This is a genomic window from Novosphingobium sp. BW1, from assembly GCF_008107685.1.
Classification (GTDB): Bacteria; Pseudomonadota; Alphaproteobacteria; order Sphingomonadales; family Sphingomonadaceae; genus Novosphingobium.
This window is the reverse complement of sequence record NZ_VIRF01000078.1, coordinates 396683-452269: the sequence shown is the minus strand read 5'-3', so window position 1 is coordinate 452269 and position 55587 is coordinate 396683. Positions and strand designations below refer to the sequence as shown.

Annotated in this window: 49 protein-coding genes, 2 pseudogenes and 2 riboswitches (1 of these 53 running past the window's edge); of the genes and pseudogenes, 25 read left to right on the top strand and 26 right to left on the bottom strand. The window is 64.9% G+C overall.

The features are described 5' to 3' along the window. Positions 1–163, top strand: a pseudogene (locus tag FMM79_RS14360) (IS630 family transposase); the annotation flags it as partial. On the opposite strand, the gene FMM79_RS14355 reads toward FMM79_RS14360, so the two are convergent. The 3 genes from FMM79_RS14355 to FMM79_RS22295 all read right to left on the bottom strand — a co-directional run bounded on the left by FMM79_RS14355 (position 126) and on the right by FMM79_RS22295 (position 2456). Then, positions 126–638 carry a helix-turn-helix domain-containing protein gene (locus FMM79_RS14355; protein WP_148628100.1) on the bottom strand — a complete coding sequence of 171 codons (513 nt, stop codon included), beginning with the start codon at positions 636–638 and terminating at the stop codon, positions 126–128. The pseudogene FMM79_RS14360 and the gene FMM79_RS14355 overlap by 38 nt on opposite strands. Before the next feature lie 398 nt (positions 639–1036). Next, positions 1037–2107 carry a diguanylate cyclase domain-containing protein gene (locus FMM79_RS14350; RefSeq protein ID WP_162528518.1) on the bottom strand — a complete coding sequence of 357 codons (1071 nt, stop codon included), beginning with the start codon at positions 2105–2107 and terminating at the stop codon, positions 1037–1039. Further along, positions 1998–2456, bottom strand: a complete 459-nt coding sequence (locus tag FMM79_RS22295; protein WP_162528517.1) for a response regulator — start codon at positions 2454–2456, stop codon at positions 1998–2000. The genes FMM79_RS14350 and FMM79_RS22295 overlap by 110 nt, the downstream gene beginning before the upstream one ends. 221 nt (positions 2457–2677) lie before the next feature. Between FMM79_RS22295 and FMM79_RS14340 the strand changes: the two are divergent. After that, positions 2678–3395 (top strand): annotated as a pseudogene (locus FMM79_RS14340) (IS5 family transposase); the annotation flags it as partial. A 39-nt stretch (positions 3396–3434) separates the two neighbouring features. Next, positions 3435–3788, top strand: a complete 354-nt coding sequence (locus tag FMM79_RS21930; protein ID WP_148628156.1) for a response regulator transcription factor — start codon at positions 3435–3437, stop codon at positions 3786–3788. A gap of 15 nt (positions 3789–3803) precedes the next feature. On the opposite strand, the gene FMM79_RS14330 is transcribed toward FMM79_RS21930, so the two are convergent. Genes FMM79_RS14330 through FMM79_RS14320 form a run of 3 tightly spaced genes read right to left on the bottom strand, consistent with a single transcriptional unit; the run spans position 3804 to position 6396 of the window. Then, a complete protein-coding gene (locus FMM79_RS14330; protein ID WP_148628097.1) occupies positions 3804–5183 on the bottom strand; it encodes a cobyrinate a,c-diamide synthase in 1380 nt (459 codons plus the stop codon). Beyond that, the gene (gene cobO / locus FMM79_RS14325; RefSeq protein WP_240339197.1) at positions 5180–5815 is read right to left on the bottom strand and encodes a cob(I)yrinic acid a,c-diamide adenosyltransferase; all 636 of its coding nucleotides are present in this window, start codon (positions 5813–5815) and stop codon (positions 5180–5182) included. The genes FMM79_RS14330 and cobO overlap by 4 nt, the downstream gene beginning before the upstream one ends. Beyond that, on the bottom strand, positions 5812–6396 hold the full coding sequence (locus FMM79_RS14320; protein ID WP_148628096.1) for a hypothetical protein: 585 nt from the start codon (positions 6394–6396) through the stop codon (positions 5812–5814). The genes cobO and FMM79_RS14320 overlap by 4 nt, the downstream gene beginning before the upstream one ends. Positions 6397–6621: 225 nt before the next feature. Continuing rightward, positions 6622–6829: riboswitch (cobalamin riboswitch) on the bottom strand. A gap of 62 nt (positions 6830–6891) precedes the next feature. Next, positions 6892–7080: riboswitch (cobalamin riboswitch) on the top strand. 221 nt (positions 7081–7301) lie between these two features. Between FMM79_RS14320 and FMM79_RS14315 the strand changes: the two genes are divergently transcribed. The 11 genes from FMM79_RS14315 to FMM79_RS14265 are packed head-to-tail and all read left to right on the top strand — an operon-like array spanning position 7302 to position 17347. Beyond that, positions 7302–9233, top strand: a complete 1932-nt coding sequence (locus tag FMM79_RS14315) for a TonB-dependent siderophore receptor (RefSeq protein ID WP_148628095.1) — start codon at positions 7302–7304, stop codon at positions 9231–9233. Further along, positions 9233–9652, top strand: a complete 420-nt coding sequence (locus FMM79_RS14310) for a DUF1636 domain-containing protein (RefSeq protein WP_148628094.1) — start codon at positions 9233–9235, stop codon at positions 9650–9652. Before FMM79_RS14315 ends, FMM79_RS14310 begins: the two co-directional genes overlap by 1 nt. Continuing rightward, positions 9649–10668, top strand: a complete 1020-nt coding sequence (gene cobT, locus FMM79_RS14305; protein WP_148628093.1) for a nicotinate-nucleotide--dimethylbenzimidazole phosphoribosyltransferase — start codon at positions 9649–9651, stop codon at positions 10666–10668. Before FMM79_RS14310 ends, cobT begins: the two co-directional genes overlap by 4 nt. Continuing rightward, a complete protein-coding gene (locus FMM79_RS14300; protein ID WP_148628092.1) occupies positions 10665–11246 on the top strand; it encodes a histidine phosphatase family protein in 582 nt (193 codons plus the stop codon). Before cobT ends, FMM79_RS14300 begins: the two co-directional genes overlap by 4 nt. Continuing rightward, on the top strand, positions 11243–11956 hold the full coding sequence (locus tag FMM79_RS14295; protein ID WP_148628091.1) for an adenosylcobinamide-GDP ribazoletransferase: 714 nt from the start codon (positions 11243–11245) through the stop codon (positions 11954–11956). The genes FMM79_RS14300 and FMM79_RS14295 overlap by 4 nt, the downstream gene beginning before the upstream one ends. Further along, entirely contained in the window at positions 11953–12933 is a 981-nt protein-coding gene (locus FMM79_RS14290) for an aminotransferase class I/II-fold pyridoxal phosphate-dependent enzyme (RefSeq protein ID WP_148628090.1), read from the top strand. Before FMM79_RS14295 ends, FMM79_RS14290 begins: the two co-directional genes overlap by 4 nt. Then, positions 12926–13879, top strand: a complete 954-nt coding sequence (gene cbiB / locus FMM79_RS14285) for an adenosylcobinamide-phosphate synthase CbiB (RefSeq protein ID WP_148628089.1) — start codon at positions 12926–12928, stop codon at positions 13877–13879. Before FMM79_RS14290 ends, cbiB begins: the two co-directional genes overlap by 8 nt. After that, positions 13867–15327: a cobyric acid synthase gene (locus tag FMM79_RS14280; RefSeq protein ID WP_148628088.1), complete on the top strand. Its 1461-nt coding sequence runs from the start codon at positions 13867–13869 to the stop codon at positions 15325–15327. The genes cbiB and FMM79_RS14280 overlap by 13 nt, the downstream gene beginning before the upstream one ends. Further along, complete coding sequence (gene cobU, locus FMM79_RS14275; protein WP_205466670.1) at positions 15324–15854, top strand: bifunctional adenosylcobinamide kinase/adenosylcobinamide-phosphate guanylyltransferase; 531 nt, start codon at positions 15324–15326, stop codon at positions 15852–15854. The genes FMM79_RS14280 and cobU overlap by 4 nt, the downstream gene beginning before the upstream one ends. Before the next feature lie 45 nt (positions 15855–15899). Then, positions 15900–16652, top strand: a complete 753-nt coding sequence (yaaA, locus tag FMM79_RS14270) for a peroxide stress protein YaaA (protein WP_148628153.1) — start codon at positions 15900–15902, stop codon at positions 16650–16652. Continuing rightward, entirely contained in the window at positions 16649–17347 is a 699-nt protein-coding gene (locus FMM79_RS14265) for an SDR family NAD(P)-dependent oxidoreductase (protein WP_148628087.1), read from the top strand. The genes yaaA and FMM79_RS14265 overlap by 4 nt, the downstream gene beginning before the upstream one ends. Here FMM79_RS14265 and FMM79_RS14260 read toward each other — a convergent pair. From FMM79_RS14260 to FMM79_RS14215, 10 genes are all read right to left on the bottom strand, one after another. Then, positions 17344–18105: a S8 family serine peptidase gene (locus FMM79_RS14260; RefSeq protein WP_148628086.1), complete on the bottom strand. Its 762-nt coding sequence runs from the start codon at positions 18103–18105 to the stop codon at positions 17344–17346. The two genes, FMM79_RS14265 and FMM79_RS14260, sit on opposite strands and share 4 nt — an antisense overlap. Next, positions 18102–19874: an ABC transporter ATP-binding protein gene (locus tag FMM79_RS14255; RefSeq protein WP_371710919.1), complete on the bottom strand. Its 1773-nt coding sequence runs from the start codon at positions 19872–19874 to the stop codon at positions 18102–18104. Before FMM79_RS14255 ends, FMM79_RS14260 begins: the two co-directional genes overlap by 4 nt. Beyond that, on the bottom strand, positions 19871–20812 hold the full coding sequence (locus tag FMM79_RS14250) for a hypothetical protein (RefSeq protein WP_148628085.1): 942 nt from the start codon (positions 20810–20812) through the stop codon (positions 19871–19873). Before FMM79_RS14250 ends, FMM79_RS14255 begins: the two co-directional genes overlap by 4 nt. Before the next feature lie 155 nt (positions 20813–20967). Then, on the bottom strand, positions 20968–22071 hold the full coding sequence (locus FMM79_RS14245; protein ID WP_148628084.1) for a YncE family protein: 1104 nt from the start codon (positions 22069–22071) through the stop codon (positions 20968–20970). Positions 22072–22189: 118 nt separating this feature from the next. Further along, on the bottom strand, positions 22190–22561 hold the full coding sequence (qhpC, locus tag FMM79_RS14240; protein ID WP_148628083.1) for a quinohemoprotein amine dehydrogenase subunit gamma: 372 nt from the start codon (positions 22559–22561) through the stop codon (positions 22190–22192). Beyond that, positions 22558–24036: a quinohemoprotein amine dehydrogenase maturation protein gene (gene peaB / locus FMM79_RS14235; protein WP_240339195.1), complete on the bottom strand. Its 1479-nt coding sequence runs from the start codon at positions 24034–24036 to the stop codon at positions 22558–22560. Before peaB ends, qhpC begins: the two co-directional genes overlap by 4 nt. Continuing rightward, entirely contained in the window at positions 24033–25904 is a 1872-nt protein-coding gene (gene peaA / locus FMM79_RS14230) for a quinohemoprotein amine dehydrogenase subunit alpha (protein WP_148628082.1), read from the bottom strand. The genes peaB and peaA overlap by 4 nt, the downstream gene beginning before the upstream one ends. A 234-nt stretch (positions 25905–26138) precedes the next feature. Further along, positions 26139–27338, bottom strand: coding sequence for an MFS transporter (locus tag FMM79_RS14225; RefSeq protein WP_148628081.1), 1200 nt, complete (start codon positions 27336–27338; stop codon positions 26139–26141). A gap of 98 nt (positions 27339–27436) precedes the next feature. After that, positions 27437–28132, bottom strand: coding sequence for a TetR/AcrR family transcriptional regulator (locus FMM79_RS14220; RefSeq protein WP_148628080.1), 696 nt, complete (start codon positions 28130–28132; stop codon positions 27437–27439). 151 nt (positions 28133–28283) lie between these two features. Beyond that, positions 28284–30323: a tetratricopeptide repeat-containing sulfotransferase family protein gene (locus tag FMM79_RS14215; RefSeq protein ID WP_148628079.1), complete on the bottom strand. Its 2040-nt coding sequence runs from the start codon at positions 30321–30323 to the stop codon at positions 28284–28286. A 460-nt stretch (positions 30324–30783) separates the two neighbouring features. Here FMM79_RS14215 and FMM79_RS14210 point away from each other — a divergent pair, with 460 nt between their 5' ends. The 4 genes from FMM79_RS14210 (at position 30784) to FMM79_RS14195 (ending at position 37775) form a co-directional block, all read left to right on the top strand. Next, on the top strand, positions 30784–33480 hold the full coding sequence (locus FMM79_RS14210; protein ID WP_148628078.1) for a TonB-dependent receptor: 2697 nt from the start codon (positions 30784–30786) through the stop codon (positions 33478–33480). 256 nt (positions 33481–33736) lie between these two features. Beyond that, complete coding sequence (locus FMM79_RS14205; protein WP_148628077.1) at positions 33737–34192, top strand: (2Fe-2S)-binding protein; 456 nt, start codon at positions 33737–33739, stop codon at positions 34190–34192. Next, positions 34192–36468: a xanthine dehydrogenase family protein molybdopterin-binding subunit gene (locus FMM79_RS14200; protein ID WP_148628076.1), complete on the top strand. Its 2277-nt coding sequence runs from the start codon at positions 34192–34194 to the stop codon at positions 36466–36468. The genes FMM79_RS14205 and FMM79_RS14200 overlap by 1 nt, the downstream gene beginning before the upstream one ends. 212 nt (positions 36469–36680) lie before the next feature. Then, positions 36681–37775: a TauD/TfdA family dioxygenase gene (locus tag FMM79_RS14195; protein ID WP_148628075.1), complete on the top strand. Its 1095-nt coding sequence runs from the start codon at positions 36681–36683 to the stop codon at positions 37773–37775. Between the two features lie 40 nt (positions 37776–37815). On the opposite strand, the gene FMM79_RS14190 is transcribed toward FMM79_RS14195, so the two are convergent. After that, positions 37816–38490, bottom strand: coding sequence for a cysteine hydrolase family protein (locus tag FMM79_RS14190; RefSeq protein WP_148628074.1), 675 nt, complete (start codon positions 38488–38490; stop codon positions 37816–37818). Further along, complete coding sequence (locus FMM79_RS14185) at positions 38490–39320, bottom strand: oxidoreductase (protein WP_148628073.1); 831 nt, start codon at positions 39318–39320, stop codon at positions 38490–38492. The genes FMM79_RS14190 and FMM79_RS14185 overlap by 1 nt, the downstream gene beginning before the upstream one ends. A gap of 204 nt (positions 39321–39524) precedes the next feature. Between FMM79_RS14185 and FMM79_RS14180 the strand changes: the two genes are divergently transcribed. The 7 genes from FMM79_RS14180 to FMM79_RS14150 all read left to right on the top strand — a co-directional run bounded on the left by FMM79_RS14180 (position 39525) and on the right by FMM79_RS14150 (position 47989). Further along, positions 39525–40487, top strand: a complete 963-nt coding sequence (locus FMM79_RS14180; RefSeq protein ID WP_240339191.1) for a ribokinase — start codon at positions 39525–39527, stop codon at positions 40485–40487. A 36-nt stretch (positions 40488–40523) separates the two neighbouring features. Beyond that, complete coding sequence (locus tag FMM79_RS14175; RefSeq protein WP_148628072.1) at positions 40524–41648, top strand: LLM class flavin-dependent oxidoreductase; 1125 nt, start codon at positions 40524–40526, stop codon at positions 41646–41648. After that, complete coding sequence (locus FMM79_RS14170) at positions 41641–42291, top strand: cysteine hydrolase family protein (RefSeq protein WP_148628071.1); 651 nt, start codon at positions 41641–41643, stop codon at positions 42289–42291. Before FMM79_RS14175 ends, FMM79_RS14170 begins: the two co-directional genes overlap by 8 nt. Before the next feature lie 76 nt (positions 42292–42367). Further along, on the top strand, positions 42368–43618 hold the full coding sequence (locus tag FMM79_RS14165) for a nitrate/nitrite transporter (protein ID WP_148628070.1): 1251 nt from the start codon (positions 42368–42370) through the stop codon (positions 43616–43618). Between the two features lie 42 nt (positions 43619–43660). Next, on the top strand, positions 43661–45061 hold the full coding sequence (locus FMM79_RS14160) for a peptidase M20 (protein WP_240339190.1): 1401 nt from the start codon (positions 43661–43663) through the stop codon (positions 45059–45061). Positions 45062–45194: 133 nt separating this feature from the next. Then, positions 45195–47570, top strand: a complete 2376-nt coding sequence (locus FMM79_RS14155) for an acetamidase/formamidase family protein (protein WP_148628069.1) — start codon at positions 45195–45197, stop codon at positions 47568–47570. A 200-nt stretch (positions 47571–47770) separates the two neighbouring features. After that, complete coding sequence (locus tag FMM79_RS14150) at positions 47771–47989, top strand: hypothetical protein (protein ID WP_148628068.1); 219 nt, start codon at positions 47771–47773, stop codon at positions 47987–47989. Positions 47990–47996: 7 nt separating this feature from the next. On the opposite strand, the gene FMM79_RS14145 is transcribed toward FMM79_RS14150, so the two are convergent. From FMM79_RS14145 to FMM79_RS14110, 8 genes are all read right to left on the bottom strand, one after another. After that, positions 47997–49424, bottom strand: a complete 1428-nt coding sequence (locus tag FMM79_RS14145; protein ID WP_205466668.1) for an MFS transporter — start codon at positions 49422–49424, stop codon at positions 47997–47999. Between the two features lie 108 nt (positions 49425–49532). Beyond that, positions 49533–49877, bottom strand: a complete 345-nt coding sequence (locus tag FMM79_RS14140) for a hypothetical protein (RefSeq protein ID WP_148628067.1) — start codon at positions 49875–49877, stop codon at positions 49533–49535. 258 nt (positions 49878–50135) lie between these two features. Next, positions 50136–50948: a TauD/TfdA family dioxygenase gene (locus FMM79_RS14135; protein WP_148628066.1), complete on the bottom strand. Its 813-nt coding sequence runs from the start codon at positions 50946–50948 to the stop codon at positions 50136–50138. 122 nt (positions 50949–51070) lie between these two features. Further along, positions 51071–52165, bottom strand: a complete 1095-nt coding sequence (locus tag FMM79_RS14130) for an acetamidase/formamidase family protein (RefSeq protein WP_148628065.1) — start codon at positions 52163–52165, stop codon at positions 51071–51073. A 60-nt stretch (positions 52166–52225) separates the two neighbouring features. Continuing rightward, positions 52226–53008 carry a 4,5-DOPA dioxygenase extradiol gene (gene ygiD, locus FMM79_RS14125; protein ID WP_148628064.1) on the bottom strand — a complete coding sequence of 261 codons (783 nt, stop codon included), beginning with the start codon at positions 53006–53008 and terminating at the stop codon, positions 52226–52228. 157 nt (positions 53009–53165) lie between these two features. Further along, a complete protein-coding gene (locus FMM79_RS14120) occupies positions 53166–53651 on the bottom strand; it encodes a VOC family protein (protein ID WP_148628063.1) in 486 nt (161 codons plus the stop codon). Positions 53652–53843: 192 nt separating this feature from the next. After that, positions 53844–55058, bottom strand: a complete 1215-nt coding sequence (locus tag FMM79_RS14115; protein ID WP_148628062.1) for an aromatic ring-hydroxylating dioxygenase subunit alpha — start codon at positions 55056–55058, stop codon at positions 53844–53846. 168 nt (positions 55059–55226) lie between these two features. Next, positions 55227–55587, bottom strand: partial view of a CynX/NimT family MFS transporter gene (locus FMM79_RS14110; RefSeq protein WP_240339189.1) — the 3' portion only. It continues 902 nt past the right edge of the window; only the last 361 of its 1263 coding nucleotides appear in the window; its start codon lies off the right edge, out of view; it ends in the stop codon at positions 55227–55229.

The following is a 55587-nucleotide window of genomic DNA, read 5'->3' as shown; positions in this document are numbered from 1 at the left end:
GAAAAACGGCGTATTCCATTCCGTTGTAGACCTGCAGGCAGCCATCAACCGCTTCATCAAAGAGCACAACGAGGATCCGCGTCCCTTCGTCTGGAAAGCCGACCCCCACGACATCATCGCCGCTGTCAGGCGCGGGCACCAAACGTTGGAATCAATCCACTAGAAAGCAGATTAGATCGGAGCCTTCGAATTTCTGCCTGCAATTCAGAAATTGCGACGGTCTCCGAAATTTTTTGATCTCGTGTTTTTGTGAGCTCTGCAAAACGTTTTATCGTCGGGGCGAGGCTGAGGCCTGAAGCCCATCGTATTTGGCCATCAACACGTTCACCCCATCTTGCCCCGTTAGCTGACGTAGTGATCTTGATGAATCCCTCGGTTCGCAGCTCCCGCTGTGCATTGTTGATGCTTCTCTCAGAAATGCCAATCTCTCGTGCTATTCGTCCAACGCGCATCCATGATGTGCAGATTGAGCCGTGAAGGAAGTCCACACGGTTCGCACGTCGACAAAGAAACATCAGCAGGTCAAAAGCGGATGGCGTTAAACCTAATCCTTTTCGGCCGAGGTCCTGCAGGACTTGAAGAAGGTCAGATTTTGATTGTCCGGCAGGTAAGCCGGTATGGCGGCCAGAAACGCTCATAGCTTGGGCTCCAAGGCCAAGCTTGCCATGCCGACGATGCTTCCGTAGAAACTGCTTATAGCTGACGCGCTATGAAAATTGCCGCTGAGAAGGGTTGCCGCCCTTCCAGCGGTTTTTCTTTGTCTGTCCGGTGGTCGATACCGCCAGGAATAGTTAGCCAAAAATTTTGGGATGCCGCAGGATTCGGTCGGTCGGGTAGGGGTGGTTTGCCAAATCAAGTAATTGATTTTAAAGGAAATGATGAACCCAGCAGGGCTCACCACCTTTTCCAAACAGAATCTTGAAATTGCCCCGCGGGTAAAGAGCACGAGATAGCTTTTCGGTTGCTGAAGGCCGCAGGTATGCCAGCTCAGTGTCGAGCTGAGCGTCTCGGCGCCAGTTGCATATGCCTTTTGGCGTCAGGGGCGAGCGATGTTGTTGCCGGCAATTGTGGAACGCAGCGGGAAGGCCGTTGGCGTGCTGGGTACCTGAAAGGGAAGCGGGGAAAGCGCCTCGCAGCTGGTTCGCATCTCGTCCATATGCTCGTGGATGGTGCGTACCAGCAGGGCGATTCGCGCGTCATTGGCGTCTCGCAAGGCTGTCTCGGTCCCCGCAGCAAGTGAATACAGGTGCGTTGCGCCGAGCGTGTCGGCGCTCCCTTTCAGTTTGTAAATCCGGCGGGCAAAGTGCAGGGTCGCCTCATCCTCCTCCATGTCCACGTACTTGCGCGGTTCCACAAGGTCCTCGAATTGATCAAGCAACTTGGCGACAAGAGTTATGAATAGCTCTCGGTTGCCGCACAGGCGGTGGCGTGACAAGTTGTTGTCGATGCCCTTGATTTCGGGCCAGCGAGCTCCCTTTTCAGAGGAGGCTCCTTCGGTAGGAGACGAGCGGCGGCGGCCAGAACGATAGACGAAGCGTGCCCGGCCTGTATCTTTCGCTTCGGTAAGGGCCTGCGCCGCGCGCTCGACGAGATCCCGGGCTATGGCCTCGACTGTGGTCTCTGTGTCGATGTCGCCGGATGGCTCCAGGCAGGCAAGGCCCAGACTGACGGTCACATGGTCTGCGACCCGGGAGCGCAGGTGTGGTAGCGCGGCGTCCTCTAGGGCTGTCAGTATCGCCTGTCCCACCTCCATGCCCCCGGCTGCAGGGGTGTGAGGCAGGATCAGGGCCAGCTCCTCTCCGCCAATGCGAGCCACAGCGTCCGCGGGACGGCGCGCGCAGGTTTGCAACAGTTGTGCGACCTTGTTCAGGCACTCGTCACCCGCGGCATGGCCATACTGATCGTTGAAGAGCTTGAAATGATCGAGGTCGACGAGGATCAAACTGAGCGGTTCGCGGCTTCGGCGAGCGCGGGCCAGTTCGTTGTGCAGCACCTCGTCATAGCGGCGTCGGTTGATGAGCCCGGTTAGCGGATCGGTCAGGTTGAGCAGCTCGAGCTCGCGGGTCAGACGGGCCAGTTCCAACTGCGTTTTCACGCGGGCGCGCAAAACCGCTCCATGGGGGGGCTTGGAGATCATGGGGGGGCTTGGAGATAAAGTCCACGGCGCCGCTTTCCAGGCCTTCGATCGCGAAGGCTTCTCCGGTCTGTGCCGTGAGGAAGATGATGGGCACGTGTGCAAGGCGCGCGTCGTCGTGCAGGGCACGGCACAGATCAATTCCGTGAGTGCCGGGTAACTCGGTGTCCAGCAGGATCAGGTCAGGCACGCGCTGTGTGATCTGCTTCATCGCCTCGCTTGCGTTAGCGGCTACGCGAGGCCGCGTAAGTGGGGCGAGCTGTTCGATGAGAATCTGGGTCATGATGGGATCGCCATCAATCGTGAGAATGTCGTGCTCCACCCCATACCCCTTCTGCAGCGCCGGGAGGGTCCAGACGGTAAAGGCCAAATCAAAACGCTGGCTTAGGGTGAAGGTAGGTGTAAGCTCTCGTTTTGGCGTCAACCGACTGTGCCTCGGCGCGAGGCGCCGACGCTATCCGGCCAGCGTTGCCATCGCTGTGGCTTTGTTGGGCAAATACCTGAACGATTTCGCTCGCGAATCTAATGGGATAAGGGAAGGTGATGAGCAAACCGCCCCGCTCCGGTTACCGCACGACGAACTGGAAGTCCTACAATGCAGCGCTGGCGCAGAGAGGTTCGCTTCAGGTCTGGTTTGATCCCGGGATGCAATGGTTGTCCGCGCCCACCGGCAAGCGCGGGCGCCAGCCTGTCTTCTCGGATGTGGCGATCCAGGCCTGCCTGACGCTGAAGGGCGTGTTTAAGCTGCCTTTGCGCCAGACAACCGGCATGGTTGCCAGCCTTCTCGAGATGGCCGGGTTTAATTGGCCGGTGCCGGATTTTAGCACCCTGAGCCGAAGGCAGAAAACCCTGCTGGTCGAGATCCCCTGTCAGCCCAGTTCCGGACCGCTGCACCTGCTGATTGACAGCACGGGCATCAAGGCCGTCGGAGACGGGGAATGGTGCAGGCGCAAGAATGGCCCCTCCAAGCGCCGCCAATGGCGCAAAATCCATCGGGGCGTGGACCTAGGATCGTTGGATATCCACGCTATCGAAGTGACCGGCAGCCGGGTTGGCGATTCCCCTATGCTACTGCCCTGCGCGATGCCTGCGCCATCATTCCCGCTCGCAGCAATGCCCAATCTTGGCTCCAGAGTTTGCGGCCCGCAATGAAATCGTGCGCTCAAGCCAGCGGTTTGGCAGGGCGATATGGACGCGATGGAGCGGCTGTCGCCAGCGCAGCCTTGTCGAAACGAAAGTGCATTGCTTCAAGTTGCTGGGGTCGCTGCGTCTTATCCATCAGGGGGAGAAGGTCATACCCATGGCGCTGCTCGAGCATCTCGCGCTCAAGCGGCCGCTGATCGAGGAGGAGGCCGAGATCAAGGTCGAACTGGGCGAACTGTTGTCCGAGCGCGAGATCGACACGCTGCACTGCCTGATGATGGGCTATCCCAATAAGGTGATCGCCTATCGTCTCGATATCAGCGAGGTGACCGTGAAAGTTCACGTCAAGGCGATCCTGCGCAAGCTCATGGTCCAGAACCGCACCCAGACCGCGATCTGGGCGGTCAACCAGGGGCACGCCCTGGCCAATGGGCGCCTCGTGGATGTGGAGCCCGGCGAGGTCGTGCCGTCCGAGGATGCGCCGCCGCCGCTGTTGGCCATGGCGCACTGAGGGGGCGCAAGGCCATTAGGCCTTTGCGGGTTGCGGCGTGGGACCGGTGCCGTCGGCAGGACGGTCGGCATCGGCACGCGTTGCGCTTTTCTGGAATAGGAGCGCCGTCGCTTCCGGGGCGGACGCGAAATAGAGGTGCATGTAGGTGGCGGTGAGACGACCGCTTTCAAAGACGCCTTCACCGGTGCGACCGCGCGGTGAGCGCGATTGCGCGATCGGCGACAGCGACGTTTCCATGGTCGAGTAGTGGAAGGTGTGGCCGCGCAGGCTCCCGCCCTTGAGGGCGACTTCCTGAAGACCAAGGGCGGCCAGGCGCGGTTGCAGCGCCGCGTCGCCGGGCAGTAGCCCGGCCATCGCGACAGGTGCGCCTTCACGCGGGGCGAGAGTTTCAAGACAAAAAAGCATGCCGCCGCATTCGGCAAGGATGGGCTTGCCTACGCAGTGGTGGCGGTGGATGTCCGCGATTAAGGATATGTTCGCTGACAGGCGCTCGGCGTGAAGTTCGGGGTATCCTCCCGGCAACCAAACGGCATCACAGGCGGGAAGCGCCGTGTCCTCCAGTGGCGAGAAATAGGAAATCCGTGCGCCGAGCGCTTCGAGGCAGGCGATGTTGGCGGGATAGATGAAGCCGAAGGCGGCATCCCGGGCCACAGCGATCGTGTGCCCCTCCAATGCGCGCGTAGGCGCCATGTGCGGGGCGGGTGGCGTGAAGGTCACGGCCTCGGGCAGCCAGTCGGCGCCGTCCGGGAGGCTGGCCGCGGCCCGGTCAAGGCGCGCGTCGAGATCGGCGATCTCATTGGCCTGGAGAAGGCCGAGGTGGCGCTCGGGAAAGGCCAGGTCAGGATCGCGCGCGAGCGCGCCCAGCCAGGCGATGCCGTTGGGCAGGCTCTCTTCAAGCATTTCGCCGTGACGCGCACTGCCCACCCGATTGGCCAGAACACCCAGAAGGCGCGTGTCGCTGCGATAGCGCGCCAGCCCCAGCACCAGTGCGCCGAAGGTCTGCGCCATGGCCGACCCGTCGAGCACGGCCAGCACCGGCAGGCCGAACCGTGCGGCGAGGTCGGCGGCGCTCGGGTCTCCGTCGTAAAGCCCCATGACCCCTTCGACGAGGATCACGTCGGCGTCTCTGGCGGCCTCATGCAGCAGGCGCCGGCATTCCTCCTCGCCGACCATGAACAGGTCGAGCTGGTGGACCGGAGCCCCGCTCGCACGTTCGAGGATCATCGGGTCGAGGAAATCCGGCCCGCACTTGAACACGCGCACGCGCCGCCCGGCACGCCGGTGGCGGCGGGCGAGGGCGGCGGTCACCAGCGTCTTGCCCTGGCCCGAAGCCGGAGAAGAGACGAGCAGGGCAGGGCACTGCGTGCTGTCGGTTGCGAGGCCGGAGAGGCTCACAGGTCGATCCCGACCTGCGCGCGTACGCCCGCACGAAAGGCATGCTTCTCGTCGCGGATGGCGCTGACCGTATCGGCCAGTTCGACCAGCTCCTCGTGCGCCGCGCGGCCGGTGATGACCACATGTTGCATTTCGGGGCGGCCCCGGATCGCGGGCAGGATTTCGTCGAGTTCCAGGTAGCGGTAGGTGACAAGGTAGGTGAGCTCGTCAAGCACAACCAGGGAGATATCGGGATCGGCAAGGGCGGCCTTGGCCTTCTCCCAGCCTGCGCGCGCGGCGGCAATGTCGCGCGCGCGGTTCTGGGTCTCCCAGGTGAAGCCCTCGCCGCAGTTCTCCCATGTCACGCCCTCCTGACGCGAGAGGAAGGCGCGTTCGCCGACGTCTTCCTTGCCCTTGATGAACTGGAATACCGCTGCCTTGCGCCCATAGCCGAGTGTGCGCGCGACCATCCCGAAGGCGCTGGAGCTCTTGCCCTTGCCGTTGCCGGTCAGGACAAGCACCAGGCCCTTGTCGATCCTGGCGGCGGCGATGCGGGCATCGACGACCTTCTTGTGCTTGGCCGTGCGCATCTTGTGGCGACGCTCCTCTTCGCTCAGCGTCGCGGTTTCGATTTGGCTGGAACTGTCGCTCACCGGACGGCCTCGCGGCGCAGGTCGGGGCGTGCGCTCAGGGTGAGCGCCCAGAGCGCTGCGGCAATACCGCTCCAGGTCAGCGAGGCGACCAGTGCGCGAGGGAAGTAGCGTGCGAAGCGGGGCGCGAACTCGGCCAGCGTCGGATCGGGATAGCGCCCGCCCAGGAAGTAGAAGCCGCCGCTCGAACACAAGTGCGCCACGACCGTCGCCCCGGCGACAAGAAGGGCCGTCGTGGGCAGCGAGGACAGGCGTTCGGGCAGGGTGGCGGCGAAGCGTCCGGCCATCCACATCGCGGCGTAGGCGGGCACCAGCATGGCGTAGGCCGGGGTGTAGCAGAAATCCGAAACGCCCAGCACCGACATTGAGACCACATCGATGGCATAGGCCAGGCCGAACAGCCCCGCAAAACCGGCGGCGCGGCGCACGAAGTAGCCGAGCACGAAGAAGCTGGCGAGCGCGGTGCTGGGCACATGCTCCATGTGGGTCAGCGCGTGCGAGCGGGTGAGCAGCATCACGGCGGCAAGGGTGGCAAAGATCGTCCACTGGACGCGGGACGAGGAAAGGGCAGGGGAGCGGTGCATACGGGGTATCTCCTTGTGCAAAAGGGGAAAGGTCGCGTCGGCGCGTGCCGCAACAAGGACACGGCCACAGGAAGCCGCAAAGACGGGCCTGGCTGGAATCTGAAAAAAGTTCAGCAGTAAGGCATAGATCACAGGCTCCCTTCGACGCGACACACGAATGTCGTCCGCCAAGGGATACCCCCGCTGGTCGCGAGGCCCTCGTCCGCTCGGTTCATCCCGCCCGTGCGAAGAACGACGGCATCGGGCCGGTTTCCTGACTTTCCGGATCACAGCGCGCTATCACCGCCTTCTCGGGAGATCCCTCCCAATGGCACCTGGCGATACGCTCCCCGGTCACAGTTGCGGGAGCAGTGCCGGCCCAGATTGCCTTCTCGACAATCTTTCCGGACTTCCCGATTAAGCCCTCTCGGGCACCCGTTGCGCCCCCACGATTAGGCGAGCATCGGCTTTCTCGCAAGCATATTGCACTTGCGCGGGACGCACCGGGGCGATAGTTCGCGGGGCCAAGCGACAGGTTCCCCGCAAGGGGATCAAAAGGGAACCGGGTGCAAGACCCGGGCTGCCCCTGCAACTGTAAGCGGTTAGCGATCCGGCCAATCTGCCATTGGGACATGTGTCCTGAGAAGGCGGCCGGAGCGCCCTGACCCGCGAGCCAGGAGACCTGCCTGACGCCGTCGTTCTTCATCCGGGCAGGGTGTACCGGGTGTTCGAGGGCCGCGCCGTCACAGGTCAAGGTCATCCCTCGCGTAGCGACAGCCACCGCCTTGCCGGATGCGATCCGGGCAGGGGCGTCGGGGCGTGCGCTCTTCTTCCCTCACAGGGGGCTGCGCCGTGCCGGGCCCTGTCGAAACGGATCGCAAGCTGGCGGGCAAACCGTTGTTTGTATGAAGGGAAATGTCCCGCCCGTGTTCAAGTCTACCTATCTCGCCGGTGTTTCGGCCCTGGTCTCCTCGCTTGTTCTCCTTGCTCCGGCTTGCGCCCATGCCGACGAGTCCCCTCCGGGGACGATCTACGTTACCGCGCTGCGCACCCCGGTCGCGGCCGAGCGCGTGTCCTCCAGCATCACCGTGCTCGACGAGGAGGCGATCGAAGAAGCGCAGACCTTCTCGGTCACTGACATCCTGCTGCGTACGCCCGGTGTCTCGATCTCGCGCAATGGCGGCTATGGAACCAGTACCAGCCTGCGTATCCGCGGCGCCGATGATGGCACCACGGTTATGGTGATCGACGGCATGCGTCTGTCCGATCCGTCCTCGACGGCGGGCGGTGTCAACGTCTCCAACCTGTTTCTCGACGATGCCGAGCGCATCGAGATCCTGCGTGGGCCGCAGTCAATCCTGTGGGGAAGCAATGCCATCGGCGGCGTCGTCAATGTGACTACGCGCAAGGCGTCCGAGCCGCTCGAAGGCAGCTTTGCCGCCGAGGCAGGCTCGAACCAGACCGTCTCGGCCCGCGCGGGCGTCGGCGGAACCAGCGATTTCGTTGACTGGCGCGTGGCGGGTTCCACTTTCCGCACCGATGGCATCTCGGCACGTTCGAGCGGCACTGAGGACGATGGCTACCGCCGCACCTCGGCAAGCGGTTCGGCCCGCTTCAAGCTGGCCCATGATGTCTCGCTGGACCTGCGCGGCTATTGGTCGGATGCCCGTTCGGAATTCGACGGATCTTTGGGCGATACCTATGCGTTCGGCACGACGCAGGAATGGTCGGGCTACGCCGGGCTCAACTTCGACCTGTTCGATGGGCGCCTCGTCAATCGGCTTGCGGTCACGCAGACGACCTCGGACCGCGAGAATTTCGATCCTGAGCGTGACATCCGCCAAATCACTTTCGACGCGCACGGCCGCCTGCGCCGCTTTGAATATCAGGGCACCTTCACGCTCAACGAAGCCGTGCAGGTCCTCTTCGGCGCCGAGCGCGAAGAGCAGCGCATGACCACCGCTTCGCCTGGCAACAACCTTGTTCCTTATGAACTGACGCGTCATGCGGTCGATACCGACAGTCTCTACGGCCAGTTGCGCGTGACCCCGCTCGACGGGCTCACGCTCGATGGCGGCGTGCGCTACGATCACCAATCGCGCTTTGGCGGCAACACCGTGGCGAGCGCGGGCGCGGCCTACTCGCCCAATGACGGCGTGACTGTGGTGCGCGCGAACTATTCCGAAGGCTACAAGGCGCCCTCGCTCTACCAGATGTTTTCGGCCTATGGTGTCGCCGATCTCAAGCCCGAGCAGGCCAAGGGCTGGGAAGTCGGGATTGAGCAGGGCCTGGGCGATATCCTGCGCGCGTCGGCCACCTGGTTCGAGCGGCGCACGACCAACCTCATAAATTTTGCCTATTGCCCGAGCGGCGCCGATCAGCCCGAAGTCTGCTACATTCCGGGCACCGACACCACGCGTTTTGGCTACTACGCCAATGTCGACAAGGCACAGGCCAAGGGACTGGAGCTGGCCGCGACGGCGCGTCTGGGCATCTTCTTCGCCAATGGCAACTACACCTGGACCCAGGCCGAGGACCGCACGCCCGAGGCATCGACTTATGGCCGCCAGCTGGCCCGCGTGCCGCGTCATACCGCCAATGTTGAAGGCGGTGTGGACGTTGCAGGCCTTCGGGCCAGTGTCGCTGCGCGCTATTCGGGCAAGACTTTCACCAGCTCCAGCAGTTCGACCGTGCTTGACGATTACTGGCTGGTTGATCTGCGCGCGCAGATGGAGGTGATGCCCGGGCTCACCTTACAGGCCCGCGTCGAGAATGTCGGCAATGAGCGCTACGAGACCGCGAGCGGCTACGGGATGCTGGGCCGCACGGTCTACGCCGGTATCCGGAGCCGCTTCTGATGTTGCGCGCGCTGGATGAGGGCGGAGCGGGAAAGACGCAGGTGGTGGTCTGCTCCACCTGCCGTCATACGTCCGAGGCGCGCGAGGACGGCGAGGGGCTGCGCGGCGGCGCGCGCCTCGCCGCGGCCTTGCGCGACGTGAAGGCCGCCGAGGAGGGTTTTGCCGGGGTCGAGGTGCAGGACATGCCCTGCCTCTTTGCCTGCAAGCGCTTTTGCACCATCCACATCCGCGCGCCCGGCAAGGTCGGGTACGTGCTGGGCGATTTTTCGGCCGACGCCGAGGCCGCCCGCGCGATCCTGACCTATGCGGCCGCCCATGCCCAGAGCGAAGAGGGCGTGGTGCGCTACGCCCATTGGCCAGACGGCGTGAAGGGCCACTTCATTACCCGCACTCCGCCCGAAGGATACCTGTGCACATGATCGCTTTTGAGAACCGCGACGCTTTCGTGGGCGCGCTCGCAAAGATGCCAGGGCCCGATACCGGGACCATCGCGGCTGCGCGCTTGCGGCAGAATCAGCTTACCAAGCCCGCTGGATCGCTCGGGCGACTGGAGGAAATCGCGGTATTCATGGCTGGATGGCAAGGGGCCGAGCGCCCACGGCTGGACGTGGTTCAGGCGGTGGTCTTTGCCGGAAATCATGGTGTCGCCGCGCGTGGGGTCAGTGCCTTTCCGGTCGAGGTGACTGCGCAGATGGTGGCCAACTTCGCGGGCGGCGGGGCGGCGATCAACGCACTTGCGGCTGCGTGCGGAGCTGACCTTTCCATCGTCGCGCTCGATCTCGACCGTCCAACCGGCGACATTGCCTGCGAATCGGCCATGGACGAGGCTGACTGCCTGGCGGCGCTGAATGCGGGCGCACGGGCCGTGAAGGAGGAGACCCAGCTTCTTTTCGTGGGTGAAATGGGCATTGCCAACACGACCCCTGCCGCCGCCCTTGCGGCGATGGCGTTCGGCGGGCAGGCTGCGGACTGGTGCGGACGCGGTACCGGGCTCGATACAGCGGGTGTTGCGCGCAAGGTTGCCGCGGTTGAGGCCGCGCTGGCGCTCCATGCCGGGGCCTGCACCGATCCCTTGGAGACCCTGCGCCGCCTTGGCGGGCGTGAAATCGCCGCGATGGCAGGTGCTATGCTGGCCGCGCGCATGCGGCGCATTCCCGTGCTGCTCGACGGCTTCATTGCCTCGGCATCAATCGCGCCGCTGGCTGCGGCTTTCCCGAACTTTCCCGACCATTGTCTGGCTGCGCACCGTTCGGCCGAAGCCGCCCATGGGCGACTGTTGGACCACCTCGGGCTACAGCCGTTGCTCGCGCTGGAGATGCGGCTGGGCGAGGGTTCTGGCGCGGCGGTGGCGGTGCCGCTGGTGCGCGCCGCGCTGGCCGCGCACGGCGAGATGGCGACCTTTGCCGAGGCCGAGGTGGCGGGCGGGAGCGCATGAACGTGCGGCGCGTCCACCTTGTCCGGCATGTCCCACCAGTCAGCCCGGGATTGCTGTGGGGGCATGGTGACGTCGCGCCCGCCGTGGTCGATTGCACCACGCTTCACCAGCGCGTGCAGGAGGTGGCGCCGACGCGGCTGGTGAGCTCGGACCTTGCACGCGCGATGCTTCCTGCGCAGCGAGTGGCCGAGAAGCTGGGACTGGAACTGGAGACTTCCCCTGACTGGCGGGAACTCGATTTCGGGGCCTGGGACGGCCTTGCACCCGAGGCCATCGATGTCGATGCCCTGACTGCCTTCTGGGATGATCCGGAGGCAAATCCTCCTTCCGGCGGCGAGCGCTGGTCGCAGCTTTGCACCCGCGTGTGCGCAGGGCTCGCCGCACTGGAAGACAGCGCGCTGGTGGTGACGCACGCAGGCGCGATGCGTGCCGCGCTGTCGGTGCTGACAGGGCTCGATCATCACGGCGTCTGGGCCATTGATCTGCCTCACCGGGCGCGGCTAACCTTGCGGATCTGGCCGGGCTCGAAATTGGCGGGGCAGGTCGTGGGGCTCGATACAGGGAATGCCTTGCCATGAAGGCACCAATCCTGGCGCTCCAGTTGATGACGCGCCTGCCGCTGCCGGATGTGAAGGCGACGAGCGCGGACATGGCCCGCGCGATCCGCTGGTTTCCGCTGGCAGGAATGGTGGTCGGCGCCTGCCTCACTGGGGCGGTCTGGGCAGGTGGGCTCCACAGCGCCGCTCTTGCGGCCCTGTGTGGGCTTCTTGTCTGGGTCGGCATCACCGGCGCGCTTCATCTCGATGGTCTGGGCGACATTGCGGATGCGTCGGGCGCGGCCCACGTCGACCGTGCGCGCTTGTCCGCGGTTCTTGCGGATCCGCACATCGGAAGCTTCGGCGTGGTTGCCATCGTCCTGCAACTGCTTGCCAAGCTGGTCCTCCTGTTCCTCGCGTGCAGCAAGGTGCCTTGGCTAGGGCTGGTCCTCGTGCCCGTGGCGGCGCGCATTGCACCGCTGCTCTGGACGCTGATGCTGCCACCACTCCATGCAGGAATGGGCACGCGCTTCGGAAGCGGCGCAAACTGGCAGGTGTGCCTTGCCTGGTCCGCGTTGCTCGCGGTTTGCGCGTGGGCATTCGCACCTGCTCTCCTGGCCGTATTTCCGGCGAACGTGCTCTGGGCACTCTGGCTCAAGCGCCGTATCGGCGGCATTTCGGGCGATGGGCACGGTGCGGGAATCGAGATTGCCGAGACAGCGACGCTTGCGGCACTGGTGGTGCTGGCATGAGCGCCTTTGTGGCCCACGGCGGACGCCTCTCAGCGGCCTGCGCGCGCTACGGCGGGATGGCGGATGACTGGCTCGATCTTTCCACCGGCATCAATCCTGTGCCCTGGCCGGGGGCGGAGACTTATGTGCCTGACTGGCGGGCCTTGCCCGATCCGGCGGCACTGGCCCGGCTGGAGGCAGTTGCCGCGTCCCATTTCGAAGCTGATCCTGCTTCGTGTGCAGCGGTGCCGGGAAGCGAGTCGGGCCTTCGCGCTCTTGGAGAGGTTCTGCGGCAATTTCCGCTTGCGCGCGGGCCCCTCACGTATAGCACCTATGCCAAGGCTTTCGGCTCCGCTGCGAACGGAGCACCGGGCCCTACCGTGTCGGTCCTCACCAATCCCAACAACCCCGACGGCACCTTGCAGACGCGCACCGAGGTGCTGGCGGCGCTGGATCGTCAGGAGGCTGAAGGTGGCTGGCTGATCGTCGATGAAGCCTTTGCCGACGCGCATATGGGCGTGAGTGTTGCAGGCGAGGTGCGCGAAGGGCGCCGTCTTGTCGTGACCCGATCGTTTGGCAAGTTCTTCGGGCTTGCGGGGCTGCGTCTTGGTTTCGTGCTTGCGCCTCCGGCCATCCTTGATGCCCTACGCCGCCTGCACGGGGACTGGCCCCTGTCGAGCGCGGCCATCGATCTGGGGCTGGCGGCGTACGCGGACACCGACTGGATCGCGCAGGCAGGCCAGAAACTGCCCCGCTGTGCGCAGGCGCTCGACACGCTGCTTGCGCGTCACGGCCTCACCGCGCAGGGGGCTTCGCCGCTGTTTCGACTGGTGCGCACCGACAGAGCCGCTTCGCTCTTCGAGACACTCGCCCAAGCGCATATCCTGACCCGGCCTTTCGAGGGGCATCCCCAGCTTTTACGCTTCGGCTTGCCGGGCAGCGATCACGCGCTGGCCCGGCTGGAAGTGGCTCTCACGCGCTGGTCGTGTGATGGTTGAGGTCGCTGCCGTTATGGGCGCGCTGGTGCTCGATGCCGCGCTCGGCTGGCCCGATGGGTTTTACCGCCGGATTGGCCATCCGGTTGGGGCCTTCGCGCGGGTAATCGGCGGCCTCGAGCGCCGCTGGAACCTTGCAGATCTCTCGTTTTCCGCGCGGCGCGCGCGGGGTGTTGCCGCAATGATAGTGCTCGCGGTGATGGTGGGAGGGGCGGCCTGGGGCGTGGAAAACGTCGCAGACCGCCTGGCTGGTTCCTGGAGCTGGCTCCTGATCGCACTCGCCGCCTGGCCCGCGCTTGCCCAGCGCAGCCTGTACGAACATGTCACGCCCGTCCGCCGCGCGTTGGCCGCTGGCAATCTTCCCGCAGCCCGCGTGGCCGTGGGGCGCATTGTCGGGCGCGATACCCGGGAGCTGGACGCGCCGGGCGTGGCCCGCGCAGGTATCGAAAGCCTCGCGGAAAGCTTTTGCGACGGGGTGATCGCGCCGCTGTTCTGGTTCGTCCTCGCGGGCCTTCCGGGCCTGTGGGTCTATAAGGCGATCAACACCGCCGACAGCCTGATCGGCCACCCTGAAGAGCCGCTGCGCGCCTACGGCTGGGCGGCTGCGCGGATAGATGATCTTGCCAACTTCGTGCCCGCGCGCCTCAGCGGCGTTCTCATCTGTCTGGCAGGTGGAGGAGGCTGGCGCATCCTGTGGCGCGACCATGCCCGCCATGCCTCGCCCAACGCCGGTTGGAGCGAGGCCGCGATGGCAGGCACGTTGGGCCTGAGGCTCGCCGGTCCCTTGCACTACGACGGCATCCCGACCGAAAAGCCCTGGATTGGGGACGCGGGGGGCATTGCCGATGCACTGGCGATGCGCAAGGCCGAGACCATCTATCTGCGCGCCTGCCTGCTGGCCTGGCTGGCCTGCACGCTTGCTACGGGAGGCCGCGCATGTCTGGGGTGATGCTGCAGGGGACCGGCTCGGACGTGGGCAAGTCGGTACTGGTCGCGGGGCTTTGCCGCGCGCTTTCAAACAGGGGGCTGTCAGTCCTCCCGTTCAAGCCGCAGAACATGTCGAATAACGCCGCGGTTACCTGCGACGGGGGCGAAATCGGCCGGGCGCAGGCGCTTCAGGCGCTAGGAGCCCGCGCGCCGCTCCACACCGACATGAACCCGGTGTTGTTGAAGCCCCAGGCCGACCGTACCTCGCAGCTGATCGTGCACGGCAAGGTGCGCGGCACGCTGGGATCGGGCAACTTTCGCGAGGGACGTCGCAACCTTCTGAGTGAAGTGCTGACCAGTTGGACACGCCTGTCCGAACGCTGCGACGTGGTGCTGGTCGAGGGTGCGGGCTCACCCGCCGAGATCAATTTGCGCGGTGGGGACATCGCCAATATGGGCTTTGCCCGCGCGGCAGATGTCCCCGTCGTGCTGGTGGGCGATATCGACCGGGGCGGGGTGATCGCCTCTCTGGTGGGGACGCGCGCCGTGCTCGAGGCGGAGGACGCCGCGATGATCCGGGGCTTCATCGTCAACAAGTTCCGGGGTGATCCCGCGCTTTTTGCCGATGGTTATGCAGCTATCGAGGCGCGCACGGGCTGGCGCGGCTTTGGCCTCGTTCCCTGGCTGTTCGCCGTCGCCGACCTACCGAGCGAGGACGCGGTGGTGCTGGAAAAGCGGCAGGACCGCGCCGGGGGCAAGACGCTCATTGCCTGTCCGATGCTGCCGCGCATCGCCAACTTCGACGATCTCGATCCGCTGCGGGCCGAAGCGGGCGTCGAGGTGGCGATGATCCCGCCCGGAACGCCGATCCCTCCTGAGGCGGCCCTGATCGTCCTGCCTGGCTCCAAGGCGACGTGCGCCGACATGGACTTCGTACGCCAGCAGGGCTGGGACATCGACATCCTGGCCCATAACCGGCGCGGCGGGCGCGTGTTGGGGATCTGCGCAGGGTTTCAGATGCTGGGGCGGAGCATCGCCGATCCCGATGGCATCGAAGGTCCGGCAGGCGAGACGCCAGGGCTGGGCCTGCTGGACCACGCGACCGTACTGAGCCCGCGCAAGGCTCTGCGGCACGTGCGCGGGACCGCGCTGGGCGAAGCGTTCACCGGTTACGAGATGCACATGGGAGAAACAAAGGGCGCGGCGCGCGCGCGGCCGTTTGCGCAGCTCGAGCCGGATCGACCGGACGGGGCCATCTCGCCCGATGGCCGCGTCATGGGGACCTATTGCCATGGCCTCTTTGCGGCAGGGCCGTTTCGCCGTGCCATGCTGAACAGGATCGGCGTCGACAGCGCGGGGGAGGACCACGATGCGCGGGTCGATGCCGCGCTGGATAGGCTGGCCGAGGGGCTTGAGGCGCATCTTGATATCGACGCCCTGATCGCCCTGGCGAGGGAGAACAGTGAATGACGAGCCTGCTGGTTCTGGGAGGCGCACGCTCGGGCAAGTCGCGCTACGCGCAGGCGCGGATCGAGACCGTGCCGGGACGCCTGGCCTTCATCGCTACCGCGCATGCCTTCGATGCCGAGATGGAAGAGCGTATCGCCCGCCACCAGGCCGATCGCGACGCGCGCTGGACGACGTATGAGGCTCCGCTGGACCTTGCTGGAACGCTGAGGCGGGCGTCGCAGGAGGCCGACGCGGTGCTGGTCGATTGCCTGACCTTGTGGCTTTCCAATCTGATGCTGGGGGATGAGGATATTGCAGGGCGTTCCGTGCAGTTGCTCGATGCCCTGACCGGCTGCACGGTGCCGGTCGCCTTTGTCGCTAACGAGGTGGGTATGGGGATCGTGCCCGACAACGCGCTCTCGCGCCGCTTTCGTGACGAGGCTGGAAGGCTCAACCAGCGTCTCGCGCTCGAGGTGAACGAGGTCGTGTTCGTGGCGGCGGGACTGCCTCTTGCGCTAAAGGGCGCGGGCAAGTTTGCTGGGGGCTGATCTGGGCGTTTGACGCTGCCCTTCCTCATGGGTACCCAGCCTCCCATGATTGCGCTCCTGTCCCCTGCCAAGACGCTCGACTTCGAGCGTGAACTCCCGCCGCTCGACCGCACCACCCCGCACTTTGCCGAGGAGGCGATGGGGCTGGCGAAATCGGCCTCGAACCTTAGCCAGAAGAAGCTGTCCGAGCTGATGCACATCTCGCCCAAGCTGGCAAAACTCAACGCGGATCGTTTCCGCGACTTTCCCGAGCTTCCCGAGCGCCAGGCGCTTTTCGCCTTCGCAGGCGACGTCTATGCAGGCTTCGACGCCTTCTCGCTGCACGAAGAGGGCATTGCCTTTGCGCAGAACCACATCCGCCTGCTCTCGGGGCTCTACGGCCTGCTGCGTCCGCTTGACGCGATGCGCCCCTATCGCCTCGAAATGGGCACGCGCTGGGCGCCGCGAAAGAAGGCGCTGACCGACTGGTGGGATGACCGCATCGCCGCCTTCCTGCGCGCCGAAGTCGCGGAGGAAGGTTCGGGTGCGATCCTCAATCTTGCTAGCCAGGAGTACTTTGCCTCGGTCAAGGGGCGTCTGGAAGGCCTGCGGGTTGTTGATGTCGACTTTCGCGAGCCGGGCCCCAACGGCCCGCGTTTCATCAGCTTCAACGCCAAGCGCGCGCGCGGCATGATGGCGCGCTGGATGTGCGAGCACCACATCACCGATATCGAGGACATGAAAGGCTTCGACGCCGAAGGCTATCGCTTCGTGCCCGAACAGAGCGAAGAGAACCGCTGGATGTTCTCGCGCGCATGAGTTCGAGCGCGGTCGTCATCGGCGCCTCGGGCGGGATCGGCGCGGCCTTCGAGGCAGCGCTGATCGAGGAAGGCACGTTCGAGGTCGTCCATGGCTTTGCCCGCTCGCGCAGCGGCGACGCCCATATCGACCTCACCGACGAGGCCAGCATCGAGGCGGCCGCCGCGCGCGTGGCCAAGGGACCGCCGCCTTTGCTGGTGATTGTGGCGACGGGGCTGCTCCATGAGGGGGATAAGGGGCCGGAAAAGGCGCTGCTCGATCTCGATCCGGCTTGGCTGGCGAAGACCTATGCGGTCAATGCGATCGGTCCGGTGCTGGTCGCCAAGCACTTCCTGCCGCTCATTCCCAAGGGCCAGCGCGCGGTTTTCGCCGCGCTTTCCGCGCGGGTCGCCTCGATCAGCGACAATGGTCTGGGCGGCTGGCACGGTTACCGTGCGTCCAAGGCCGCGCTCAACATGATGGTGCGCAATCTTGCCATCGAGGAAGCGCGGCGCAAGTCGCGCACGGTCGTTGTCGCGCTGCATCCCGGCACGGTCGACACGCCGCTGTCCAAGCCTTTCCAGGCCAACGTGCCTGAAGGCCGTCTGTTCGATCCCGAACGCGCCGCGCTGCAGTTGCTCGACGTGATCGAAGACCTGAAGGTGCCCGACAGCGGCAAGCTGTTCGATTACGAGGGGCGCGAGATCGCATTCTAGGAGAGCGCGGGCACAGTCTTGAGCGCCGCGACGAGCGCCGCGTGCAAAGCCTGGGCTGGCGCGCTTTGCTCATGCCTTTCACGCCCTTCCAGGGCGCACGCGGCAAAGCCGGTTATTTGCGCAACGGCAAAGCTGATGCCATAGAGGTTGCGCCGGGGCGCAACGCCCGGGATCGCGCGGGGAAAGCCTGAGGCGCATAGTGCTGCGGGGATGGCGTCCGGTACATAGTAGCGTTCCTGCGGGCAGTCCCAGTCGAGCGTAACTCCCAGCACGCAAGGCAGGCTTCCGGGCAGGCACGCGGTTCCGTCCACATCGTGCGCGGCGATCACCGCGGTTCCCTTCGCGGCGGCCTCTGCAACCGCCTCGGCGAAGACCATGGTGTGGGCCGTGTTGGTTGTGCCGAGACTGAGGTTGATGACATCGACGTCCTGCGCTGTGGCCCAGCGGATCGCGGCAAGAAGGGCACGTGCGTTGGTGGCGAGGCTGTCGGCAAAGACGCGCACGGGGATACAGGTGGCACCGGGGGCCTTCTCGAGGATCGCGGCCGTGACCGCCGTACCATGGCCAAGCCGGTCGAGCGTTTCGTCCGGTCCTGCATGACACAGGCCCTCGCGGTCGATCCGAACGCCCGGCACGATACGGGCCGCATTGATGTGGTCATGTTCCGGGTGGACGCCGCTGTCGATCACCGCGACGCGCACACCCGTCCCGTCGCGTCCGGGGAAGAGCGGGGGCAGAGGCCCATCGGGATCGCTCATGCCTCGACCAGCGGTGCGAGGGATGCGGCCGTGCGCATATGCGCACGGCCCTCCTCGATGGTGATGATGCGGTCGGCCACTTCGGCGAGCGCGGGGCGATGGGTGATGGCGATGATCGTTGCTTCAGGAAGGACTTGGCGCAAGGTCTGCGCGATGTGGCGCTCTGTCTTAGGATCGAGCGCGGAGGTGGGCTCGTCGAGGATCAGGACATCGGGGCGGCGCAGCAGCACGCGGGCGAGCGCGATACGCTGACGCTCGCCGGCGGAGAGAGCAAGGCCGCGCTCGCCCGCCGGCGTCGCCAGACCCTGCGGCAGGCGTTCGAGCAGTGGATCGAGGCCAGCCTGGTGCGCGGCGGTGCGGATCGCCTCTTCGCTTGCTTCGGGACGGGCAAAGGCGATGTTGGCGCCGATGGTGTCGTTGAAGAGATAGGGCGTCTGGTCGAGGAGGATGACCTTCTCGCGCAGCGACCCCAGCGTGAACGCGGACAGCGGTGCCTGATCGAACAGGATTCGTCCCGCGTCCGGATCGAGATAGCGAACAAGGAGATCGGCGAGTGTCGACTTGCCCACACCGCTGGGCCCAAGGACCGCGCAGAAGCTGCCGCGCGGGATTTCCAGCGTGAAGCCCTTGAGGACCGCGCGGCCGTCATGGGCAAGGGCGACATCCTCGAAACGGATTGCCTCGGAAAGACCTGGAAAGGCGCGGGCGCTGGAGCCTTCGAGGACTTCGGCCGGCGTGTCGAAAAGCTCGAAGATGCGCGCAAGCGAGACGCGCGCGGAGCTGAGCCCGGAGACGAGGCCCATAAGCACCTGAATGGGCGAGAACAGGCGCGACTGGTAAGCCATGAAGGCGACCAGCGTGCCGATCGACATGGTCCCTTCGATGATCTGGTAGCCGCCATAGAGGATGACGCCCGAGGTCGTGACGGCCAGCAGCGTGCCTGGCACCGCGCCCGCCATGAACGAGGCGACCTGCATGCGCAGCATGGCCTCGACAAAGGCGGAGTTGCGGGCGCGGAAGCGCTCAGTCTCGTGCGCAGCGGCGTTGAGCGAGGAGACGACGCGCATGCCCATGATCGTGTCGACGAGCAGGCTGCCCAAGTCCGAGCCGCGCTCACGCATGGTGCGGGTGAGGCGGTCAAGCTTCCTCTGGAAGACCACGAAGAGGCCGACGCAGGCGGGCAGCAGGACAATGGCGAGCAGAAACAGCTTCCAGTCGAGCCACAGCATGATCGCCACTCCGCCTGTCAGCATGAGCAGGTTGCTGAGGACCGAGAGCATGGTATCTGCGGTAACGCGCTGGATGTCGCTCACATCGCTGTTGATGCGTGACATGAGATCGCCCAGTCGAAAGCGACTGTAGAATCGCGGCGACAGTGTCTGTAGATGGCGCAGGAGCGCCACGCGGATATCGAAGAGCATGTCCGCCGAAGTCGAGATGTAGCGGTAACTGGCGAGGATATTGAGCGCGTAGTTGCCGATGGTAACGCCGATCATGGCCAGCCCGATGGCGACGAGCGCACCCATGTCACGCGGGAGAAGCGCGTTGTCGATCAGCATCTTGGAAAGATAGGGCTGGGCGAGATTGAGCGCGGTCGAGATCAGGCTGACGAGAAGCACTAGCGTCAGGCGTCCGAGATAGGGGCGCAAGTAAGGCAGGAGCCGCGCGTAGCTGCCCCAATCGGCAATCCGGGCCGGTTCGCGCGTAGATCCGGGCGGCTCGATGGAGCGCTGGGGCATGGGGGCGGCGTCGAGGGGCGGGCGGCTCATTGTCGATTCCCGAGCGGTGTCAGGGTTAATCCGTCGAGACGGTAGCGCGGTTCGGGGAAGGCCGCCAGCTGCGCGCTGCACCAGTCGAAGCCCTCGCGCGTCGCGTCCAGTTGCGCGTGCCACCAGGGACTGTCTGCGCCGGTTGCGTAGAACTGCCCGCACTGGCGCAGGTGGCGGCGCATGCCTGCGAGCAGCATCGAATGGTAGTGGTCTAGATAGGGGCGCACGGCCTCTTCGCTTCCGTCAGTACCCGCAATGGCGTGGAGCGTGGCGGCGGCAAGACTCGCCTCGCGGGCGGCCTGCGCGGTGCCATCACCGCACAGCGGATCGAAAGCGAGCGCGCCGGTGCCGCAGGCGAGCCAGTCGGCCCCGGAAAGGCGCATGAGCATGCGCGGGGCCGTCTCAAAGCGAACCGAAGGGGCTCTTTCGCCGGATTCTATGCGCGGGGCTATGTGGCGGCTGAGCGCGAGCAACTCGGGGATCTGGCCGCCGACGCCCAGCAGCCATGCGGCCCTTGGGCCCGAGGGGATCATGAAGAGCCAGCCCTGCGCGACGGCCTCTACCCAGCAGGCCTCTTCGTCCTCGGCGTTGAGGAGGGTAACGGCCTTGGCGCTGGCTGGACGCGCGCCGAAGTGGCGTGTCCGCTCAAGGGGGAACGGGGCTTCGGTGTAGACGCCAAAAGCACGGGGAAGTGCCGATCCGCCGGTCCGGGAGGTGCGCGCCTGTTCCATGGCTGCATGCAGGTCGCCGCCCGACAGGACGACGGCATCGTGAGGCAGGACGGTCGGCTTGGCACCGCCCCAGGCGACGATGCGGCGCCGGACGTGGCGCGCGTTGGCCAGAAGTTCGGGCGCCTCCAGGCAGTCGCACAGGAGCTTGACCGCAACTGCGCCCAGCAGGATCGCGGGGGCTGCCGAAGGACGTGCCGGGGGATGCACGGCCGCAAGCCCCGCCTGGCGCAGCAGGCCAGTGCAGCAGTGCGCCGCTACGCCTCTCCCGTGGATGAGGATGGGAGCGATCTTCGGGGACGGCGCCGGCTCTATCGGCAGAGACGTGTCACGGCGACCCGCGGCTTTTCGGCGCAGGCGGTGGGTCACGGCAGGTGCAGGAGCCCCGCCATGGTGATGTCGTTGCGTACCTCCCAGTCGGCCTCGAGTTTGAGCGTGGCGGCATCGTAGACGGCAATGTCATAGCCCGCGCCGTAGATGTAGAGCTTCTTTCCGTCGGCCGACATGGCGAAGTAGAAGCGGCGACGGCATTCGAACTCGGCCTTGCCGACCGCGGTGTTGGTTTCGAGGTCGAAGTGCCAGAACTCGCAGCGCTGGTCGCCCAGATCATCCATGACCGCGACGGTGTAGCCCTCCTTGCCGTCGGGCGTGACCTGCAGACCTTCGAGGCGATCGGGCGCGGGGCCGATGGGATCGAAGGTGAAGCTGCGCTGCGTCAGGTCGAAGCGCGCGATGCCGAAGACCTTGTTGTGGATGTAGGGATCCTCGCCGTTGAAGAGCGAGACATAGGTGCCCGGATCCTGGCGTGAATTGAGCGTGCCGCCAAAGCTGACGTCTTGGAGCGCGGAAGACTGGGGCTTGGCAAGGTCGATCCGGTCGAGTACCGAGAAGTCCTTGGTATCGAGCACGCGGACCTTGTCGCCAAAGACGTAGAGGGTCTTGCCATCGGGCGAGATTGCCATGCTGGCCGCCCAGCCCGGTCCGTTGTCTTCTTCGGCAAAATCGACTGCGCGCACGACGTCGCCGCTCTTCAGGTCGATGGTGTAGTACTGGAACTTGCTGACGCGGAAGAGATCCACTTCCTTGTCGAAGCGCTGGCCAATAGCGTAGAAATAGCGCCCTGTGGGATCAGGCACACCGCCCTTGAAACGGTAGCGCGTGCTCGGCGTGTTGAGCTCGAAGTGGTTGAGGACCTTGCGGGTTTTCGTGTCGATCACCTCGATCCCTGTGTGGGTGAGGGTGGTGACATAGAGCTTCGAGCGATCCTGCGAGAGCTGGAGGTTGTCGGGAAGGCCCGTCTCCAGCGTGACGAGATCGGTGACCTTGCCGCTGGTATCGTCGATGAACTGCACCTGGTCGGGATAGCCGCCGATGACGATGGTGTCGGCGGCGGCGGGCTGGGCGAAGGCCAGCGCGGCACCAAGGGCGGCGCTGGCGCTGCCGGCAAAGGCATGACGAAGCGATTTCATGAAGGCTGCCTCTTTCTCGAGGGGCGAGGGCGCGTGGCGGTCCAGGCGAACTGTGCCAGCCGGGCAAGGTCCGGACGGGTCCCCTTCGCGCAAAGCTGCCGAAGGGGATGGGGGCGCATCACGGGAAGACCAGGTCGAGATTGCGCCAGTCCTTCGCCGCCGAGGCGCAGTTGCTGGCCCAGTCGGGCGAATAGTTGATGTGGTCGGGCACCTGCACGGGCCAGAAACAGCTGACGTAGCAGTCATAGATGTCGCGCTCGACCGGCTGGCACAGACCCGCCGTGCCGCCACCCGCATCAACTTCCCAGCCTGGTGAGAAGGCCAGCGTGCAACCCATCGGCACATGGGGTTGCTGGGTCTTCTGCTGGAGCGCGACGATGTCGTCCTCGCCCAGCGGGTCGGACGAGGCATCCATCATGGTTTCGGGGGCAGGGGAGGCCAGATCGTCGATCCTCTGGGCCTTCCGGTTGATCGGCTTCAGGTGCTTCATGCGTTGGCCTTCCGCGTTGCAAAACGTTCGAGAAATCCGGGGTTCTGCGCTGCGACTGCGCCGTAGACACGCAGGCACGTGTCGGTCCATTCACGGATCCAGTCACAGTAGTGCAGATTGGCGTGGCCGGTGTCGCCGTAGCGCACGAAGGCCTCGTGATGGCAGCCGCCCGCGCACAAGGGGCGCGCCCAGCAACTCTGGCATTCGTACTTGGCGCTGACGTGCCCGCGCGAGAGGAAGTCCTCGCGCTTGGCCGCATCGATACCGCTTTCGATGTTGCCCAGCGTGTGGGTATCGGCGTCGGTGAAGCGGTGGCAAGGCGACAGGTCGCCCGAGGGGCTGACACCCAGCAGGCCAAGTCCGGCCCCGCACGGGTGCGACTTGTTCACGCCCTGCATCAGTTCGGCAATGGTCTCCGAGACGTTGGAGAAGCCGTGCATGCGATTCTCCAACGCGTACTCCAGCCATTCGTCGGCCAGCGCATGGAAGTCCGCCAGAACCTTGCTCATGCCATCGCCGTTGATCGCATAGTCCTGGTCGCCTGAATTGGTGACCGGGGCAAAGCCGACTTCGTGAAAGCCCAGTTCGTCCTTGAGGTGGCGGTAGATACGAAGGACATCGGTGACGCCTTCGCTCAGTGTCACGCGCGCGGTGATGGCGCGTGTGCGGTGGCGGGCGATCAGTTTCTTGAGGCGCGGTTCGATGACTTCATAGGAGCCCTTGCCGCTCCTGTAGATGCGTCGGTGGTCCTGAAGGTCAGCCGGTCCGTCGATGCTGACGGTGACGCCCACGTCGTTGTCGGCGAGGAACTCGATGATCGGGTCCGACAGCAGCGTCGCGTTGGTAGTGAGGCTGTAGGTGATCGCGCGGTGCTGCGCGGCGGCGGCCTCATTGGCGTAAAGGACGACTTCGCGCAGCAGCTTGAAATTCATGAGCGTCTCGCCGCCGAAGAAGGTGACGTGCACCGTTTCCCGGCTACCTGACTGGGTGAGCAGGAAGTCGATCGAGGACTTCGCCGTCTCCAGGGTCATGAACTTGGGCTTGCCCTGGGGCGTCGCGATCTTGTCCGCGCCGAACTCATAACAATAGGTGCAGGCGAGGTTGCACTGGTTGGTGATGTTGAGCACCAGCGCCTGGAGCGGGAAGTCGGCAGGCGGGGCGGTCGGCTGCGGATCGAGCGCAGGGGCGATCCGGTCCGAGACGATGCCGCGCACGAACAGAAGTTCGCGGATCAGTTCTTCGGCATCGCCGTTCGCATAGCCATGGGCGACAAGCGCGGAGACGATCTCACCATGCGCCATCTCGCCCTCGCGCAGTTCTTCGAGCACCGCGCGGGCACCATCGTCGAGCGCGAAAATCGCGCCTGCACCGACAAGGTAGACATACGGCTGATCTGCGGCCTCGAATTCGTGCAGTTCGCCCAGGCGATAGCGCGCGGTGCGAAAGTCGGCGGCAGGGGCGGTCATCGTGTTCATTCGGACACCTCCGGCTGGTCCCAGCGCTTGTAGGTGGGAACGGTGGTGACGAGGTAGGAACGACCGACCAGCGGCTTGCCGTCCTTGCCCGCCAAGTTCTTCGCGGTCGCAACGACCCATACCTCGCCATAGTTGTTGCGCCCGAAACGGCGTCCAGGGTTAGGGCCTTCGACGTTGGGCGTGAAGAGACCTGAGACCGCATCGAGCGAGCCCACGAACTTCGTGTCGTTGTCGTAGGTCGTGGTGATGAACTCGCCCAGCGACCAGGTCGCCTCGACCGGCATGATCGCGAAGTCGTCCTTCGTGCCTTGCTTGCCGTCGGGACCGTTGGAATAACCCCAGGCGGCGAACTGCTCGAAGCCCTTGGCGTACTTGATGCCGCCCAGATGTGCGAGTGCGGTGTCGGGGGTGACCTTCACGTAATCGACACTGGCGTAGACGGGCAGCGCCTTTTCCAGCACCGCGCTGCCGACGGTGACGTCGCGCGGGCCGGGCACCGCATTCGCGGCGATGTCGAGCGTGACGACCGCTTCGCCGGCGGTGACCGTAACAAGCTTCGCCACCTTGGTGCCGCTGCCGAAGTCGATGTCCTGGGCGGTCAGATCGACGGGCAGGTTCGCACCGTAGATATGGACCTCGGCACCCTTGGTGCCGGTCTTCAGGGCGTCGAGCGAGATGGCACCGATCACCGGCGCTCCGCTCTCGCGCCGCAGCGTCACGTTGTAGCCGAACTCGTGGTATTCACCCCAGTACCAGCGGCCCATCGCCATGCTCTGGTCGGGCGCGAACCACAGCGTCTCGCGCAGCGTGCTGTCGAGATCGTCGGGGGCGGCCGATGGCGAGGCCCCCTGGGAGGACCCGCGCCACGAAAAGCCGGTGTAGATGAGTGAGGTCCCCTTGCGGGTGTGGACCGAGCCATCCTTGAGCGAGCGGAGCACGGTGGTCGTGACGTATTCGTCCGAGCCCGGGGCCTTGGGCGCCACGGACATCTCGCCAACAAACCGGCCGTGCCCCCGCATCTCGGCTGAGATCAGCCATTTGCCGCCCAGTTTAGGCGCCCGAATGCGCGGGCGCCACGCGGACCATTCGGGCGTATGCAACGGGGCGTTTTCGGACAGCCACTTGAGCGCGGCGATTGCCTGCTTCTCGGGCTTCTTGCCCTCGCCATCACCGGCGCCGCCGTTCTCGTCGTAGCCGCCGCCAACCGGCGTCTCGTAAATGAATTCCGCGGTCGAATAGAGCGCGCGGTGCATGTTCTCCAGCAGGCCCCATTCGCGCTTGGAACGGCGCGAGGACATCGGTTGGGCAAAGGCATGGCAGCTCGCGCAGGTCTGGCGCAGCGTGTCATTGGGGATGATGGTCTCGTCCTGGATGCGCTTTTCGGCAAGGTACATCACCGGCTTGGCTTCCTCGGGCGCAAGGCCATGGTAGGTCGAAAGATATTTCACCACGTCGCGCGCTTCGCCTGGCTCGATCTCGAGGCCGTTCAGCTTGACCATGCGCTTGATGGTCTGCGCCCAGCCTTCAGGCGTCGTGCGGATCCACGAGATGCGCGAAAGGTTGCCGTCCGCGTCTGGCGCGTGGCAGGTACCGCACTTCTGCATGGTGAGACTGTCGGTGACCGGGATGCCGGCCTCGGTCTCGTCCCACCCGGCCGGGTCGCTGGTGAAGTCGTCCTCCCCCCCGGCCTGCGCGACGACCACGCTGGTCGAAAGGGCGCCTGCGGCAAGCAGCGCGGCGAGGGGCAGGCGGTGCCAGCTGCGGATGAATGGCCCCGGAGCGGCAAGTACGCTGCCCGCTTTAACATCGGATGTGACTTGGGGCGGGCGCGCAAGGGCGTCGCCGCGATTCTTTCGCGAAAGGCGCATTATTTGAAAATACCCCCCTGATTACACGCGCAATTCGGTGATTCCGCGCTTGGGCAGTAGAAAACTGGACAATCATCAAGAGTTGGTCAAGGCGCTTTTTCGTGTCGCCGCATTTTTATGTCCGAGCGGCGCTGGAAGTGAGCTTTGGTGAGTTCGCGAAGGGCCGAAAAAGCGCCAGATCCTGCGCAATGCCTGCCGTGTCCGAGTCATTACGCAGATGCAGCATCGGTGGATTCAGGCGGCCTGGCGTTCTTCGTGGTAGAGCTCCGCGGGGACGGCCTGCGTGGCGGGACGGCGCTGCCAGGCGATGAAGGCACCGCAGGCAAGGATCGTCGCGAGCGCGGCAGCCTCGAGCGGGCCATTGCGGCTGTCGCCCATCGCGGCCAGCGATCCGAGCGCGGGGCCCGCAATCATGCCCAGGGTTTGCATCGAGGAGACGAAGCGCAGCGCGCGGGTGGAGGTGCACGAAGCCGCAGCAAGTCCGGAGCAGCGAATGACGCTGGCCGTCGCGCCAATGTTGAACAGGACGATGGATGCAATGAATAGCTCGGGCTGACCGGGGCGTGCGCCCAGCATGGGGGCGAGCAACGCGGCCCCGCACAAGAGTGCGGTCAGCGCCGGAGGAACTAGGATCCGCTCGCGAAGGACGGCGAGGGCGGTCACGGCTCCGGCGAGCGAACCCAGGCTGACCGCGGTTCCAAGCGTGTCGTTGCCCAGCCCGGTCCCGAGCGCGAGCGCGCCGGTCAGTGACCACACGATCATATTGGCGCAGACGAAGGCGAAGATGGCGCTGGCGATCAGCAGGGTGTGGGGCGTGATCGCGTATGCGGTGGCGCGCGTGTTCAGTACCTCAAAGCGGGGGGCGACGTCACATTCGGCACGCTGGCCCAGCGCATCGCGGCAGGTGCCAAGGAAAAGCAGAATGCCCAAGGGGGCCAGAGCAAGCAGTTCGAGGGCTTCGGGTGCGCCGCGCTTATTGGCCAGGCTGGGCAGACCGGCGGCCACGCCCATTGAGAGTAGCAACTGGACAAGAAGCGCGGCGGCAAAGGCGCCGGTCGGGCGGTGGCGTGCGGCGTGGGCCATGGCCTGCGTGTAGATGAGCCCCATGGCCGCGCCGTGGGCGGCGCGCAAGGCCAGGAGCGCCGGGAAGTCGGCAATCGCGCCGGTCGCTAGGGCGGCGGCCGTGGCGGCCAGCGCAGCGGCGGAAAAACTCCACGAGGGCAGGCGTGCGCCGGCAAGGAGGCTCAGCAGTGAGCCGAGAGCGAGGCCCGCCTGGGCGGCGGCCACGACCCAGCCGTGAAGGTCGGGCGAGAGAGCATGTGCCTCGCTCAGCAGGGCGAGGAACACCGGGTCGATGCCCGGTTGCAGGATCGCGAGCGCGGCGACGCCGATGGCCGGTGCAATGACGCGAAATCCGGAACCGAAAACCTGCACTAGCCCCCCTGATGTGCACAAGTGCATGCACGCCCCCACGTGCACGTCCCATCAGGTCACCGCTCTCCCATCCCGGCGAATTTGCGAAGTCCTCTTTGTCAGAAATCGATCGCCTTGGTCATCTCGGCAATGTCACCGGGTTTCAGTGTCTTTGCAAGATGAATAAAGGTCTCGACGCTGAGCGCCATTATCTGGGGCATCTTGGAACGCCACGGCTTCTCGTATCCCAGGAAGGGCGTGGTGCCCTCCATCGACGCGCTGATGAAGAGCGCAAGGGCGTGGACGTCTTCGTCCTCGAGCGCGGGGTTGAGCACGCGGATCTGCTCGCCGATCTGGACGTGGACGTCGCTGTAGAAGGCCTCGATCCGCTCGGCGATGAACGCGCTCTGGTTGGCGAGCGACCACAGTTCGGTGAAGAGGCGGGTCGTGCGCTTGGAACAGATGTCCTCCAGGCACATCAGGATCACGCGGCGCAGGCGCTCCTCGGCTGAGATGTCGGCAAAACGCACATCGTCGTCAAGCTTGGTCTGGTAGCTCTCCATCATGTCGTCGAGCATGACTTTCACCAGCAACTCCTTGCGGGGAAAATGGTAGCTGACATTGCCGACCTTGAGGCCGCACTCGGCGCCGATCCGGCGGATCGAGAAGGCGGTTGCGCCCTCGTCGATGATGACGCGCAGCGCGGCCTTGATGATGGTGTCGACCGTGTCCGCACCGCGCGCGTAAACGCCGGGGCGCTGGTGCTCGGTGGCCGTGTGCTTGGGATTCTCGTTGGTTGCCGCTTTGCGGGGCATGGCCATTCTCCCTTGCCGTGTTGCCCGTCGATCCTCTTCCCTCAGCCTTGCTTCTCTCCGAGGAGGCGAAACGGGGCCGGAGGGGCGCCCTAGGCCCCTTTGCTGCGCACGTAAATACAGTGTTTTGCCCGTCCCGCGGGTGGGAGTGCTCTTAGCGTCCGGGAGGCTCAGGGTAGATCGCCTCGACCGGGCCGAGCGCCTCTGCGAGGGGGGCGAGCCAGGGGGCGTAGTGGGTCCAGGCGTCGAGACCTGTGGTAAAGATGGGTTGGCGCACCTGCTCGGAACTGGCTGTGCGCACTGCGCGGGCGTTAGTGTGAAACTGGAGGCAGGCCTCCTCGAAGGGGAGGTCGAGATACCCAAGCAGGCGGCGGATTTCGGCCTCTGTGGAGCGCACCATATCCTCGTAGATCACGCGGTGAACGGCGCCCGGCGCGGCGGCATCGTAAGCGGCCATCAGCTCCACATAGTCGCGGTAGTAACGCGCGATTTCGGCGAGGTCATAGGTGAAAGTCTGTCCGCGCGCGAAGTGCTGTTTCCAGCCCGAGAAGCAGCACGACATTGGGTGGCGGCGAGCATCCACGATCTTTGCATTCGGCAGGATCGTGCGGATGAGGCCGACGTGCTGCCAGTTGTTGGGCATCTTGTCGATGAACAGCGGCGCATCGCTCTTGCGGTGGACCCGCGTGCCTTCAAGGTATTCTTCGCCCAGGCGCACCCGGTCACGCGGCGTCAGGCTCGCGATCATGGTCTTGAAATCGGGAAAATCACCCTCATCGACGCGCGCTTGAAGGCGGCTGGCGATGATCATCATGTCGGGCAGTTCGAGCGTGCCTTCGACCCGGCTGTGGCTTGAGAGGATCTGTTCGACCAGTGTCGAGCCTGACCGTGGCAGTCCCACCACGAAGATGGGATCGGGCGCAGGGCAGCCGCCATCGCCCAGCGTGGAAATGAAGGCCGCGGTAAAGGTTTGCGCCGTGGCGGCCACTTCGGCGGAAAAACCTTCTGGATCGTGCGGCACGCGGGCGCGGCGCAGGCGGTTGCCTTGGTCGTAATGGCGAAACGAGGCGCCATAGTCCTTCGCATCTTCCAGCGCCTTGCCGAGCGCAAAGTGCAGGTGGAAACGGTCTTCGGCTTGCGCGTCGCTGTCCTCGGGCAAGGTCGCAAGAGCGGTCTCCATCGCGGCGATGTCCTCGGCTCCGAGCCGGGCTGTCTTGAGGTTGGCGAGGCTCCACCAAGCCTCACCCATGGAAGGCTGGCGGGCAACGGCCTCGCGGTAGGCGGCGATCGCTTCGGCCTGTTCGCCCAGTGTCTTGAGGACATGGCCAAGGTTCTGCCAGAGCTGGGGCTGGTCGGCCTTGAAATCGAGCAGGGCGCGGTAAAGATCGCGGGCGTGCTCGTGTTCGCCCAGACGCACCAGCACCGAGGCGAGGAGCAGGCGGTGCGCCGGGTTCTCGAGAGGCGATTCGACCAGGATCTCGGCTTCGCGGCGCGCTTCGTCCAGGCGGTTGGTCTGGAGCAGGAGGCGGATGCGGAAGTCGCGGGCGCGGTCGAAACCCGGCGCGCGTTCGAGTGCGCGGCCGGCGTAGTCGAGCGCCTCGCTCATGTTGCCCTTGCGCCAGTGCAGTTCGCCCAGCAAGCGCAGCGAGGGGGCATCCTCGCCGCCCCGCCCCGCGCGGGCTTCCAGCAGGGCAATGCCTTCGTCCAGCCGTCCCTTGTTCATGGCAAGCGCTGCGTTGACCAGTTCGGGATCACCCGCCGAGGCGTGGACGCCCGAGATGTCCGCGCGCCAGGCGTCCTTTGCTCGTCCGGCCTTGCGCAGTTCGCTGGCGAGGAGGAACCAGCCGTGGCTGATGCCGGGCTGCAGCGCGGTCAGGCGTTCGAGCGCGGAGATGGCCATCGCGTGATCGTTTGCTGCGAGTGCGGTCTGGGCCAGTTCCCAGAGTACGGCAGGTACCTTGGTGTCACGGCGAGCGAGTGTTTCGAGCCGGGATAGCGCCTCTTGCGTGCGGCCAAGCTGGCGCAGCGCCTGGCAGGCAAGCAATTCGGCCGGGCCCAGGCCGGGCGCGGTCTGCAGCAGGCTCTCGACCTCGGCCAGTGCGCGGGCTGGCTCGCTGCTGACGAGCGCGGCGATGCGGAGCAGGGCGCGTTCGGGCGAAACGGGACGGGCGGCCTCAGTCGTCGATCCGGTCATGGTCTGGCGGTCTATGTCCTTTCTGCAAGAGGCAGGCCTGATTTCCAAAGGCGTCGCGGCGGGGGTGAAGTTACGCGCTGCGAACATTTTCAGGTGTGCACATGCACATCTTCAGGATCATCATTTCCCGGGCTTGGGCAAGCACGAAATAAAGCTCCAAAATTCGTGCCGATAGGCGCTTGACAGGATCGGGTCGTGTCGGTTTACTCAATCTAGGACAGGCGTTCAAGTTTGTGCAAGAGCGAACGCGTCCGGACGAATTTTCAATACGAGTTCTTTGCAGGTCCAAGTTGTACCTGCGAACCCGGGGGTGACCTCGGGGCAGGAGGCGTGCGTCTGCAAGGGCCGCCAAAAGGTCGCGGGCACACTATTCGTGAAAATGGGGGGGGGGCGCCAAGCGGGCAGTCTTCTTGGGGGAGGAGACGCACGAATTTCAGGGAAATAGGGGGACTCCAACAGTATGAGTATTCGAACCCGTGTGCGCCGGTGGAACGCTGTGTGCCTGCTTTCCACGACCGCGATTGTTGCGCCGCTGGCGGGGGCCGGCTCGGCTTACGCCGAGAGCGATGTGCCGGCGGCGGCCCCCGAAGTGCCTGCGCCGGCAGCGGAAGCCGCGCCCCAGGCGCAGTCTTCGCTCGGCGATATCGTCGTGACCGCGACCCGCACCTCCGAGAGCGTCCAGAAGGTGCCGATCTCGATCCAGGCGCTTGGCGAGGCAAAGCTGGAGGCGCGCCAGATCAATGGCCTTTCGGACTTTGCGAACCTGCTTCCCTCGGTCACCATCGCCGGGCTCGGGCCGGGCCGTCAGACCCCGTATTTCCGCGGCATCGTGCCCGCAGGCGGCGCCTATGCCTCTGTCGGGTACTATCTTGATGACATTCCCATCGCGGGCACCGACCTTCCCGACATCCACGTCTACGACATCGAGCGCATCGAGGCGCTCTCGGGGCCGCAAGGCACACTCTATGGCGCAGGCTCATTGGCAGGTACGATCCGCTTCATTTCGAAGAAACCCGAGATCGGCGCGTTCGAGTGGGGTTACAGCGCCGAGCTCAACAAATACGGTGCAGGTGACTTTGGCCAGCAGATCGAGGGCTACGTCAACATTCCGGTGAGCGACACGCTCGCCGTGCGCGCGATGGGCTACTATCGCCACGATGGCGGCTTCATCGACAATGTTGCGAACAATGGTCTCAACAACGTGGGCGATTCGCTTGCGCTGGAACTGGGCGATCTCAACCCTGCGACGACCTATACGCTCGACAACGGTGACATCGCCGAGAACGACTACAACCCGATTTACGAAGTGGGCGGGCGCCTGCAGCTCCTGTGGGAGCCGGCACCGGGCTGGGAAATCCGCCCCGAAGTCACCGCGCAGCGCCAGATCGCCTATGGCTACTTCGGCTACGATCCGCGCGTGGGCGATCTGGAAGTCCACGACTACGACCTCACCCGTCAGAACGACAAGTGGTATCAGGCGCAGCTTGCGATCCATGGCCACATTGGTGACTGGGACCTGGTTTCGGCAACGGGGTACTTCAACCGCAAGGTGAACCTGCGCAACGACTACACCTACTACACCGTCACCTACGACAGTTTCGGTCCCGGCTACGAAAGCTACCTGCAGTTCTGGGATCCGGCGAGCTGTTCGGGGGCGGGCGCGGACATGGCCTGCACCGGGCTCATCAACCCGCAGCAGTACTATAAGGGCCTGACGCGCGACAAGCAGTTCACCCAGGAACTGCGCGTGACCACGCCGTCGAGCTGGCCCTTCGACGTCACCTTCGGCGGCTTCTACCAGTCGCGTAAGGAGCAGACGAACGACCAGTACGCGACCCATGGTCTTGCCGACATGATGGGCTACACCCAAGCTGGTGGCGGCGATGTCGCAGGTGGTCTGCTGGGCGTTCCGGGCATGTACGGCATCGCCTGGGGCGATGATGGTATACCGTTCTTCGACACCAGCGACGTCATCAATCCCAACGGCGATCCGATGGGCACGATGATCCTGGGCTCGCGTGCGGTGAAGTACGATGCCTTCTACCTGTCCGAGCGCAACAACGACTGGAAGGACAAGGCGCTCTTCGCCGAAGGGCACTACGACATCACGCCGACCCTGAAGGTCACAGGTGGCATCCGCTTCTTCTGGACCAGTTTCAAGTCGGAAGGCTTCAGCGGCGTCGCGGCCTCGGCGGCAGGCGCGGGCTGTTCGGTGCCGTTCCCGATGGAGCGCCTCTCGTGCATCAACGCCAACGGTTCTTACAAGGAATCGGGTGAGACCCACAAGGTCGCGCTCGACTGGCAGATCGATACGGACAAGATGGTGTACGCCACCTACTCCACCGGCTTTCGTCCGGGTGGCTACAACCGTGCACTGCGCGTGAACGGGGTAGGTTTGGTGACTGTGCAGCCCTACGATTCCGAAACGCTCTCCAACTACGAGATCGGCTTCAAGACGACCTGGGGCAACATCTTCCGCTTCAACATGGCCGCCTATTACGAGACCTGGGACAACATACAGTACAGCGTCGTCGTTTCGGGCACGCAGGGCGCTGGTATGACGGGCAATGCCGGCAAGGCCGAAGTGAAGGGTATTGAATACGATGCCGACCTGAAGCTGGGCGACGTTACGATCTCGTCCTCGGGCGCGTTCAACGATGCCAAGCTGAAGGGCAACTTCTGCAACTTCGCGCTCGATCCGGTGGCGATGTCGATCTCGCAACTCTCCAGCTGTACGGCGGGAGCCTATGTGCCCGATTCCTACCCGCCCACGCCGCAGGTGGCGGCTGCGGACGGCACGCGTCTGCCGCGCCAGCCCCGCTTCAAGGGCACAACCTCGGTACGGTACGATACCTATATGGGGGGAATGAACGCCTACCTGATGGGCTCGGCCAATTACCAGACCGGCGCCACGCAGGACCTCAACGTTGCGAACAATGCGCTGCTCGGCAATACGCCCGGCTTCGTCTCGTTCGACTTCTCGGCGGGCCTGAAGCGCGATGGCTGGACGCTCGACCTGTTCATCCAGAACGCCTTTGACAAGCGCGGGCAGCTGACCAGGAACACTTTCTGTTCGATTACCTTCTGCTCGGGCTCGTCGCGCACCTTCGCAATCAAGCCGCAGTTCTTCGGCCTGCGCTGGGGGCAAAAGTTCTGAGGATACCGTCTCTGACGACCTGAACGGCTCTCTCCCGTGGTCTCATACCCCGGGAGGGAGCCATTTTTTCAGGGGCTCGAAAGGAAATTGATCGGGGGCAGGGGACTGTCTAGAGGCCCAGGGATTGCGTACCTGCGTTCGGGCGTTGTCTCGTGCAAAACGATTGCGTATTCCTTTTGGCCGGGTTGGACGACATGTGCGCGCCTCCGCTGCGATGGACGGCGACGAAGCCGACAAAATTATCAAGGGAAAGACCATGAAGCTTGAGATTAACGGCGAGATGCGCGAGCTCGACGCTGAGCCCGAAATGCCGCTGCTGTGGGCACTTCGCGACGTGCTGGGCATGACCGGCACCAAGTACGGCTGCGGTATCGCCCAGTGCGGTGCCTGTTCGGTGCTGGTCGATGGCGTGGTCACCCGTTCGTGCGTGACGCCGGTCGGCAGCCTTGAAGGCAGCAAGGTCTCCACCATCGAGGCGATGGAAGAGGACGCGGTGGGCCAGAAGGTCGTCGCGGCCTGGGTCAAGCACCAAGTCCCCCAGTGCGGCTACTGCCAGTCGGGCCAGGTCATGGCGGCGGTCTCGCTGCTCAAGGAAAACGCGGCGCCAAGCGCAGAGGATGTGCGCGCCTCGATGCAGAACCTGTGCCGCTGCGGCACCTACAACGCCATTCACGCCGCGCTGAGTGACCTTGCCGGACAGGAGAACGCCTGATGGCCCGGATCTTTCTCGATGATGCCGCAAACGGTAGCGGCGATGACCGTTTCGCCGCGCCCGCGCAGCCTGTAAACCTCTCGCGCCGCCGCTTCCTTCTGGGTAGCGCAGGTGCGGCCACCGGCGCGCTGGTTCTGGGCTTCGGCATCCCCGTCGGTCCGGCCCGCGCGCAGGGGCCCGCAGCGCCCGCGCCAAAGGCGCTTGACGTGCCCGCATTCCTGGAAATCCGCCCAGATAACACCGTGCGCTTCCTCAGCCCCTTCATGGAAGGCGGGCAGGGTGTTTTCACTGCGATGGCGCAGATCGTGGGCGAAGAACTCGACATGGACCCTGCCGTCTTCGATGTTGAGGCGGCCCCTGCAGGCAAGGTGTTCCAGATCATGTTCGGCGGAACCATGCGGATCACCGGCGGCTCGATGTCGGTGCGCACCAGCTATGACACGATGCGCCGCCTGGGCGCTTCGGCGCGCGCGATGCTTGTCAGTGCGGCCGCGCAGCGCCTCGGCGTCGGCTCCGACACGCTGACCACCGAGCCGGGCAAGGTAATCCACGCCGCCTCGGGCCGTTCGCTCAGCTATGGCGAACTGGCTGAAGGCGCGCTTGACATGGGGGTGCCCGAAGCAGGCCGGGTTTCGCTGAAGGATCCCAAGGAATTCCGCTGGATAGGCAAACCCGTCGCGCGCATCGACATGCACGCCAAATCGACCGGCCAGGCGATGTACGCCATCGACAGTCAGGTCGAGAACATGCTCCAGGCCGCCGTCCAGCACGCGCCGCGCCTCGGCCTCCAGCCCGGAGCGATCCGCAATGAGGCCGCGGTGAAGGCGATGCCGGGCGTCCACTCGGTGCACACGCTCGATGGCGCGGTCGCTGTGATCGCCCCGTACTGGTGGCACGCACGCCAGGCCGCCGACGCACTCGATGTAGACTGGCAGGACCCGGGCGAGAGCGCGGACGTGCGCTACATGCCCGCCGACTTCGCAACCGAGGCCTTCACGAAGCACCTCTCCAGCCAGACCGGGCGGGGCGAGGAAGCCGAGAGCGCTGGCGACAGTGCGGCGGCCTTTGCCTCGGCGGCCAAGGTTGTGGAAGGTGAGTTTACCAGCCAGTATCTTCACCACGCCCAGCTGGAGCCGCCCTCGACGCTCGCGCGCTTCAACGACGACGGCAGCCTGGACCTGTGGATGCCCAACCAGGGACCCGAGATCTTCCAGGCCGCAATTGCCGCCAAGACCGGCCTGGCGCCCGAGAAGATCAACATTCACAGTCCCTTGCTCGGCGGCTTCTTCGGCCGCCACTTCCAGTACACCTGGGGCAATCCCTATCCGCATGCCATCGCGCTCGCCAAGGCAACGGGGCGTCCGGTCAAGCTGATCTGGAGCCGCGAGGAGGAATTCCTGCGCGATCCGATGCGCCCGATGGCCGTCGTCAAGTTCAAGGGTGCGCTCGATGCGGAAGGCTGGCCGGTCGGTCTGGATGTTGTCAGCGTGTGCGAGGGCCCGGGTGAGGGCATTGCCAACAAGCGCGGCGAAAAGCTCGACGACTCCGCGCTCGAGGGCATCACCGCCAAGTCCTATGCAATCCCCAACCGCCGCATCGCTCAGCTTTACGTCAAGAACCCGATCACGCTGGCCTACTGGCGCTCGGTCGGCAACTCGATGAACGACTTCTTCTACGAGAGCTTCCTGGACGAGATGGCCGACGCTGGCGGCAAGGACCCCTATGCGCTGCGCCTGAAACTGCTGGAAGGCAACGAACGCCTGACGACGCTCCTCAACGCGGCGGTCGAGCTTTCGGGCGGCTGGAAGCGTGGGCCTTTTACGGCAGCGGACGGCACGCGCCGGGCGCGCGGTATCGCGATGGCCTCGCCTTTCGGATCGGAAGCGGCGGCGGTTGCCGAAGTTTCGATCCAGGACGGGCAGGTCGTGGTCCACGATGTATGGGAGGCCATTGATCCGGGTAGCATTGTCAACCCGGCGATTGTCGAGGCGCAGGTCAATTCGGCCGTGGCGCTGGGCCTTTCGCAGGTTCTTGTCGAAGGCGCCGAGTACGAGGCCGGGATGCCGGTTGCGCGCAACTTCGATGTCTACCAGATCCTGCGTCCCGAACAGATGGCCAAGGTCCACGTGAAGATCGTGGAAAGCGGAGCGGAGATGGGCGGTATCGGTGAGCCGCCTCTACCCGCGATTCCGCCCGCGGTCGCCAACGCGGTTTCGGTCCTGACTGGTAAGCGCGTGCGCGTGATGCCGCTCTCCAAGGAAAGCTTCGAGGCGTAAGGCAGAAATATGGAAATGGGCCCGAGGGAATTGCCCTCGGGCTCCCCGTACCGTCTACCTCATCTTGCTCAAGCTGCATTGGCTGAGCGAGGTGAGGTCGCCAGTTCAAGGCTTTCCCAACTTTTTGAACATCGCGCGACAAGTCTTTGCTTCGGTGTGCGGCTAGTTTGCGCGAAACACAGACTGCATGTTCAAGGAGCAAGGATCAGCGCATGGCCACCAATCCGTCCGCGTCGATGGAGGCAATTCCTCCGGTTACCACCGCGGCTGCCTGGCGCGGCGATGAACTGGTGAAGTCGGGGGAGTGGATCTACCTTCTTTCCGATGCGCAGATCCTCGAGCTGGAGCAACTGGGCAAGCGTTTCCTGGATGAAAACCCGGACTTGCGGACCGTGCAGGCCTCGGACTACCCGCTCGTCGCCTGTGCTGATGCGGTGAACGAATGGGGCGCGGACGTTGACTACGGGCGCGGTTTCGTGCTCGTGCGCGGTCTTCGCACCTATCTCTATTCGGATGCTTTTTCCGCGGCGATCTATTATATTCTCGGCCTGCACATGGGCGATCCGATCCGCCAGAACGAGATGGGCGACCTCATCGACCATGTCTATGCGACCTCGGACAAGACCATGGACGATCCGACCGCCTTGTCAGCCAAGGTGCGCGACAAGCTGGTCTATCACTCGGACAGCTCGGACATCGTTTCGCTAATGTGCCTGCGCCCGGCCAAGGAAGGGGGCGCCTCGTGCCTCGTTTCGGGCGCGCAGATCTACAACGAGATCCTGAAGCGCCGTCCCGATCTGGCTCCGCTTCTGCTCGAGCCCTTCCACTGGGACTGGCGCAAGCAGGACCACAGCGCGCCTGCCGACACATACACCTCGCCCATCGTCAGCCTGGTCGACGGCGTGTTTTCGATGTACGCGGGCTCGCTCTACATCCTGACCGCGCAGGAGTATGAGGGCGTGCCCCGGTTAACGCCCGAGCAGATCGAGGTGCTCGAACTCTTCGACACGATCACCTACGAGGAGGGCATGGCGATCGAGATGGATTTCCGCCCCGGCGACATCCAGTGGCTCTCGAACTACGCGGCGCTTCATGCGCGCACGACCTTTTGGGACTATCCCGAACCCCAGCGCCGCCGTCACTTGCTGCGCCTTTGGCTAAGCCGCGATGCCGGGCGACCAGTGGTCGACGGGTTCGGCAAGAACGGAGTTGTCCAGGTCCGCTCGGCTCCCCGCGATGCCGCGTCCGAGCATCCCGAAGCCCACTTCGACATCTATGGCATGTCCGTCCCGCGCGTCATCGAGTGAACGCGGGGTAGAGAGGTCCCAACTGCAAGGGCGCTGTTCCTCAAGGAGCGGCGCCCTTCGTCATTTGCAGGACCTGCGCCCAGGGCTTCACGTCGGTGAAGTTGAGCCGAAGGTTGAGGAGCGCGGCGTCCTGCTCGGCATCTGTGACGGCCGAGCAGGCATCGGCGACAACCAGCACCTTGTAGCCGCGCATGTTGGCTTCGCGTGCGGTTGAATCCACGCAGACATTGGTGAGCGTACCGACCAGCACCACCATCTCGATCCCGCGCCGCGCCAGTGCCCGGGCAAGCGCGCCATCGGGGCACGAGAAGGCCCCATAGCGATACTTGTCGAGAAGGGCGTCGCCCTCATGAAAGTCCATCGCAGGATGCAGTGCGTGGGACGGACTTCCGGGCCGCAGGGCGTTGATCGCACGGACGACCTCGGGATCGGTGAGATCGTATTGCCAGCTGGGCATGGCCAGCGGTGCGCGCTCGCTGACGGTCTGGCGCGTCCAGATCACCGGCGCGCCGAGGGTTCGGAAGGCGGAGCACAGCGCGTTTATCGTAGGGATCGTGGCGCGCGAACTCGCCTTTCCGAAAACTTCGCCTTCGCCCACGAAAGCGCTCTGCATGTCGATCACGACAAGCGCGGTCGCGCCCGGTTCGAGCGCGTCGAAGCGGTTGAAGCCTTGTCCGCGCGCGACGGCCCAGTCGGGCAGGTGGAACGGATGCATCACGCCTTGGCAAATGCGATGGAGCGCGCGAGACTTTCCCAGGTCTGCATGTCCTGTGCAACGCGGGCGTGCTGATCGCTGGCGTAATGGAGCGCATCCTCGCCCAGAAGCAGATGCAGCGGCGGCTCGGGAGCATCGAGCGCTGCGAGGATGGCCTGCGCGGCGCGGGCGGGATCGCCTGCCTCCGCCCCTGCATTTTCGGTCAGCGAGCGACGGGCGAAGTGGGCGACCTCGTCGTATTCGGCAATGTCGCGCGCGGCGACGATGAGGCTGCCGCCTGCAAACTCGGTGCGCATGCCGCCCGGCGCGACGTTGGTGACGCCGATGTTCATGGGTGCGACTTCCTGGGCAAGCGTCTGCCCGATGCATTCAAGAGCGTACTTGCTGGCTCCGTAGATGCCGGTTCCGGCCCAGGGCGCATGGCCGCTGACCGATGTCACGTTGACGATGTGGCCGCGTTTTTGCGCGCGCATCGCGGGCAGCACGGCGCGGATCATGCGCAGGGCGCCGAAGACGTTGATTTCGAAGAGCGCACGGGCCTCTTCGATGGAGACTTCCTCGATCGCGCCGACCAGGCCGTAGCCTGCGTTGTTGACGAGCCGGTCGATGGCGCCGGTTAGTATCTGCGCGCGTGCGACGGCCGCTTCGACCGAGGCTTCGTCGGCGAGATCGATCTGGACGATGTGCATGCGCTCGGGCGCGAGCGCGGTCAGCTCCGTATCCTCGCGCTTGCGGGTGAGGCCCACGACCGTGTCCCCGCGCGCTAGGGCGGCTTTCGACAGTTCGCGGCCAAGCCCGCCGCCGATGCCCGTGATAAGCCAGTTCGTCATGTCTGAGGTCTCCTTGTTGGCGCCGAGACTAGGTAGTGATCCCGTGCATTCTCTTTGCGCTGGCGCCCGCAAATCTTGTGCGAGGGCGCACCGCCCGTGGCCGCGCTTGACCAGCGTGCGCAACCCATGCTGCACCACTCGGGCTGCAATGCCAATCGAGGCATTTTCGGCAAGGTTTTTTGGGTAACGGGACGGGGCGCGCGCTTGGCTGTTCACATCGTTGGTTCGATCAACATTGATATCATCACCTCGCTCCAGCGCCTGCCGCTGCCGGGCGAAACGGTTCTGGCAGAAGCTACCGCTCGCCTGCCGGGGGGGAAAGGCGCCAACCAGGGCGTGGCAGCGGCCCGCATGGGCGCGCAGGTCCACTTCGTCGGCGCGGTCGGCGAGGACGAATCGGGCAAATGGATGGTCCAGCGTCTGGCCATAGAAGGCATAGACGTGGGAGGCATCCGCACGCTTCCCGGCGAGGCGACGGGCACCGCCTACATCGCGGTCGATGCGCTGGGCGAAAACCAGATTATCGTCATCTCGGGCGCCAATGCGCGTCTGGAAGGCTGCGCGCCAGTGGAGAGTGGGGTATTGCTCTCGCAGCTCGAGGTGCCGATCCCGGCGCTCGCCTCACTTCTTGCCGGGAGTCGGGCGCTGCGCATTATCAACACCGCCCCTGCCTTGATCGAGGCCAAGGCCCTGTTCCCGCACGTTGATATCCTTGTCCTTAACCGTCCTGAACTCGACGTCTACGCGCCGGCGGCGCAGGTGAGCGCGCTGTTGCCGGGCGAGGACGCCGAGATGACGGCTCTAGCGGCACGCACGCGCACGCTGTTCTGCCGCGAGGATCAGGCCGCGATCGTGACGCTGGGCGCGGCCGGCGCGCTGATCGTGCGCCAGAAGAGTCTCATCCATGTGCCCTCGATCCCGGTGCAGCCAGTCGACACAGTGGGCGCGGGGGATTGTTTCTGCGGGGCGCTGGCCGCGCTTCTTGACGAGGGGCGCACGCTCGAACAGGCGGTTCCCTTCGCCTGCGCGGCGGCGGCGCTCTCCACCCTTTCGCATGGGGCCGCGCCCTCGATGCCTTCGCGCGAGATGGTTGCCGACCTGCTTTCCGAACCGGCAACAGAACATGCGCTGCCAATCAAGAACAGGTCGGCCGCCATCCTACCTTGATGGGGCGAGACACGAGAGAGACGATGGGACAAAGTGATGGCTGAACTGCAACCGACCCAATTCGGAGTGCCTTCCGATACGGGTGGCAAGGATCTCGGGATTTTCCTGCCGATCGCCAACGGCGGGTGGATCATCTCGAAGAACAAGCCCGAGATCGACGGCTCCTACGATTACTGCCGGCAATGCGGTCTGCTGGCCGAGGAGGCCGGGTTCGACTTCATCATGGCAATGGCCAAGTACCGCGGCTACGGCGGCGAGACGCACCACTGGGACAGTTCGCTCGATTCGGTGATGACTATTGCCGGTCTTGCCGAAGCGACCAGCCGGGTGAAGACCTGGGGCACGGTCCATACGCTTCTCCAGAACCCGGGCGTCGTTGCCAAGATGATCGCGACGCTCGACCAGATTTCGGGCGGACGCGCCGGGCTCAACGTCGTTACCGGCTCCTACAAGGGCGAGTTCTCGCAGATGGGGGCCTGGCCCGAAGGCGTGGACCACGACGCGCGCTACGATCTCGCCAAGGAATGGGTCACTGCGATCAAGCGTCTGTGGGCCGAGGATTCGGTCACGATGGATGGCACCTATGTCCAGCTTGAGGACTGCCAGTCCTGGCCCAAGCCCCAGAAGCGCCCGTTCCTCGTGTGCGCGGGCTCGTCCCAAAAGGGCATGCGCTTCACTTCGGAGGAGATGGACGCGATCTTCCTCTCGGGCGGCGATGCCGACCAGCTGGCGCAGGCCAGCAAGGACGCCAAAGAGGACGCAGCCAGCATCGGGCGCTTCGTGCGTACCTATTCGATGATGACCATCGTGCTGGGCGAAACCGACGAGGAGGCACAGGCCAAGGCGAAGCACTACGCCGATGGTTTCGACGAAGGCGCGCTGGAAGGCATGATGCGCGCCTACGGTTTCCTAGACAACGAGATCGGGAAGGAGAACGACTTCACCCGAAAGGCGCGTTCCAGCTTCATGTCGGCGCACATCGCGGGCTCCTCGGAGACGGTCGCGGCCGAACTGATCCAGCTGTTCGAGGTCGCCGGAACCGATGGTATGATGCTGATCTTCGACGACTACGTCACAGGGATCCCCAAGTTCGGCAAGGAAGTCCTACCTGTCCTGCGTGAGCGCTTTCCGGGCAAGATCGCGGTCGGCTCGAATGCCTGATACGACCGATCTGCCCCACGTTGCGGGCCCTGATCTTGCCGGCATGATCGACCCTGTGAAGACGGCGCTCGTCGTTGTCGATATCCAGGTCGATTTTGCCTCGTCCGAAGGTGTTGCGGGCACGTTCTGCAATGACTTCGCGCCGATCGAGACGGCCATTGAGAGGATCGAGGATTTGATCGCGGACATGCGCCGCGCTGGCGGCACGATCGCCTTCATGCGCGTGGTGACGCGGCCGGAAACCGACAGCGATGCGCTCAAGACCCTGATGGTTCGGCGCGGCATGCCGGGTGGGGAGGCGATTTGCCGGGCCGAGGGTGGCGGGGCGGACTATTACCGCGTGGCGCCGCAAGAGGGGGACATCGAGATCGAGAAGCTGCTCTTCGACAGCTTCCATGGAACTGATCTTGATGCGCAGCTGCGCGCACGCGGCATCGACACGCTTCTGATGAGCGGGATGACCACCGAGTGCTGCGTCGATAGTACCGCGCGCACGGCCTTTCACAGGGGCTACAATGTGTTCCTCGTGAGCGATGCCTGCGTGGCTTACGAAGAGCATCTGCACGCCAGTACGCTCGACGTGCTGGCGCAGAACATCGGTCTTCTGACTACGAGCGCGGCCGTTCACGAGGCGCTGGCCTGATGCGCGGTGGGCCGGGCCTCGCACAGCTGCACACCCGGCCGGTCTCCCGAAACATTTCCAGGAAAGGTGCTTGCCGATGACCCCGCGAGATCCCTCCGCTGTAGCGGGACGCACGCCTGTCCTGTTCGCCTGTACGCTGGGCAATGCGGTCAGCGTAACGCCTGCGGTTCACGCCGTCTTCGGGCTGTTCCTGGTGCCTTTGTCCGAGAACTTCGAATGGTCGCGCGCGAGCATTTCGGGCGTGCTCGGCATTCTCGCGGTCGTGGGCGCGGTCAGTTACCCGATCATCGGACGGCATGTCGACGCACACGGCGCGCGCCGCACCTTGCTGACCGGCGTGGTCGGGCTGGCTCTCTCCATTGCCGCTCTGGCGCTGACGAGCGGCAGCCTTCTGCAGTTTTACGCGACCTTCGCCGTGCTCTCGATCTTCAGCGCGATGGCTGGGACACCGATTTACCAGAAGGTCGTTGCTGACTGGTTCGAGAGCAATCGGGGCACGGCGCTGGGTATCAGTGCGGGCGGGGGCTGCGGGATCGGATCGGTCATCATGCCGGTGCTGGCCGCCATTCTCGTAGGCGCCTGGGGCTGGCGTGCGGGGTATCTGGGGATCGCCGCCTTCGTCTTGCTGCTGGCCTTCCCGATCCTTGTGCTCTTCCTGCGCGACCGGGCTGCAAGCGCGAGCGCTGCGCAGGAGGAGGCTGCGCGCGAAGGCCTGACGCTGGCCGAGGCCGCCAGGCTTCCCGCATTTTGGCTGGTTCTCCTGGCCGTTGCGGCCGGGGCCGGCGGGACCACCGCGATCTTCAGCCACGTCGTGCCGATCCTGGGGGACCGGGGCGTTTCTGTTGCGACGGGTACTGCGGTGGTCAGCGTCTTTGCGCTGACGACCTCGGGCTGGCAGGTCGTGACCGGGCGGATCATGGACAAGATCCAGACCCCGCGTGTCGCGGTGCCGATGTACGGCCTTGCCATCGGCGGGCTGGCGCTCTTGGAATTCGGGGTGGGCACCCCGGTGCTGCTCTTCGCCGGATTGCTGCTGGGCGTGGGCATGGGGGCGCAATACGGTGCGCTTCCTTATTTCATCGCGCGCTACTTCGGAGTACGCCACTTCGGCTCGATCATCGGGGCCATGTACTCGGCCGTGATCGCCGCACAGGGGATCACACCGATCCTACTCGATCTCGTCTTCGACAACGTCTATTCCTACCGCCCGGCCCTTCTGGGCGTGGGGGCGGCGCTTGCGGGCGGTGCGTTGCTGCTCCTGCTCCTACCGCGCTATGGCGAGGCGCAGGGCACTTCCCCGGACGCCATGCCCGTGCCATCCCACTGACGCCTGCCTTTCCGGCGAAACTTGACAAGACAAGGATCTTCCGTGGCCGACATTCCTGCCTCCGCCCCTACCTTCGCCGATCCTGCCGCTGCCCCTTATGCGGTGAGCGAGGAGGAGCGCGAGGCGATCGCCGCCGCGATCGACACCGACGAACTGGTCGCCCTGGCGCTGGAGCTGGGCAACATCCCCAGCCGCTCCCGCGAGGAACTGGCAGCAGCCGAGTTCGTCCACGACTGGTTGGGGCACGAAGGCTTCAAACCGCGCAAGGTCGGCGCCGTGCCCGAGCGTCCCAACGTGATCGGTGAATACGGCGGCACAGCGCCGGGCGCGAACCTGCTCTTCACCGCCCACCTCGACACCGAGAGCCCGAGCGGTATCGCCGAGCAGGACCGCTTCCGCTTCCGCGAGAGCACGATGGCCGACCCTGAGTGGACGAAGTGCTGGCTCGATGAGGAGGGACGCCTGCGCGGCTTTCCCATCTCCAATGACCGTGGTCCCATGTCCTGCTTTTTGATCGCGGCGAAGGCGCTGAAGAAGGCGGGCATCGGGCTTGCCGGAAAGACCTGGCTGACCGCGTGCCCGGGCGAGATCGGCCCAGAACCCATCGAGGAGTTCGCAGGCATTGACTACATGGGCAAGGACATCGGCGCCCACTACCTGTTCCACCACGGCGGCGTCGCGCCCGATTACGCCATCGCGGCGGAAGGCACCGACTTCGGCCTCACCTGGCAGGGCTCGGGCTATGCGGTCTTTCGGGTGCGGATCTACGGGCAGGGCATGTTTACGCCGATCCTGGAAGCGCCGCGTCTGGCCACGGCCCACCCCAACCCGATCTACCGCCTCGGCCCGGTGATCGAGGCGCTCCACGCCTGGGGCCTGACGTGGGAGGCGAACTCGATCATGCGCACCGCGAGCGGCGAGGTCGCGCCCAAGGTGCAGATCGCTTCGGTGCGGGGTGGGATGCCCACCGACTTCGGCGCGGGCACCGAGATCTGTGCGCTCTACATCGAAGTTGGCCTCAATCCGCGCCAGAAGGCGGCCGAGGCCATGCACGGGATCACGGCGGCCATGCGCAGCGTCGATGTCGAGAGTTTCGATGTTGAGCCGGTCGTCGTGCGCCACGGTTTCGAGGCCGCCGAGCGCGAGGTCGCGGCCCTTTCCGGCGCGGTCGATGCGGCGACCCGGCTGGCGCGTGGCGCGCCGCTGGAATTGGCCCATCCGGTCTATTCGAGCATGTGGCGTGACCATAACGTCTTCAACATGCACCGTATTCCCGCCGTGACGACGGGGATGCCGCGTTGGCGCCCGACCCCTGACGACATGGCCTCAAGCGCGCTTGTCTACGCGCTCACCATGCTCGCTGTTTGCGGTCGTGGCAAGGCGTCGGTCGACGATGGTCCAACTAGCGTCTATGGCAGCACCGAGACCCCGTTCGAGGCCTGAACTCAGGGCTTTGACCTGAGTACTTGCCGCAATGGGAAGCGCGCGCTAGCCATGCGGGCGCGGTGGCGGATGAGGGCGGAGCGAAGGCTTCGGCCGCCCCCGTGCCAATAGCAGGAAAACGGGTGGAAATTCCTTGCGCATAACGACAAATGTCTATCCCAAGGAGCAGCGCCGCGATGCCTGGCGCTTTGCCTTGAAACGCCTCTCGCTGACGCTCGACGAGGCCGACGAGGCCGACGAGGCGACGCTTTATGGTGAGCTGATCCAGTTCAAGTCGAGCACGGGCATCAGCTTCATTCGTGTGACCGGGACACAGCAGACCTGGACCATCGATTTTCGCGATCAGCCCCAGACCTACTGGGTGGCGCTGCTGCTTGATGGCAGCGCGACGATGCGCGATTCCAAGCAGGAGTTGCGGCTCTGCGATGGCGAACTGATCTGCGGGCAGGGCGATGTGCCGGTGCAGCTCTCCTTTGCAGGCGACAACCGCACGCTCATCGTGCAGGTGCCCCACAGCGAGCTGACCGCTCGGCTCAAGACCCCGGTCGGTGCCGCGCCGCGCCAGATCGCGACCGACACCGGTACCGCGCGCGTATTTGCCGGTATGCTGCGCTCGCTGGCTGACACCATTAACGAGATTACCACCGACCAGGCCCGGCCGGTGGAACTGGCTTTTCCCGAGTTCCTCGTCACCAGCCTGCTCGAGAACGCCCCGCCCAAGGCGCTGGGCGGCGCTGCAGGTATGCGCGCTGCACTTCTGGAGCGGATATTCCAGACCATCGAGATCCGCCTGTCCGATCCTGATCTCAACTATCAGCAGGTCGCGGCCGAGCATGGCATCTCGCCGCGTTACCTCCAGAAGCTTTTTGAGTCGATCAACGACAGTTTCGGCCACTACGTGAAGGTGCGCAGGCTGGAGCGCTGCCGTCTCGACCTGCGCAGCCCGCTGCACGTCCAGAAGTCTATCTCGGACATCCTGTTCGAATGGGGCTTCAACGATTCCGCCTCGTTCAGCCGGGCCTTTCGCGAGCAGTACGGCATCTCGCCGCGTGAGTACCGCAAGGGCCAACCGCAGGAAAACGAGGCGGTCGAACTCTTGCGCCGGGGCAAACCCGCACGCGGCGAGGCACTTGCCGCCAGGGCCGAGAACGATGCTGCCGAGAGCGAAGATGCCATTGATGCGGAACCCCCCGACACTGCGGAGGCAGCGCAAGGCGAGCCAAAGGTCGGTGGGCCCTATAGCCCCCATCCTGAGGGCGAGCAGGTGCGCCACCACCACCTTCCCGCTTCGCCCGAAACGGTCCACTGGGGCTTTCTCAGCAAAGACCTGAAACCCGTGCTATCCATCCGCTCGGGCGACTTCGTGACGATCGAGACTCTGACCCACCACGCCAACGACGATGCCGAGCGCATGGTCGAAGGGGATGGCGGTGCGGAGAGCGTGTTTTACTGGGACGCACACGGCAAGTCGGTCAACCGGCGCGGCGCCGGGCCGATGGACGCCTCGGCGCTCGGGCGTGGCCCTGGCGAGGGTTTCGGCGTCCATATCTGCACGGGGCCCATCGCCATCGAGGGGGCGATGCCGGGCGATCTCATCGAAGTGCGCATTCTCGATTTGAAGCCCCGGCCCAGCGGAAATCCGCGCTTTGCGGGCAAGTCCTTCGGCTCGAACGCGGCGACCTACTGGGGCTTCCACTACCACGACCTTTTGACCGAGCCTAAGCAGCGCGAGGTCATCACCATCTACGAGGTGGAGGCAGGCGGCATGCGACCGCCCACGGCTCACGCGGTCTACTCTTACCGCTGGACCGAGCAGACCGACCCGGCCGGTGTCGTGCACCCGCGCTACGATTATCCAGGCGTGCCGGTCGATCCGGCGACGATCGAAAAGAACTTCGACGTGCTGCGCAATGTCGAGATCCCGATCCGGCCGCACTTCGGCGTGATCGCGGTCGCGCCCAACCACAATGGTCTTGTCGATTCCGTGCCGCCGTCCAGCTTTGGCGGCAATCTCGACAACTGGCGGACGGGACCCGGCGCGCGGGTGTTCCTGCCCGTTCAGGTCGAGGGCGGGCTTCTTTCCCTGGGCGATCCGCATGCCTCGCAAGGTGACAGCGAGCTGTGCGGCACGGCCATCGAGTGTTCGATGACCGCGCTGATCCAGGTCGTGCACCACAAGGCGCAAGGCGTCATGGAGCAGCTGCGCGATGTCGATTACCCGCTTATCGAGACCGAGACCGAGTGGGTCATCATGGGCTTCTCGCATCCGGATTACCTTAAGGAACTGGGCGCTGACGCGCAGAGCGAGGTTTACAAGAAGTCCTCGCTCGACGAGGCCATGCGCGATGCCTTTCGCAAGGCCCGCCGCTTCCTGATGACGGCCAAGCAGCTGTCCGAGGACGAGGCGATTTCACTGCTCTCGGTGGGCGTCGATTTTGGAGTGAGCCAGGTCGTGAACGGAAACTATGGCGTGCACGCGGTGATCCGAAAGGCGCTCTTCACGAGTTGAGCAGGAAGAGATTATTCAAGGGGGCATCGCCCCTGGACCCCGAAAATGGGTGACATTGCCTTGCTCGGCCAGGATCGCGCGTGCAATGCGAGGTAGACAATGTCGGGAGCCCGAGGGCGATGGCTCTCGGACAAGTCCGTCCTGCTAGGAGGACAATTCGCCCGCTCGCAGGTCTCACGGCCCTGTGCTAGCGGGCGCCCATGCCTTCCAAACTTGCTGCCGGGGCGTTTGTTCTCCTCGCCCTTGTCTTCACGTTCGTCATTCTCTTTGCGATCTTTGCCATCGTAGGCTTCGCCGGGTTCGATGCGCTGTTTCGCCGTCCGCTCGAGTTTCTGATCGTGCTGCTTCTGGCAGGCTCGCCTGTTCCGGTGTGGAGTTGGTGCGTGCGGCGTGCGCGTCGTACCTGGGCGAAGCGTTAAGGCAAGCTCAGGCCTGCGACTTGCGGCCAACGAAGCTGTCGCCCGCATCGCGCGGCAGGCGACGGGCTTCGATCAGCGTGGCGAGGCACAGCAGGCTGAGTGGCAGGAAGGCGAGGCGGTAGGGTACGTCCGGTGCACCGGAGCCCAGCGTTTCCCCCAGATTTACCGCGAGGGCGGAGAGCGCGATGCCGCAGGCCATCATCAGCTGGATCGAGGTGTTGAACAGGCTCGTCGCATCGCTCATCTGCGGCTTGGGAATGTCCGAAAAGGCCATCGTTCCCAGCGTCGTGAAGTGCATCGAGCGGGTCATGCCTGAGAAAAACAGAAAGGCGCAGATCAGCGTGACCGGGGTCCCCGGCGCAAGCAGCGCACCGCCGGCGATCCCGGCAAAGCTCGCGAGCGAGGAGCCGATCAGCACGCGGCGATAGCCGAAGGTGCGCAGGACCGGCGTCGTCATCGATTTCATGGCAAGGTTGCCCGCAAAGAGCGCGATCAGGATCAGACCCGCTTCGGACGGGCTGTAGCCCAGGCCAACCTGCAACAGCAGCGGCAGGAGGAAAGGGGCGGCGGCGACCCCGACGCGCGAGAGCGAGCCGCCTCGGATGGTGGCGCGGAAGGTCGGGATCGCGAAATTGTCGAGCCGGACCATGGGCGTGGGCACGCGGGCCATATGCCTGAGCGCGAGGAGCAGGAGGGCCAGGCCCAGCGCGACGAGGGCGAGTGCGGCCGGATTCCCGGTTGCGCCCATGAGTTCTAGCCCGGCCAGCAAGCCGAAGGTGCCGAGTGCGGTGATCGCAAATCCGGCCCAGTCGAAACGGCGGCTTCCTTCCGGGCGGGCGCTTTCGGGCACCAGTATCCAGGCGCCGAAAAGGCCAAAGAGGCCGAGCGGTACGTTGAGATAGAATATCCAGTTCCAGCCCAGGTGTTCGGTGATGAAACCACCGAGTGGCGGTCCGACCACCGGCGCGATAAGCGCGGGCCAGATGAGGTTCGACATCGCCACCATCAGCTTTTCGCGCGGCGTGCAGGTAAGGACGATGACCTGGCCGACCGGCACCATCATCGCGCCCGCAGCCCCCTGGAATATGCGCAGGGCGACGAACTCGGTCAGGCTGGACGCCTGTCCGCATAGCGCCGATGCGAGGGTGAAGAGAGCGATGGCGATGGCGAATATACGCCGCGCCCCGAAGCGTTCGGCCACCCAGCCGCTGGCTGGAATGAGGATGCCGAGGGTCAGGATATAGGCCGTGACGCCAATGTTGAGCCCCACCGCGCTCGTCCCGAAATCACGAGCCATGCGCGGGAGCGCGGTGATGATGATGGAGGCGTCGAGGATCTCCATGAACAGGGCGCCGGTGACCAGCGCCATGATGAGGCGCAGGCGCAGCGGCGAGAGGGAAGGTGTCTCGGGAGAGGCGTGGGCGTTCGTGCTCATCGTGAACCTGTCGTGGCGAGGCTGTGCATCAAGGGCGTCTAGTGGTTTTCCAGCCGGGCGTCGTTGCGCTCGCGCAAACCATTCGCGTTGGCGTTGGACGCGATCAAGCTAGCGCTCGGCAACCGCCAGTGTGGCACGGTTGATCGCTTCGCGCAGCCGCCAGGTACGCGCCTCGAAGGCGCACGGCGTCAGTTCGTTGGTCATCAGTATCGCGACGATATCATGGAAAGGATCGGCGAAGAAGTTGGGGTTGGCCGATCCCGACCAACTGCCTGCACTGATCGGAAGTCCACCGCGTGCCTCGGTTTCGGCATCGCCGGTTGCAAGGCCAAGGCTGCATGGCCTGTCCAGATGGTCGCCGCCTTTGGTGCGCAGTTGGAGTAAAAACATGAGGTTTTCGCTTGCCTTGGAGACCACGCGTTTGCCCTGCCACACGCCCGTGTGCGCCAGCATTTCGGCGACGTGGCGTTAGTTATCGAACCTTCCGGCCAGGGCGCCGCTGCCATCGCGCAGGCGCAAGGGATTGCGGTATTCCGAGGTTGCGACGGCGTCGATGGCGACATGACCGCTCGGGCTCGGCCGGTATCCGATGACGAGGTGCCGGGCCTTCTCGACCAGCTGGAGGGTGGCGACCGTCGTGAGCGGCTTTCGCCTCGATTGCGGCGGGCAGCATGGTCAATGCACAGGCTTCCAGCGCCAGCAGGGCATAACTCAAAATGGGCGATCGCCCGCGATGGTCACGCGGAAGCCCGAGCGCGTCTCAGGGAAGTAGTCCCATACTGCGAAGTGCTGGGTGCAGCGGTTGTCCCAGAAGGCGATGGAGTGCGGGCGCCAGCGGAAGCGAACCTGAAAATTGGGGTCCTTCACGTGCTCGTAGAGGCACTTGAGAACGGCATCGCTTTCGGTCTTGGACAGCTCGTTGATCTTCGTGGTGTAGGAGGAGTTTACGAACAATAGCTTGCGTCCCGTTTCCGGGTGGGTGCGAATGACCGGGTGCGTGTTGCACTCGTACTGCTTGTCGATGTCCGGGAAGATCGCCTTGTAGACAGGGTTCGCATCGTGAACCGCGGTCAGCGGTTCAAGGAAGCGCTTCATTGGCTCGGACAGCGCCTCGTAGGCCGCGGTCATGCTGGAGAACAGCGTGTCGCCGCCGTCCTCGGGCATCGTGTGCATGTAGAGGATCGAGCCCATCGGCGGTTCGGGATCGCACGAAAGGTCGGAGTGCCAGTTGTCGCCCGCGATGTACTTGCTGTCGGCATCGGCGTGGATCTGCACGATATGCGGGTGGTCGGGCAGGCCCTTGACCGCCGAATGCGTGTGAAACTTCCCGAAGGCCTGGCCGAAGGCGAGGTGCGCCTCGTGGTCGATCTCCTGCTCGCGAAAGAACACGACCTGATGCTTGAGCAGCGCGTCGCGGATCTCGGCATAGGTCTGGTTGCCGAGTGGCTTCGTCAGGTCGACCCCGAAGATTTCCGCGCCAATCCGCTTGGTCACCGGCCGCACGTCAATCGTTTCATAGCTCATCGTCAATCTCCGTCGGGGCCTTGCCCGTATCTCTAACGCGGTCGGTGGACGGGCGCGAGGCCGGACGGGAAAGAGGAGGTTTTCCGGTCCGGCCTCGCCTTGCGGTCGCCCGCAAGTGGATCTTATTCAGGATCGGTGAACGTGCCCTTCTCGGGGAAGATGCGGCGTTCGATGCGGCAGTGGATGCCTTGCGTGCCATCGACAACCTGCGTCACGCCGAAGTCGGAGGCGACGCTCATCAGCGAGTAGCTGTCGTGGCGCGAGAGGCCCTGATGCTCGGTCAAGAGGTGCATCATGTCGAGCGAGGCGCCCTTCATGGCCGCATCCAGATCCTCCCCGAAGCCATGGACGATCCAGTAGTCGGGTGTCTCGAGCAGCGGCGAGGGGAACGCGAAGTCCTTGCGCAGGATGATCTGGAACAGGACGTCGAGCGAGCTTTCGATCGCCGTGCCGCTGATCTCGCCGTCGCCCTGGCTGACGTGGGGGTCGCCTATCGAGAAGAGGCCGCCCTTGACCTGCACGGGGTAGTACATTTTCGCGCCCGCGCCGATGCGCCAGTTGTCGATGTTGCCGCCGTGAAGGCCGGGCGGGATCGTGCTGACGGGTTCGTTGACGGCGGGCGCGACGCCCGCAGTGCCCAAATGCGGTCGGGCCGGGATGGTGATGCCGGGCAGCGCCTCGGAGCGGTCGCAGGTCGGGCAATGCGTGATGCGGCCGGGCGTCGTGTAGACGCCCTCGACATCGTAGGCGTAGAGCGCGGAGGCCGTCATCGCATTGGGATCAAGCTTGTAGATCGTCACGCGCTCGGTCTCGTCGAACTCCTTGTAGAGGTGGCCCCAGTTGGCCTGGAGATTCGAGCCGTAGTTATGGCGCGGCTTCATCTCGAAATAGCGTACTTCCAGCATGTCGCCCGGTTCCGCGTCCTCGATATAGATCGGGCCGGTCATGATGTGGCAACCGGGCGCGCGGGTGGTGGGATCGATCTCGGTGAAGATGCGCTTGATGTTCTCATCGAACATCAGCTCGGGATCGTCTCCTGCGTGGTGAGTGATGGCCTCGCCGTGGATAAGGTCGCCGCTCTTCACGTGCAGCACCGGCTTGATGTCAGGCGAGAAATAGCCCCAGTGCACGGTCTCGGGCGTGGCCTTGAGATGGTGTAGGGCGCCGGGCATCGCGGTGGCGCGCGCGGCTTGGGACTTGGCGTTGATGAGGGCCATCGAAACTCCTGTGGGCGTGGATAGGGAGAATATGCGAGGTGCAGGATGCGGCGGGCAGGATCAGTCCGCGCCGATCAGCACGCTCGTCATGGAAAGCGATTTGTGCTGGATGAAGTGGGGCGCGAAGATGGCACTTTCCCCTTCATGCCGCGCACCCAGGAAATAGAGCAGCGGCAGGAAGTGGTCCGAGGAGGGCACCGAATAGCGCGCCGCATCGCCCAGCTGCTGGTAGTCGATCACGACCTGCGGATCATCGTTTTCTACGGCTTGGCACATCGTGTCGTTAAAGAGCGTGGCCCAGGGGTAGGGCTCGGCCAGCGGATTGGCCCAGTCCATCGCGGGCAGATTGTGGACGATGTTGCCCGTCGCCATGATGAGCACGCCCTCGTCGCGCAAGGGGCGCAGCGCGCGGCCGACCTCCCAGTGCTGCTGCGGGCTCTTGGCAAGGTCCATCGAAAGCTGGATCACCGGCACGTCGGCTTCGGGATAGGCGTGGACGAGTACCGTCCAGGTACCGTGGTCGAGCCCCCAGTTTGCGTCCATCTTCACATCCATGGGGGCGAGCAGTTCGCGCACGCGTTCGGCAAGTTCGGGATCGCCGGGCGCGGGGTACTGCACGTCGAAGAGCGCCTGCGGAAAGGCGCCGAAGTCATGGATGGTGCGCGGCTGGGCCATGGCGGTGACGGCTGTGCCGCGCGTCTGCCAGTGCGCCGAGATGCACAGGATCGCGCGCGGCTTGCCGATGCGCTCGCCCATGGCCTTCCACTGGCGGGTCACGTCGCTCTTTTCCAGCGCGACCATCGGGCTGCCGTGCCCGAAGAAGACGATGGGAAGTCGGCTCATTGCTCTTGGCTCTCCTTGGACCTGTCAGCCCCTTTTTCGTGGGTATGGGGGCGCGCTCGAACGCTATGGCGCGGGCTGCCTTCCGGTCTTGGATCGCGGCGCACAAGAACTTGTCGCGCGGCTTTCGGGCCGGAAGGCAGGTCCTCCTGCGTCCCGCTTATTCGCGGGTATAGTTCTCGGGCACCTGGGGCGGGTTGCCGGCCTTGCCCCAGAGCATGATGTGGTTGCCCCAGGGATCCACGAAACAGTGGTTGAGGCCATTGAACTCGGCCCAGTAGTGGTTGCGCCACAGAACCGTGGCGCCCAGTTTCTCGGCGGTGGCGAGGATGCGCTCGGGCGTGTCTTTGTCGTCGATCAGGATCCAGATGCGGGCGCCGCGGCCACCGCTGTTCATTGTGCGCGGCTCGATGCCCTCGGGATCGGGATGGGGGCGCATGTTGGAGACTTTGCCGATGCCCATGTGCAGGTGCCCGATCTCGCTGTCCGAACCGTCCTTGTTGGCGAAGAAACCGCCCGGGACCATGCGGTGGTACGCGCCGCCCAGACGCGGGTCGTCTTCCCACCCGAAGACCTCGGCGTAGAACTTGCCCGCCGCATCGGGATCGTCGCTGGGAATGTCGAAGAAGATGAGGCTGTTGGTCATGTGCCGGTATGCTCCCCTTGGCTGGCATGTCGTGGCCTCGTGGGTAGCCAGAGGTCGCGTACCAAGGCTGGAGCGGGTACGCACGAAAGCTTGATCGGCAGCGACCGGAGCATGCCCTTACCTGTAAAGAAAACGGCGCCCGGACAGGCCGGACGCCGCAAAGTTGGGAGGGTATCCAGTGAAGGATCAGGTTCAGCCGGACGAACCGGCACGAAGCCGGGTGACGGGCGCAGAAGGGCCGCGGCGGCGGTCCCATTCGGCCCAGTAGCGATCGACCAGCCAGACGTTGAGGAGGCGCTGGGCGCCTTCCTGCCAGGAATAGCGGCCGCGCGGTGCATGGCGTGATCGCAGGCCCTGCTGGACGAGCTCGTCGACGTGGAAGTCCTGCGCGACGATGCGCTCCACAGCTTCGTCGGTCATCTTGACCTTGAGGTCGTAGAGCGGATCCTCCATCGCCTCGGGCGCCATCAGCGTTCCGATGGTGAGCGCGTGCGAGTTCGCGGACTTGGGGTCCATGATGAGGTAGATGACGCTGTCGTTCAGAACGACCAGGCTGAGGCTGGGCGGCAGGTTCACGAAGAGCAAGCGGTTCTGTTCCTCCTCGGTCAGCTTGGGGAAGACCGGGAAGATCGACTTCTGCGTCGCGTTGAACCCGGCGTTCTTGTGGAGCGTGCCGTTCAGGCGATAGTAGCCCGCGCTGTCGGCGGGGACCTCCGGAAAGGTGGCAAGGCCGCTCGGGATGAAGTCGTGCAGAGGCCCTGCGTGCAGGCGGCTGGCGTGGTAGCCGTCGTTGTTGTTTTCCAGCATGACCTTCCAGTTCCAGGGGAACACGGTGGGCTCCTCCGGGCGGGGGCCACGCAGCGAGGCGAAGTCGTAGTTCGCAACGACATCCTCCAGCGCGGCCAGACGCGGGGTGAGGGGCTCGGCTTCGGGATCGAGGTTAACGAAGATGAAGCCGTGCCAGATTTCCATGCGGATCTCGGGCAGCGAGGCGGCCTTCTTGTCGAAGTTGCAGGTCCGGCTCATCGCGGGCGCGCCGACCAGCGTGCCGTCGAGGTCATAGGTCCAGTGGTGGTAGGGGCACACGAAGGCGCGGGTGTTGCCATGGCCTTCGGCGACCAGCATGGCCCGATGCTGACAGACCGAGGAGAGCGCCTTGATCGCGCCGTCGCGGGTCTTGCACACGATCATGGGCTCATCGGTGCGGCTGACGGTGAAGAAGTCGCCCTGCTCCTCCAGCCATTCCGCGCGTCCGACGCAGAGCCATTCGTGGGCGAAGACGGCTTCCATCTCGAAGTCGTGGAATTCCTCGCTTGCGTAGCATTCGCGCGGCAGCGTCTCGGCCTCCAGCGTATCCAGCTTCGAGCTGGCGAGGCTATCGAAGAACTGGTCGGTGAGGAGTGTCATGCGTGCCTGTTCCCGTCGTTGTGGTTTGATGCGGCTCTCATCTGGCGCACAAGGGCGCCGGGCCGATACCAAGGAGACTAGAAAGGCTAGGGCGCGCAGGCTTTGCCCAGCGCGCCCTCTTTCTTGGCATCTGTGATCCTGGATGCCGCTACGCGCCGAGGGCGGGCCTTATTCGGCGGGTTCCAGCTTGAGTGTGGGCGCGTCCGGGGTGTCTTCACTCTGCGCGGTGCCCAGCGGGCGTGGGGCCTTGAGGAAGAGCAGCGCGATGATCGCGGCGGCGAGCAGGAGCCCGGAGAAGACCACGATGGCGGGGGCATAGGTGCCAGTGATATCGGCGACGCGGCCCGCGCCGATGGGGCCGAAGACGGCGAGGGTGGAGGCGGTCGTCACCATTGCCGTCATCGTGCCTGCGAGCCGTGCGCCGAAGTAGCGCAGCAGCAGGATGTGGCCAGAGAGCCAGGCCATGCCCCAACCCGCGCCGAACACGATGGCCGCGGCAATGGCGATCGCAACACCCGGCGCATAGGAC

Coding starts and splice junctions, on each gene's coding strand:
- FMM79_RS14210 (WP_148628078.1), top strand. CDS start 30,784: ATGAGTATTCGAACCCGTGTGCGCCGGTGGAACGCTGTGTGCCTGCTT.
- cobU (WP_205466670.1), top strand. CDS start 15,324: ATGACGAGCCTGCTGGTTCTGGGAGGCGCACGCTCGGGCAAGTCGCGC.
- FMM79_RS14150 (WP_148628068.1), top strand. CDS start 47,771: ATGCCTTCCAAACTTGCTGCCGGGGCGTTTGTTCTCCTCGCCCTTGTC.
- FMM79_RS14140 (WP_148628067.1), bottom strand. CDS start 49,877: ATGCTGGCGCACACGGGCGTGTGGCAGGGCAAACGCGTGGTCTCCAAG.
- cbiB (WP_148628089.1), top strand. CDS start 12,926: ATGGTTGAGGTCGCTGCCGTTATGGGCGCGCTGGTGCTCGATGCCGCG.
- FMM79_RS14320 (WP_148628096.1), bottom strand. CDS start 6,396: ATGCACCGCTCCCCTGCCCTTTCCTCGTCCCGCGTCCAGTGGACGATC.
- FMM79_RS14310 (WP_148628094.1), top strand. CDS start 9,233: ATGTTGCGCGCGCTGGATGAGGGCGGAGCGGGAAAGACGCAGGTGGTG.
- peaA (WP_148628082.1), bottom strand. CDS start 25,904: ATGCGCCTTTCGCGAAAGAATCGCGGCGACGCCCTTGCGCGCCCGCCC.
- FMM79_RS14185 (WP_148628073.1), bottom strand. CDS start 39,320: ATGACGAACTGGCTTATCACGGGCATCGGCGGCGGGCTTGGCCGCGAA.
- FMM79_RS14120 (WP_148628063.1), bottom strand. CDS start 53,651: ATGACCAACAGCCTCATCTTCTTCGACATTCCCAGCGACGATCCCGAT.
- FMM79_RS14175 (WP_148628072.1), top strand. CDS start 40,524: ATGGCTGAACTGCAACCGACCCAATTCGGAGTGCCTTCCGATACGGGT.
- FMM79_RS14195 (WP_148628075.1), top strand. CDS start 36,681: ATGGCCACCAATCCGTCCGCGTCGATGGAGGCAATTCCTCCGGTTACC.
- FMM79_RS14300 (WP_148628092.1), top strand. CDS start 10,665: ATGAACGTGCGGCGCGTCCACCTTGTCCGGCATGTCCCACCAGTCAGC.
- FMM79_RS21930 (WP_148628156.1), top strand. CDS start 3,435: ATGGCGCTGCTCGAGCATCTCGCGCTCAAGCGGCCGCTGATCGAGGAG.
- FMM79_RS14290 (WP_148628090.1), top strand. CDS start 11,953: ATGAGCGCCTTTGTGGCCCACGGCGGACGCCTCTCAGCGGCCTGCGCG.
- FMM79_RS14205 (WP_148628077.1), top strand. CDS start 33,737: ATGAAGCTTGAGATTAACGGCGAGATGCGCGAGCTCGACGCTGAGCCC.
- FMM79_RS14145 (WP_205466668.1), bottom strand. CDS start 49,424: ATGAGCACGAACGCCCACGCCTCTCCCGAGACACCTTCCCTCTCGCCG.
- FMM79_RS14170 (WP_148628071.1), top strand. CDS start 41,641: ATGCCTGATACGACCGATCTGCCCCACGTTGCGGGCCCTGATCTTGCC.
- FMM79_RS14355 (WP_148628100.1), bottom strand. CDS start 638: ATGAGCGTTTCTGGCCGCCATACCGGCTTACCTGCCGGACAATCAAAA.
- FMM79_RS14165 (WP_148628070.1), top strand. CDS start 42,368: ATGACCCCGCGAGATCCCTCCGCTGTAGCGGGACGCACGCCTGTCCTG.
- FMM79_RS14295 (WP_148628091.1), top strand. CDS start 11,243: ATGAAGGCACCAATCCTGGCGCTCCAGTTGATGACGCGCCTGCCGCTG.
- FMM79_RS14190 (WP_148628074.1), bottom strand. CDS start 38,490: ATGCATCCGTTCCACCTGCCCGACTGGGCCGTCGCGCGCGGACAAGGC.
- FMM79_RS14130 (WP_148628065.1), bottom strand. CDS start 52,165: ATGGCCCTCATCAACGCCAAGTCCCAAGCCGCGCGCGCCACCGCGATG.
- FMM79_RS14135 (WP_148628066.1), bottom strand. CDS start 50,948: ATGAGCTATGAAACGATTGACGTGCGGCCGGTGACCAAGCGGATTGGC.
- FMM79_RS14265 (WP_148628087.1), top strand. CDS start 16,649: ATGAGTTCGAGCGCGGTCGTCATCGGCGCCTCGGGCGGGATCGGCGCG.
- cobT (WP_148628093.1), top strand. CDS start 9,649: ATGATCGCTTTTGAGAACCGCGACGCTTTCGTGGGCGCGCTCGCAAAG.
- FMM79_RS14115 (WP_148628062.1), bottom strand. CDS start 55,058: ATGACACTCCTCACCGACCAGTTCTTCGATAGCCTCGCCAGCTCGAAG.
- yaaA (WP_148628153.1), top strand. CDS start 15,900: ATGATTGCGCTCCTGTCCCCTGCCAAGACGCTCGACTTCGAGCGTGAA.
- FMM79_RS14260 (WP_148628086.1), bottom strand. CDS start 18,105: ATGAGCGATCCCGATGGGCCTCTGCCCCCGCTCTTCCCCGGACGCGAC.
- qhpC (WP_148628083.1), bottom strand. CDS start 22,561: ATGAAGCACCTGAAGCCGATCAACCGGAAGGCCCAGAGGATCGACGAT.
- FMM79_RS14215 (WP_148628079.1), bottom strand. CDS start 30,323: ATGACCGGATCGACGACTGAGGCCGCCCGTCCCGTTTCGCCCGAACGC.
- peaB (WP_240339195.1), bottom strand. CDS start 24,036: ATGAACACGATGACCGCCCCTGCCGCCGACTTTCGCACCGCGCGCTAT.
- FMM79_RS14255 (WP_371710919.1), bottom strand. CDS start 19,874: ATGAGCCGCCCGCCCCTCGACGCCGCCCCCATGCCCCAGCGCTCCATC.
- FMM79_RS14280 (WP_148628088.1), top strand. CDS start 13,867: ATGTCTGGGGTGATGCTGCAGGGGACCGGCTCGGACGTGGGCAAGTCG.
- FMM79_RS14245 (WP_148628084.1), bottom strand. CDS start 22,071: ATGAAATCGCTTCGTCATGCCTTTGCCGGCAGCGCCAGCGCCGCCCTT.
- FMM79_RS14200 (WP_148628076.1), top strand. CDS start 34,192: ATGGCCCGGATCTTTCTCGATGATGCCGCAAACGGTAGCGGCGATGAC.
- FMM79_RS14220 (WP_148628080.1), bottom strand. CDS start 28,132: ATGCCCCGCAAAGCGGCAACCAACGAGAATCCCAAGCACACGGCCACC.
- ygiD (WP_148628064.1), bottom strand. CDS start 53,008: ATGAGCCGACTTCCCATCGTCTTCTTCGGGCACGGCAGCCCGATGGTC.